The sequence below is a fragment of the bacterium genome (assembly GCA_030685015.1).
Lineage (GTDB): Bacteria > CAIWAD01 > CAIWAD01 > CAIWAD01 > CAIWAD01 > CAIWAD01.
Genome location: JAUXWS010000021.1, coordinates 1 through 46174, shown reverse-complemented (window position 1 = coordinate 46174; position 46174 = coordinate 1). Strand labels below are relative to the sequence as shown.

The 46174-nt window shown below is 70.5% G+C and carries 33 protein-coding genes and 3 tRNA genes; 1 reads left to right on the top strand and 35 read right to left on the bottom strand.

What is annotated here, in order from left to right:
• Window positions 1-587 precede the first annotated feature (587 nt).
• From Q8O14_02550 to typA, 29 genes are all read right to left on the bottom strand, one after another.
• Window positions 588-2561 (bottom strand): hypothetical protein, encoded by a 1974-nt coding sequence (locus Q8O14_02550; GenBank protein ID MDP2359621.1) that lies wholly within the window; start codon window positions 2559-2561, stop codon window positions 588-590.
• Window positions 2562-2613: 52 nt separating this feature from the next.
• A complete protein-coding gene (locus Q8O14_02545) occupies window positions 2614-5121 on the bottom strand; it encodes a DNA internalization-related competence protein ComEC/Rec2 (protein MDP2359620.1) in 2508 nt (835 codons plus the stop codon).
• Complete coding sequence (locus tag Q8O14_02540) at window positions 5114-5578, bottom strand: YraN family protein (GenBank protein MDP2359619.1); 465 nt, start codon at window positions 5576-5578, stop codon at window positions 5114-5116. The genes Q8O14_02545 and Q8O14_02540 overlap by 8 nt, the downstream gene beginning before the upstream one ends.
• A 115-nt stretch (window positions 5579-5693) precedes the next feature.
• Complete coding sequence (locus tag Q8O14_02535) at window positions 5694-10589, bottom strand: hypothetical protein (GenBank protein ID MDP2359618.1); 4896 nt, start codon at window positions 10587-10589, stop codon at window positions 5694-5696.
• Between the two features lie 28 nt (window positions 10590-10617).
• Window positions 10618-13272, bottom strand: coding sequence for a S8 family serine peptidase (locus Q8O14_02530; protein MDP2359617.1), 2655 nt, complete (start codon window positions 13270-13272; stop codon window positions 10618-10620).
• A 171-nt stretch (window positions 13273-13443) separates the two neighbouring features.
• Window positions 13444-13950 (bottom strand): BMC domain-containing protein, encoded by a 507-nt coding sequence (locus Q8O14_02525; protein MDP2359616.1) that lies wholly within the window; start codon window positions 13948-13950, stop codon window positions 13444-13446.
• Window positions 13951-14011: 61 nt separating this feature from the next.
• Entirely contained in the window at window positions 14012-14290 is a 279-nt protein-coding gene (locus Q8O14_02520) for a BMC domain-containing protein (protein ID MDP2359615.1), read from the bottom strand.
• Window positions 14291-14447: 157 nt separating this feature from the next.
• Window positions 14448-16145, bottom strand: coding sequence for a nucleoside kinase (locus tag Q8O14_02515; GenBank protein ID MDP2359614.1), 1698 nt, complete (start codon window positions 16143-16145; stop codon window positions 14448-14450).
• Window positions 16146-16159: 14 nt separating this feature from the next.
• Window positions 16160-16540, bottom strand: coding sequence for a response regulator (locus Q8O14_02510; protein MDP2359613.1), 381 nt, complete (start codon window positions 16538-16540; stop codon window positions 16160-16162).
• Entirely contained in the window at window positions 16537-16923 is a 387-nt protein-coding gene (locus tag Q8O14_02505; GenBank protein ID MDP2359612.1) for a response regulator, read from the bottom strand. The genes Q8O14_02510 and Q8O14_02505 overlap by 4 nt, the downstream gene beginning before the upstream one ends.
• Before the next feature lie 55 nt (window positions 16924-16978).
• On the bottom strand, window positions 16979-19831 hold the full coding sequence (locus Q8O14_02500) for a GAF domain-containing protein (protein MDP2359611.1): 2853 nt from the start codon (window positions 19829-19831) through the stop codon (window positions 16979-16981).
• The gene (locus tag Q8O14_02495; GenBank protein ID MDP2359610.1) at window positions 19824-20543 is read right to left on the bottom strand and encodes a hypothetical protein; all 720 of its coding nucleotides are present in this window, start codon (window positions 20541-20543) and stop codon (window positions 19824-19826) included. The genes Q8O14_02500 and Q8O14_02495 overlap by 8 nt, the downstream gene beginning before the upstream one ends.
• Before the next feature lie 383 nt (window positions 20544-20926).
• A tRNA-Cys gene (locus tag Q8O14_02490) sits at window positions 20927-20997 on the bottom strand.
• A gap of 36 nt (window positions 20998-21033) precedes the next feature.
• Window positions 21034-21106: transfer RNA gene (locus Q8O14_02485), tRNA-Gly, on the bottom strand.
• A gap of 53 nt (window positions 21107-21159) precedes the next feature.
• Window positions 21160-21233, bottom strand: a tRNA-Ala gene (locus Q8O14_02480).
• A gap of 44 nt (window positions 21234-21277) precedes the next feature.
• Entirely contained in the window at window positions 21278-23971 is a 2694-nt protein-coding gene (locus Q8O14_02475) for a diguanylate cyclase (GenBank protein MDP2359609.1), read from the bottom strand.
• A gap of 112 nt (window positions 23972-24083) precedes the next feature.
• Window positions 24084-25472, bottom strand: a complete 1389-nt coding sequence (locus Q8O14_02470; protein ID MDP2359608.1) for a sigma-54 dependent transcriptional regulator — start codon at window positions 25470-25472, stop codon at window positions 24084-24086.
• Window positions 25469-28387 carry a PAS domain S-box protein gene (locus Q8O14_02465; GenBank protein MDP2359607.1) on the bottom strand — a complete coding sequence of 973 codons (2919 nt, stop codon included), beginning with the start codon at window positions 28385-28387 and terminating at the stop codon, window positions 25469-25471. Before Q8O14_02465 ends, Q8O14_02470 begins: the two co-directional genes overlap by 4 nt.
• A 126-nt stretch (window positions 28388-28513) precedes the next feature.
• The gene (locus tag Q8O14_02460) at window positions 28514-29845 is read right to left on the bottom strand and encodes a glycosyltransferase N-terminal domain-containing protein (GenBank protein ID MDP2359606.1); all 1332 of its coding nucleotides are present in this window, start codon (window positions 29843-29845) and stop codon (window positions 28514-28516) included.
• Window positions 29839-30825: a glycosyltransferase family 9 protein gene (locus Q8O14_02455; protein ID MDP2359605.1), complete on the bottom strand. Its 987-nt coding sequence runs from the start codon at window positions 30823-30825 to the stop codon at window positions 29839-29841. Before Q8O14_02455 ends, Q8O14_02460 begins: the two co-directional genes overlap by 7 nt.
• Complete coding sequence (locus Q8O14_02450; GenBank protein ID MDP2359604.1) at window positions 30822-31946, bottom strand: FAD:protein FMN transferase; 1125 nt, start codon at window positions 31944-31946, stop codon at window positions 30822-30824. The genes Q8O14_02455 and Q8O14_02450 overlap by 4 nt, the downstream gene beginning before the upstream one ends.
• Window positions 31947-31992: 46 nt before the next feature.
• Window positions 31993-32967 carry a polyprenyl synthetase family protein gene (locus Q8O14_02445; protein ID MDP2359603.1) on the bottom strand — a complete coding sequence of 325 codons (975 nt, stop codon included), beginning with the start codon at window positions 32965-32967 and terminating at the stop codon, window positions 31993-31995.
• Entirely contained in the window at window positions 32964-34181 is a 1218-nt protein-coding gene (gene tyrS / locus Q8O14_02440; GenBank protein MDP2359602.1) for a tyrosine--tRNA ligase, read from the bottom strand. The genes Q8O14_02445 and tyrS overlap by 4 nt, the downstream gene beginning before the upstream one ends.
• Complete coding sequence (gene smpB / locus Q8O14_02435; protein ID MDP2359601.1) at window positions 34178-34657, bottom strand: SsrA-binding protein SmpB; 480 nt, start codon at window positions 34655-34657, stop codon at window positions 34178-34180. The genes tyrS and smpB overlap by 4 nt, the downstream gene beginning before the upstream one ends.
• Window positions 34658-34674: 17 nt before the next feature.
• Complete coding sequence (locus tag Q8O14_02430) at window positions 34675-35238, bottom strand: DUF6305 family protein (protein MDP2359600.1); 564 nt, start codon at window positions 35236-35238, stop codon at window positions 34675-34677.
• Window positions 35239-35479: 241 nt separating this feature from the next.
• A complete protein-coding gene (locus Q8O14_02425) occupies window positions 35480-35884 on the bottom strand; it encodes a VOC family protein (GenBank protein ID MDP2359599.1) in 405 nt (134 codons plus the stop codon).
• On the bottom strand, window positions 35881-36933 hold the full coding sequence (locus tag Q8O14_02420; GenBank protein ID MDP2359598.1) for a glycosyltransferase family 4 protein: 1053 nt from the start codon (window positions 36931-36933) through the stop codon (window positions 35881-35883). Before Q8O14_02420 ends, Q8O14_02425 begins: the two co-directional genes overlap by 4 nt.
• Entirely contained in the window at window positions 36926-37723 is a 798-nt protein-coding gene (locus Q8O14_02415) for a glycosyltransferase family 2 protein (protein MDP2359597.1), read from the bottom strand. Before Q8O14_02415 ends, Q8O14_02420 begins: the two co-directional genes overlap by 8 nt.
• Before the next feature lies 1 nt (window position 37724).
• A complete protein-coding gene (gene typA, locus Q8O14_02410; protein ID MDP2359596.1) occupies window positions 37725-39542 on the bottom strand; it encodes a translational GTPase TypA in 1818 nt (605 codons plus the stop codon).
• Window positions 39543-39893: 351 nt separating this feature from the next.
• On the opposite strand from typA, the gene Q8O14_02405 reads away from it, so the two are divergent.
• Window positions 39894-40406, top strand: a complete 513-nt coding sequence (locus Q8O14_02405; protein ID MDP2359595.1) for a hypothetical protein — start codon at window positions 39894-39896, stop codon at window positions 40404-40406.
• A 57-nt stretch (window positions 40407-40463) separates the two neighbouring features.
• Here the strand turns inward: Q8O14_02405 and Q8O14_02400 are convergent, their stop codons facing one another.
• Genes Q8O14_02400 through Q8O14_02375 form a run of 6 tightly spaced genes read right to left on the bottom strand, consistent with a single transcriptional unit; the run spans window position 40464 to window position 45980 of the window.
• A complete protein-coding gene (locus Q8O14_02400) occupies window positions 40464-41513 on the bottom strand; it encodes a hypothetical protein (GenBank protein MDP2359594.1) in 1050 nt (349 codons plus the stop codon).
• On the bottom strand, window positions 41510-42001 hold the full coding sequence (locus tag Q8O14_02395) for an LptE family protein (protein MDP2359593.1): 492 nt from the start codon (window positions 41999-42001) through the stop codon (window positions 41510-41512). Before Q8O14_02395 ends, Q8O14_02400 begins: the two co-directional genes overlap by 4 nt.
• A complete protein-coding gene (locus Q8O14_02390; GenBank protein ID MDP2359592.1) occupies window positions 41998-43089 on the bottom strand; it encodes a sigma-54 dependent transcriptional regulator in 1092 nt (363 codons plus the stop codon). The genes Q8O14_02395 and Q8O14_02390 overlap by 4 nt, the downstream gene beginning before the upstream one ends.
• Complete coding sequence (locus Q8O14_02385) at window positions 43082-44023, bottom strand: NAD-dependent epimerase/dehydratase family protein (GenBank protein ID MDP2359591.1); 942 nt, start codon at window positions 44021-44023, stop codon at window positions 43082-43084. The genes Q8O14_02390 and Q8O14_02385 overlap by 8 nt, the downstream gene beginning before the upstream one ends.
• Window positions 44020-45294, bottom strand: coding sequence for a phosphoribosylamine--glycine ligase (purD, locus tag Q8O14_02380; GenBank protein MDP2359590.1), 1275 nt, complete (start codon window positions 45292-45294; stop codon window positions 44020-44022). Before purD ends, Q8O14_02385 begins: the two co-directional genes overlap by 4 nt.
• Before the next feature lie 2 nt (window positions 45295-45296).
• Window positions 45297-45980 (bottom strand): hypothetical protein, encoded by a 684-nt coding sequence (locus tag Q8O14_02375; GenBank protein MDP2359589.1) that lies wholly within the window; start codon window positions 45978-45980, stop codon window positions 45297-45299.
• Between the last annotated feature and the right edge of the window lie 194 nt (window positions 45981-46174).

Genomic DNA, 46174 nt, shown 5'->3' with positions numbered 1-46174 from the left:
CAAGGCGGGATCTCCCCAGCCAAGAACACCGTCCTTCACCGCACGATGGCCGGATCTACGCCGCCTGGACCTTGACCATCGGAGCTTTGCGATCCTGTGCCCGCTCGCCCTGTCCGGCGTCGCCTCCTATCCGGTTCTTGTCCATCCACCCGCGGTTTACGCTCCACGCGTCCTTCCCACGGTCGGTCGCCCTTCCGCAGTTGCGCTTCACTTCGCTCACGTTGGTCTGCTCACGGGAGGACTTGCACCTCCAGGACGGCGCCCATGCTGGGCGCACACAGAGTGAGGGCGCGTTGCCGCGCCCTGACTCATCCCCACAAAGCTCAACACCACGCGGTGGTGTAGCGTCCAGTCGGACGCGCTCGATCGCCGCAAGCCGCTCCAGCAGCGATCATGCCGGCCTGCCTTCCGGCACAGTGAAGAATTGCACCCCTCGTGCCAAAATGTATCCGTTGATCTTCAAGCGCTTGATCAGCGATCACCCCAGGTGAGCTGCCCCGCATCGGGTCATATGGTCCACCCTGGGGGATATCCCCGGATGTCGGATCTGAGGGCCAGGCACACTGTGGCAAGCGGGTCAGTGGCACTCAACGCGGTCGCCAAGCCAGGATCTGGACGCCCCGCCGACCCTCCGCGTCCACGGCCTCCAGCAGATAGCAGCCGGCCGGCAGTCCCGGCAGCTCCAGGCGGGAAGCGCCCGTGAGCGCCGCCCCCTCCCGCACCAGCCGCCCCAGCAGGTCATAGAGCCTGACGCGGGCCACTGGCCCGCCGGACGCCTCCCAGCTCACGAGCAATGCTTCGCCCTGCCGCCGAACGGTGAAAGGGAAGGTCTGCGCGGGGTGGCCGGGAGCGGGACAGGCTGGCGCGTCGGCGGCCAGGGCGGGGAGGGGATGATCGAGCCATCCCGTCTCGCCCAGCACGCGCAGGGAATCCCGCGCCACCGCCATCCGCCCGGCCAGCGGGAGGCTCTCCTCCCACTCCAGGGCAAGGGGCAGATTGGCCACCAGGCGCCATTGACCCAGGCGACCAGCGTCGTCTCCCACCAGCAGCCGATCGGCGCCCCGCCGGCAGAGCGCGGAGACCGGGCCGGCGATGGGCAAGGGCGGCAGGGTCGTCCAGCCGGCCTCCGAGGCCTGCCAGGCGGCCAGGCCTTCGTCACCACCGATCAGGAGCCGGTCCTCCACCAGGAGGAAATCCCGCGTGCCTGGCGGCAGGGGGCGCGCCCCCACCCGGCGCGGCGCCCAGGGCGGATCGAGTTCCACCAGCCAGAGCAATCCCTCCCCGTGCACGGCGGCCCAGGAGGAGGAGGCGCTCACCTGCGCGGCCTCGGGCAGCTCCAGCTCGCCCTGAAGCAGGGGCGTCTCCTCCCCGGTCCAGAACACGCGGAGGCGATGGTCGCCCGCCACCAGCAGATGGTCCTCCAATGCCGCCGCAGCCAGACAGGGGCCACCCGTCCAGTCGCCCAGGCGCCGTCCGTCCTCGCCGAAGGCCACCAGCCCCGCCTCGGTGAGCAGCACGGGTCCGGCGCCGGCCGGGGCGAGTCGGTGGGCTCCGGGGAAGCGTTCCAACTCCTGTTCGCCGGCCGGGCCATGGAGACTGAGGCGTCCGTCGCGCGCCAGGCGCCATTCCCCACTCCAGCGCAGCAGACGATCGGCCAGGGCGGGGGGCCGCACCTGTTCGCGGCGGACCTGCCAGACCGCCTCATCCAGCGCCCACCAGCTGCGCCGTCGGCTGTCCTGGTGGAGCAGCAGATCGTCGCCCGCCGGCAGCCACCAGCCAGCGCTGGCGCCGGGCAGCGTCATCTCCACGAGAGCGGGCGCCGTGCCGGGTGTCCAGCGCCACCAGGAGGAGTCCTCCGCCTGCAGCCAGAGCAGGTCCCGCCCCGCCGCCAGGGCGCGCCAGCGGCCGCCCGGGGGCGGCGCCTCCACGCGGCAATGGGGTCGGGCCCTTCCTTGCCAGGAATCGAGCCAATGCAGCCCACCCTCTTCGTCCAGGACCAGCAGGGCATCCGCCCAGACCAGCCAGTCCCGCCATTTGAGGGGAAGGTGCGCCACGGGCAGCGGCCCTTCCGCCGACAAACGGCATAAGGCGCTGCCCGTCCTCATCCATGTGCTTCCGTCCAGGCGCTTCAGTTCCCAGGGAGGTCCGGCCGCGGGCAGCGGCCAATGGCCAAGGCCCTCGGGCGAAGCCCCCCCCCGCAGGGCGATGCGCCAGATCTCTCCATCAAGTAGTTGCCAGGCAATGCCGGCCCCCTCCGCCAAGCCCGCCCGGCAGCTGCGGCCGGCCTGCCAGACCAGCGAGGGCCCCGGCTCCAGCCGACGCAGGCAGCCATCGGCCTGGGCCGCCCACAGCCCAGCCCCATCCGGCAGCAGGGCCACCACGCCCGCCGGAAGGCCTTGCTCGTTTTCGCGCCCCTCCACGCCGCCGCTCCACCAGACATGGGTCCGGCCCCAGGCCGCCCAGCCCTCCTCCAACTCCATGGCGCCCAGCCAGGGCTCATGGAACACCGGCCCGCCCCAGGCCGCGCAGGCCAGGGCGAGCAGCCACACCATGCGTCTCATGCGGTCCTCCTTGGTTGATGGGTGAGGGGAGCGGAGGAGGGAAGGCCGCTGCTCAGGGGGGAGGCCGCTCGGCCTGGGCGAACAGGAGGCGCGGGCGGGTCAGGGCGCGCCGCGGCCGGTCCGCGCCGTCCAGCGGGAGCCAGCGCCAGCCCTCGCGGTCACTGCGGTGGATCCGGATGTGGTTCTGCTCCAGACGCTGCAGGACGTCGCGATGGGGGTGGCCGTAGCGGTTGCCGCGGCCGCAGGAGATCCAGGCCTCCCGCGCTCCGACGGCCGCCAGGAAGGCCGGGGAGGTGGAGCCGCGCGAGCCGTGGTGCCCCAGCTTCAGCCAGTCGGCTTCCAGCCAGGCGTCCCAGGCGGCCAGCCAGGCCTCCTCGTCGTGTCCGGCGTCCCCTGTGAGCAGCAGGGTGCCGGCCGGGGCTTCCACGCGCAGGACAATGCTGCGCTCGTTGCCCTCACGCCCGCCGCCGGCCGGGGGTGGACCCAGGACACGCACGCGCCAGCCCGGCTCGGCCTGCAGCAGCTGACCGGGCCGGGCCTCCACGAGGGGCGTGCCCAGGCTGTCCAGCAGGCGGCGCAAGCGATCCTGGGGCGGGTTGACCTTCCACTCGCCATTCCAGAGCACCGCCCCGACCTCCGTGGTGCGGAGCAGGCCCGCGGCTCCGCCCAGGTGGTCCTGGTCCGGATGGGTCAGGACCAGCCAATCGATGGCTCCGTCGTGCAGCCGATGGACGGCCTGGGCCAGTTGCGCGCCGCGCCCACCGGTGCCGCGGGGATCCTCCCAGCCTGCATCGACCAGCACGGTGCGGCCACTGGGGCTGGTGAGGAGGAGGGCGTCGCCCTGGCCCACGTCGAAGAGACAACAGGCGGCCCGTGGTCGGGAGAGGCGCGGCAGCAGATCGGCGGCGAGGATGAGGAGCGGGATGGCCAGCAGGAGGCGCCGCCGCCAGCGCCCCCACGGCAGCAGCAGCAGGCCGGTCGCCAGCCCGAGCAGGGCCAGCTGCCCGGGGTGGGGCGACCAGGCAAGGGTGGCGGTGGGCGCGGCGCGGGCCAGATGGCAGAGGGCCCGGGCCAGTCCGGCGCAGAGGGCGCCCAGCGGCTCCCCGGGCAATGGCAGGAGGAGATGAAGGAAGCCCGCCACGGTGAAGAGGGAGGCCAGGGGCACGGCCGCGAGGTTGAGCAGGACGCCTCCCAGGGGCAGGGCGGCGAAGGTGCCCAACTGGGCCAGGGCGGATCCGGCCTGGGCCAGGGTGGTCAGGCGAAGGGCCTGGAGGACTCGGCCGCGGACGGCGTGGACCGCCCTCCTCCCCCGGCCGCCAGGTCGCGCCTGCTCCCGGCCGCCAGGCCGGGCCTGCTCCCGCGCCGCTTCGCCCCCCTTCCCCGGCATGCCCAGCATCAGGGCGGCCACCGCGCCGAAGGACATCTGGAATCCCGGCTGCGCCAGCTCGGCCGGGTGGCGCCAGAGAATCCAGACGGCGGCGAGGGCGAGCAGGCCCAGGCCCGCCTGCGGCCGCTCGAGGCGCCGGCCCGCCAGCAGAAAGAGGGCCATCGTCACGGCGCGGCGGACGGAGACCTGGCCGCCGGCCAGCGGCGCGTAGAGCAGGAGCAGGCTCCCCAACAGCAGCTCGCGGCCGCCCCGGCCGGTCGGGACCAGCGCCAGCAGATGCCAGAGGGCGAGGGCCAACACTCCCACGTGGAGGCCGGAGACGGCCAGCAGGTGCGCCAGCCCCGTGCTGCGCCAGACCTGGACATCGGCGGCGGGAAGCCGGGAGCGCTCCCCCAGCAACATGGCCTCCAGCCAGGGGCCCGCCTCCCCCGTCCCCCGGGCGAGACGGGCGGCGCAGCGGCGGCGCAGGCTGGCCACCCAGGGAATAGGGCCCGCCGCCGCCGGGGGAAGGGGACCCGCCGCCCGCAGCTCCACCTGGGCCGTGTCCAGCACCAAGCGGCCCAGGCGACCCTGGGCGCGCAACCAGGCGGAAGGATCGGCCGCGAAGGGACCGATGGGGCCGCGTCCGACCGTCCACATGCCATCCGCCGCGGCCCCCGCCCTTGGCTGCAGCAGCCACCACTCGCCCACGGGCAGGGCCGGCGCCCGCCGGGCGTGGGGCCAGAGCTGGAGCTTGCCGGGCAGACTCCGCCAGGCCCGGCCGTCGTTGTACCAGCCGCCGGCCAGCAGGGGACGCTCCGCCGGCGGGAGCTGGAAGCCGCGGTCCGGACCCTCCTCGTCGGCAATGGACAGAAAGGCCAGTTCGGTCGCCGGGTCGGCCAGGGGACGCAACAAGAGGGCGCGGGAGGCGCGGGCGAGGTCCGCCGCGGCCGCGGGACCCGGCGGGCGGACCGCGGCACCGTGGAGCACGGGCAAAAGGAGGAGGGCGGCGGCGCTGAGGCGGACCAGGCCAAGGCCGCCTCGCGCGTTGGGCCAGAGCAGCAACAGGGGCAGGGCGAACAGGGCCGTGGGTGGCACCGGGGGCAGCAGGCGCCAGAGGAGGGCGCCCCCCACCGTCACGCCCAGCAGCCACAGGTGGACGGGGGCGATGGTCCGGCGCCCCGCCTCAGCCATCGGCGCCCCCGGCCCACTGCAGTTCCGGCGGACAGACATCCGCCACCAGGGTGAGGCGGGGAGCCGGCTCCCTCAGTTCGACGAGGAGCAGGTCGACCTGCACGGCGCGGTAGCGCTGGGCCTCGTCCAGCCAGCCGGCCTTGACCAGCGTCTTGAGCAGGAGGCGGATCTTGCGCTCGTCCACCCGCTCGAGCAGCAGGTCGAGCGGACCCCGGCCGCACTTGACCTCAACCACGTGCAGGGTGTCGCCGCGCCGGGCAACCAGGTCCACTTCGCCCGCCTGGCGGCGCCGCAGGTTCTGCTCGAGCACCTCATAGCCGTGCGTGGTCAGCCAGTCCAGCGCGAGGTCCTCGCCCCGCCGGCCCCGCACCCGGCAGCGCTCGATCCCGGGCAGGATCTCCTGCCGATCCGGCCCCCGACCGCCCGGCCGTCCCCGCTCCGCTCCCTTCTTCGCCATAAGCCCTCCTCCGGAAGGCTCGGCCAACCGCGGGCGGGGACGCCGTGTTGCACAAAAAGAAAGGGGCCGGCCTCCATCGGTCGGCCCCGTCAAGCGGGCAGGACAACAGGTCGCCTCAAGGGGCGGGCGGGGCGGGAGCGTCCACCGTCCAGGCCACCACCGGCGACCAGGCGCTGGTGGCTCCATCCTGGTCCACGGCGCGGGCCCGCAGCCAGAGGCGGCCAGGCTCCAAGGTGAGGGGCAGGAAGGTGGCGGTGCCGGCCCTCCGCGTCCACAGCACGGAACGGAACTCGCTGTCGGCGGCGGCTTGCACCTCCACCTCCACCTGCTGGGGTCGGCGATCCGGATCAGTGGGGGCCTCCCATTCGAGGCGCTGCTCCCCGGCCGCCAAGCGGCCCGAGGCGGGACGCAGGCCGCCCTTCCATGCGGGCGGATCGTTGCGGCGATCCACCTGGGCCGGCCATGGCTCCGACCAGGTTCCCTCCAGCCCGTGCGGGTCACGGGCGCGCACGCGGAACCACAGGTCGCTGTTCTCGGGCAGCTCCGGCCACTCGGACAGAGGTAGGCGCAAGGCCGCCACCAGGCGTGACGATCCGTCCGTGAAGGCGCGGGAGCTGCTCCAGGCCACCTCATACTGCAGGCGATCCGCCGGATCGGGATCCGTCGCCTCCGTCCAGGCCAGCTCGTCGCCCGTACCCAGCACCTGTCCGGGGCGGCCACTGAGGCTGGTGCCGCCCGGCCGGCTGTCCACCGTGATGCGCAGTGGCTGGGAGGCTGTCTCCAGGCCCGTATCATCGACGGCGGTCACCGTCAACCTCAGTTCGCTGTCGTTGGGGATGGCCCGGCTTACGCGCAGGCTGGTCTGCTCCGTCTCCAGCACCTCGCGCCAAGCGCCCGCCCCTTCCTCCACCGTGACCCGGTAGCGCAGGCGCGCCCCGGGGTCGGGATCGGTCGACGCGCTCCACGAGAGGGAGATGCCGCTCAGATCGGTGGAGCGCTGGCCGGGGGCCGGCTCGCGCAATTGGGGCGCGCTGGGGGCATCCTCCCGCTGGTTCACTGTTACCTGGATGGGGTCGCTCCAGGGGCTGGCCGCGCCCTCGTCGTCCAGGCAGCGCAGGCGCAGATGCCACACGGAGTTGTCGTCCAGCAGCAGGCCGCCGACCGTCTTCTCACCGGCCGGCACGCGATGGGTGACGGCGTTCTGGAAGGAGGGATGGGAGGCGACCTGCACCTCGTGCCAGAGAGTGGAGGGCGGATCGCTGCGGTCGCGGTCCACGCCCGGGATGAAGGGCAGGGTGGGGCGGTCCGTGCGCAGGACGGGGGAAGCGGCCAGTTCCGGAGCGAAGGAGGGCGCGCCGGGCGGATCGTTGGCCTTGTTGTACCAGAAGGTACTGGCGCTGGAGGCCGCCTCCAAGCCGTGGGGATCGACCGCCGTCACCGTCCAGCTGAGCACCTGGTCCTCGGGCAGCTGGGCGGCGCCCGGCAGGCGGCCCAGCGCGACCTGGAGCGCGGTTTGGGTCGTCGTGACGAGGACGCGGCCACCCTCGTCGCGGATCTCCAGGCGATAGCTGAGCCGGTCGGCCGGGTCGGGATCCTGCGCCGCCGACCAGGCCAGCTGGTCGCCCGGCCCCAGTTCTTCGGCGTGGGCCTGGGGCCGGGGAGGCGTGGGATGGCTGTCCACGCGCACCCGGCGGGCGGGCAGGACCTGCTCCAGGCCGGTCTCGTCGACCACCTTGAGGTGGAGCAGGTAGTCCTCGCCGCTGGTCAGGGGCAAGCGCACCGTCGCTTTCGTCTCCGCCGTGCTTCCCTCGGCCAGGGTCCGCGCCGCGTCGCCGGCAGGGCTGAGGCGCCAAGTATAGCTGAGGCGCGCCTGCCAGTCCGGATCGGTGGCGGCGGTCCAGCCCAGGTCCATGCGGTCGAGGGCGGCCAGACTGGCCCCCTCCGCCGGCTCCACCCAGGCCAGGCCGGTGGGCGCCTCCTCCACGCGGTTGAGGATGAAGGACCGGACCGGCCCCCAGCCGCTGCCCGTGTTCTCGTCATCCATGGCCTGGACGCGCCAGTGCCAGCGGGTGTTGTCGCCCAGGCGGCCTTCGAAGTCCACCTGCGTTTGCGCCAGGAGCCGCTCCTCCACGACCCGCCCCTTGAAATCCGCCTCCTGGCAGAGCTGGATCACGTAACTGAGGGTGGAGGGAGGATCGCTCTGGTCGGGATCGCTGGCGGCGGTCCAGCTGAGCAGGGGGCCCTGCCGCAGCACGAGGCCCTCCTCCGGAAGGAGCGGCTCGGGGCGGGAGGGCGGCTGGTTGGCGCGGTTCATCCAGCAGACGGCCGCATCGGACCAGGGCGAGGCGGCGCCATGGTTGTCCACCGCCCGCAGGCGCCAGGCGTAGGACTGGTCCTCCTGGAGCAGGCGGCTGTCGGGCAGGGCGTCCAGGCTGAGGGCGGCCAGCTCCTGCTGGGCCAGACCCTTCATATGGATGAGGGGCCGGCTGAAGTCTGCCCTGGCGGGGGCCACCTGCAATTCATAGAGGAGGATGTCGTCGGGACAGGGGTCCTGGGCCGGCGTGAAGCGCAGGGTGCGGCCGGCCAGCGCATCCTCGCCGCCGGCCGGGGCCAGCGGCTCCGGCGTGCTGGGCGTGGTGTCCGGCTCCAGGCGCAGGACCTGGCGACTGCGCGTGACGCGGCCTGTGTTGTCCACCGCCTCCACCGCCCACCAGAGAGGCTGCTGGTTGACCAGGGGCTGGCGCGGGCGGTGGCTGGTCTGCTCCAGCCCGGCCAGGCGCGTGGCGTCCTGGAGGGATTCCTGGCGGCCGATCAACAGCGTGTACTGGATGGTGGCCAGGGGATCGGGATCGCTGCTGGCCGTCCAGGAGAACTCGGGATCGAGCACGGCGATGACGCCGCTGGGGCCGATCAGATCGAAGGGGAGGGGCGCTTCCTCCACCGTGTTGACATGGAAGCGACGGGGCTGGCTCCAGTCCCCGCTCTCGAAGCCGTCATGGACGCGGATGCGCCACCAGCAGGCGCTGTTGTCCGGCAAGTCGCGCGGCGAGGTCCAGGCCGCCTCGGACCAGTCCTCGCCGCTGCCGGCCAGGATCTGCTGGCCGTACTCGTCGGCGGACAGCTGGATCTCGTAGAAGACGGGATCCCCCTCGCGGTCGACGACGGAGCGCACCTTGAAGGTGGGCCGCGCCTGGCCGAGCAAGGCCTCGGGGGCTGGTTCCAGTTGGTCGGGCAGGGGTGGCAGGGAATTCATGCGGAGGGTGTTGAGCGGACCGTCGGTGCGCACGACGAAGCGTTTCCAGTCGCTCCAGGCGCCGCCGCCCTGGCCGCGCAGGCGCAGGAAGTAGCGTTCCCCGTCCGCCAGGGGCAAGCCCTCGTAGGTGAGAACGCGGCCCGCCGGCCCCAGCGGGCGCGGCCCCGAATCCCACAGGTCCGCGCGCCGGAAGGAGGAGTCGGAGGCCACCTGCAGGTGCCAGGCTTCCTGGGGATCCCCCAGCAGGCTGAAGTACTCCCAGCCCAGGCGGGGCGCCTCCTCGATGGCGTGGGTGGGGTCGGGGTCGGAGAGCAGGACCAGCCCGTGCACCACGGGCCGGGCCTCGTCCACGCGGTAGAGGCGGCGGATGTCGGGATTGGTCGTCGAGCTGAACAGCAGGTGCTCGCCCACCGCCACCGACACGCTGGGCAGGTCCTCGCCGCGCCGGTTGATGGCCACGCGGCCCTGGAAGACGCCCGAGGCTTTTTCCGTCTCGGCCAGGTAGACGGTCTGCACCTGGTCCGGCCGCTCGAGGATGCGCACCTCGATGCCGGTCTGGTCCACGGCGTATTTGTTGCGGTCCACGGCGCGGACCTGGATGCGGGCGAGGGCCCGGTCGCAGAGATCGAAGGCGAGGGTGTCGGCCCACTCCTGGTCGGCCATGGCATGCAGGCTGAGGATCTCCACCGGCTGGGTGAGCAGGTTGGCGGAGGGGCGCTCGCGCCAGGGGGCCACCACCAGCCGTCGATCCTGCCCGCGGCCCAGCTGCTGGACCTTGCCCTGGATGTAGTACTCCTCCGTCGTGCCCCACCAGTTGCCGCTCAGGTCCAGGTCCTCGCCCAGGTTCAAGCCGTAGACCTCGACCCCGCCCGACATGAGGCTGTTGTCCCGCACCTCGGGCCGGCAGTCGGCCTGGAAGACGATGCCCGTGCTGCGGTCCTCGCCGGTGGCCTCATAGAGGGCGTTGCCCAGGAGGCGCGGGCTGGACGAGGAGACGTAGATGGCCCCGCCCCAGCCGGCGGAGGTGTTGTCGATGAAGGCGTTCTCCTCCACATGGGCGTTGGAGACGGAGATGTACAGGCCGCCCGCGTGGCGGGCCGAGCGGTTGAGCACGAAGAAATTGCGCACGATGACGGCGTCGCTGTAGAAGAAGCAGTAGAGCGCCCCGCCATCGTCCAGCAGCGAAACGTTGCGCTCGAAGGTGCAGGCCTCGATCAGCGGCGTGGCGAAGTTGTAGCAGACGAGGGCGCCGCCCCGGTCCGCCTCGTTCTCCAGGAAGAGGCAGTCGCGGACGATGGGCGCGCTGCCCTTCAGGTAGAGGGCGCCGCCGTCGTACTGGTCGTCCGCCACGGCCCCGCCGCCCGTGAACTCGCACTGGATCAGGCGGCTGCCGCCGCTGCCCTCGATGTAGCGCCGCTCGGCGTCGTAGGAGGGCGGATCCTTGTCGCCCAGGATCTTGACATTGCCCCAGCGCCGCCCCTCGATCAACGGTTCGAAGCGCACGGGGAGCCGCTTCTCCCCCAGGGCGTGCACCTGGCCTTCGACGATCAGGCAGGCGCCCTCCCCCAGGCGCAGGGTCACGCCGGCCTCGATGACCAAGCTGGCCCCTTTGGCCACGGTCACGGTGGCGGGCAGGACAAGGGGCGATTCCGCCGCGGTGATCGTGCGCTGCCCATGCACGATTCCCCTCAGCTCGCCGGCACCGGCCCATCCGGCCAGCAGCAGGCCTGACATCAGCATCCATCTCAGCCAGAACATCGCACCCCCCTCGTCCCGCCGTGCTCGCTCATCGAAGCAGAAGCAGACGTGTCATCTCCCGCCGCTCTCCCACGTCCGCCCGAAGAAGATACAGACCGCTTGCCAGCCCCGACAGGTCCAGCCATTCCTGGTGGAGGCCGGCCGGCAGCGCCTCCCGCCGCCCCGCCGCCACGCGGCGGCCATCCAGGCCCACCACCTGCCAGGCCAGCTGGCCCGGCCACGCCAGCGTGACGCTGAAATGGGCGCCTGGATTGAAGGGGTTGGGCCAGACCTTCAGATCCAGTCCCCCAGGCCGCGCGGGCGACGCTCCTCCCCCCACCTCCAGGCTCATCCAGGTCTGCCGCGCCGCCGCCCCCGCCGCCTGGAGCCCGGCCAACTGGGCCCCCGCCACCAGGGCGAAGGCCACCTCGCGCTCCTGGCCGGGAGCCAGGTCAAGGGCGGGGGCCCCCAGCAGGCACTGCCAATCCCGCGCCGCGTCGGACTGGGTCTGCTGGAAGCCGCCGCGCAGCCAGCTGAAGAGTTCGGCGTCCTCGAGACCGCCGAAGCTCCATTCACCCCAATGACAGAGCCGGAAGGAGGCGGCCTCCTCCGAGACCAGCCTGAGACCCAGCATGGGACCGCCCACCTGGGATTGCCAGCCGGTCCCGCTGGACGGATCCCAGCCGCCCGTGTCGTTGGCCCAGGTGCCGCCCACGTCCAGGTCCAGCCAGAGGCCGGGCTGCAGCCCCGCGATGGTGCCGCCACCCGTGTTGTGCAACTGGAAGCGCAGCAGGATCCAGTCCTCGCCCTCCAGGCTGAGGCCCAGCTGGCGTACACGCAGGCCGGCAAGGCCCGCCGCCCCGAATTCCGCTTCGCTGGACAGCTCGCCGCCGAAGGCGACCCGCCGGATCTCGCCCCCGGGCAGGACGGCCAACTCGGCCGGCATCCCGGTCAGATAGCTGGCGGCGTGGGCGACCTGCACCCCGTCGCTGGCCAGGAGCAGGCTGCCGTGGTAGAGGTGGCTGGGGGATCCGGGCGGCCAGCGCAGGCCGCCCCCCACCGCCTGGCCCGCCTCGAAATCGTAGTAGCCCTGGACACCGTGACCGCCCAGACTTATCTGAAGCTGCCCGTTGTCATGGTCGGCGTAGGTGGGCGCCACCAGGATGAGCAGGTTCTCCTCCTGGCTGAAGCCGCCCGCCGCCGTGAAGAGCAGGCGCAGGCGGATCTCCCGGCCGGGCTCGAGATCGCCGGCCAGGGTGAGGGTGAAGTGATCGGCCGGCTGGACGCTTTGGCCCTGGGCCAGGCTGCCGAAGTCGATGGCGCCGTCCACGACCGTCGCCTCGCCCGGCTGCGCCTGGCACTGCGCCTGCAGGCCGGTGAAGGAGCCGAGCAGGGCCTCCACCTGGAGACGCAGCTGGATGGTCTCCCCCGGCTCGGGAATACCGTCCCCGTCACTGTCGGTCAAGCTTGAGCCGTTCACCTGCACGGCCCGCACCGTCTGCTCCAGGGTCCGCCAGGCATTGATCCGCCCCCGCCCCAGCTTGCCGGCCAGCCCCGGATTGAGCGCGTCGATGTTGTCGCAGCCCGCCTTCACGCGCTCCCGGATCTGGTCGCCGTTCTCCGTCGGATGGCGGCTCCAGGCCAGGGCGGCCAGGCTGGCGACCAGAGGCGTGGCCATGGAGGTGCCGCTGCGCAGGGCATAGCCGCCGCCGATCATGCTGGAGAGGATGTCCTGTCCGGGGGCGCTGACGTCCACCCACCAGCCGATCTGGCTGCCCGGCATGCGCGTGTCCTGGGGCGTGGTGGCGGCCACGCAGAGCACGCCCTCATAGGCGCCGGGGTAGTGCAGGCGCTCCGTGCCGTTGTTGCCGGCGCTGGCCACCACCAGGCAGCCCAAGGCGCGCACGGCCTGGATCACATCGTACTCGTAGGCGGAGAAACTGTCCCCACCCCATGAGCAGCTGATCACGCACGCCCCGTTGGCGGCGGCGTACCAGACGCCCTCCACGCCCCGGCTGATGGAGCTGAGGTGGCCGGCCCGCACTGGCATGAGGGCGGCCCGCCAGGCGGCGCAGGCCAGTCCGGTGGCGTTGTCGGTGACGCAGGCCGCCGTGCCGGCGGTGTGGGTGCCGTGGCTGGCGTCGCCGGGGGCGGGGGAGGGATCGCCGTCGCCGTCCAGCAGGTCGGCGCCATGCAGGTCGTCCACCACGCCGTTGCCGTCGTCGTCGACCCCGGGCAGGCCCTGCGCCTCGGCCTGGTTGATCCACAGCGCGCCGGAGAGGTCGGGATGAGTGAGATCGCAGCCCGTGTCCACCACGGCCAGGATGATCTCGCCCTCCCCCACCTGGATGTCCCAGGCCTGCGGCGCCTGGATGAGGGGCAGGGCCCACAACTCGCCGTAGCGGGGGTCGTTGGGCAGGCGGTCGCTGTGGCGCCGGGGGGGCTCCTCGATCCAGACGGGACGCAGGGCGGCCAGGGCCTTGCGCGCCAGGGGCAGCTCATGGGGCGGGCAGCGCAGGCGCAGGATGGCCTCCAGCTCGCGCGGGGCGCCGGCGCTGCCGGGCAGGGCCGCTTCCAGGCGGGCGGCGGCGGGCAGTCCGGCGACACGAGGATCGGCCAGCAGGGCGCGGGCCGTCGCCCGGTCCGCACAGCGGAAGAGCAGCTCGGCGGTAGGGGGCGGGTCGCCCGCGGCGCGGCCCTTCACAGGGAGGGACAGGAGCAGGCAAAGGATAAGGGGCAGGAAAACCGGCGTCCGGAGCCGTGGGGGCCCTGCGGAATGCCGATCCCGTCCAGGCCCGCGGACAGGCCCACCGGACGCGGACTTCCCTCGACGGACAGGCAGGGGCATGGAATCCACCCTCCAGCAGGGGACTGGTCAGCGGGAGGAGGGGGGGAAGAAGAGGCCTCCCAGCAGGCGCAGCAACTCCTCGCGCGTGGCCTGTGATATGCGACGGCCGCCCAGCGGGAATTCCGGCTGGCGGCGGGCCAGGGCCCTCAGGCGGCGGACAGGCAGGGCGGCCAGGGCCTCCGGGCTGTCCGGCGGCGACTCCCCCTCATCGGCCGGGACCGGTGGCGGCGCGGGCGGCGACGGCCGCCAGGCCTCGCGGGCCAAGTGGCGGGCCAGTTCGGGGATGCCGGGCGCCGGACGGGGGATGACCAGGGTGGAGGCCACCCGCCCGACCCGGGCGGCGGCACGCGAACCGGCATCCACGGCGGCCTGCACGGCGGCCGTCTCCCCTTCCACGCAGATCGTGACCAGGGCGGGATGGGTCACCTGCCGCGTCAGAAGCCGCACGCGGGCGGCCTTCAACATGGCGTCGCAGGCTTCGATCGCGGCCACCAGGCCGCGCGTCTCCACAAAGCCGAGTGCCTCGTCCTTCATGGGGTCGGACCCTGCCGGACGCGCCGCCCCGGGGGGACGGTCCGCCCGGCCGGTTGGACACTCACGCCTTGCGAGGCAGGATCTGCTCCACCTCGGAGTGCGGGCGCGGGATGACGTGGACGGACACGACCTCGCCCACCTTCTCCGCCGCCGTGGCGCCGGCGTCGGTGGCCGCCTTGACCGCGCCCACGTCGCCGCGGACCATGACGGTCACATAGCCGCCGCCCACCTGCTCGCGGCCGATCAGTTCGACCTTGGCCGCCTTGACCATGGCGTCGGCCGCCTCGATGGCGCCCACCAGACCCTTGGTTTCCACCATCCCCAGGGCTTCTAGAGACATTCCGTGATCCTCCAGTCGAGTTGCGCCGCCGGCCGATTCGGGCAGCCATTCCCGCGGCAGGACTCAAGGTAGGAAAGTGCCGCAGGCGGCGCCATCGGCCGGTGCGAGGATGCGCCCTCGTCTGGCGTGGGTCATCCATCGGTTGGATGAGGGGATCTCAATAGCGGAAGGCGCTGCCGCCGATGTACTCGCGCAGGATGGAGGTGCGCGGCACGCTGCGGTCGTCCACCCCCAGGAAATTGTAGAGGAACTGGGCCAGGCGGCGCGCCTCGGCGTATTCAGGATGATGCGGCTTGATCTGCATGAGCAGTGGCTCAACTTTGGGCTTGAGCACGGCCAGCTCATAGTCCAGGGCGGAGTTGAAGGTCTCGTCCGCCTCGCGCTGGAAGGGGAAGATCCAGCGCTCCTCGCCCCGCCGCACGGAGGCCCAGCTGCCCAGGGTGGCCAGGGCCGAGTGGCCGCGGTAGCGGTGGTCGCGCACCATGCGCCGCATCAGGCGGTTGTCCGTCGTCGAAATGCGGTTGTGGCGGTCCAGGTTGAGCTGGGTCAAGGCGCTGATGAAGATGCGGAACTTGCGCTCGGCCGGCACCTGCTCGGTCAGCAGCGGATTGAGGCCGTGGATGCCCTCCACGACGAGGAGCTGGTCGGCGGCCAGGCGCATGCGGCGGCCGTGGAACTCCCGCTGCTTGGTTTGGAAGTTGAAGAAGGGCACCTCGATCTCCTGGCCCTCGCTCAGGCGGGACAGGCTCTCGTTGAAGAAGGGCAGGTCCACCGCCTCCACGTGTTCGAAGTCCGGTTTGCCACTCGCGTCGCGGGGCGTCTGCTCGGGGCCGACGAAGTAGTCGTCCGTGCCCAGGATGAGCGGGCGCAGGCCGTGGACGGTGAGATGCGTCACCAGCCGCTTGGCGAAGGTGGTCTTGCCCGCGGATGAAGGACCGGCGATGAGGATGACGCGCAGGCGGTCCCGGTGGGCGACGATCTGCTGGGCGATGCGCCCCAGCTTCTGCTCGTGCAGGGCCTCCGCCGTCCGCATGAAGGCCTCGATCTCCCCCGTGTCGATCGTCTCGTTGAGGCGGCCCACCGTGTCCACCCCCAGGATGCGGCCCCATTCCTTGTGCTCCTGGTAGATGTGGAAGAGGTGGGGCTGCCGCTCCAGCTCGCCCACGGCGTAGGGCGGCTCGCGCCGCGGCAGGTTGAGCACGAAGCCCCGCTCGTAGTTGACCAGCTCGAAGCGGCCGAGCACGCCCGTGCAGTCGGCCAGCGGACCGTGGGCGAGGTCGGAGAAGCCGTCGCAGACGTGCAGCACGACATGGGGCGGGTTGCGGAAGCGCAGCAGGTCCAGCTTGTCGCGCTCGCCGTCCGCCTCGAAGCGGGCCAGGGCGTCGGTGAAGGAGACCTTGCGCCGCTCAATGGGCAGGTTGAGGTGGACCAGCTCCCTCATGCGCTCGGCCAGCCGGTCCAGCAGTTCCTGGCTGATGCCGTCGTGGGCGTTGTTGCGGAAGCTCCAGAAGAGGCCGCTGCCCAGGGAGTGCTGGAGGGAGAAGACAGCCTGGGGGAAGAGCTCGCGCATGGCCTTGGCGACCAGGAAGGCGAGGGAGCGCTGGTAGACGCGCCAGCCGTTCCCATCGGCCAGGGTGAGCAGGCGGACCTCGCTGTTGATCTCCAGGGGATAGCTGAGCGAGGCCAGGTCGTGGTTGACCAGGGCGGCGATGAAGGGCAGGCCGTCCCGCCCCCTGTCGATGCCCGGCAGGGCCCTGACCAGGGTCCCGACGGGAAGATCAAGCAGCTGTCCATCCTCCCGGGTGACACGGATGCGCTGATGCTCGCCGGACGGGCAGCTTGACGGGTCGATCATGGGTCTCCCGGGAATCAGGCCAGGCGGGGCCGCGGCTGCTTGGCCAGACAGGCCTCCACCACGCGCTGGATGTATTCGAGGTTGAGGGGCTTGCGGATGAAGTCGGTGGCGCCGGCGAGCAGCAGTTCCCGCGCGATCTGGGCTGAATCATGGCCCGTGACCATCACCACCGGCACCGTCGGATCGATGCCGCGGATGCGCTTGATCACTTCCAGGCCGTTCATGCCCGGCATGAGGATGTCCAGGAAGAGCAGATGGGGATGTTCCCGGGCGAGCAGATCCAGGCCGGTGGGGCCGTCCGGGGCTTGCAGGACCTCGTAGCCCAGGCCCACCAGGAACGCGCCCAGGGTTTCCCGGGCCGCCGGATAATCGTCGATGATGAGGATCCGGTTCATGAAGTCCGCCGTCCTTGACCCAGGATACGAGCTATTTCGGCAGCCAGCAGGGGCATCTTGAAAGGCTTGATCAGCGTGGCCTGCACCTGGAAGGCGCTCAGATGGTGCAACTCGTGCTCGTAGCCGGTGATGACGATGATGGGCAGGTCTTTCCATTTCTCACGAACCAGGCGCATCAATTCAATGCCGCTGATGCGCGGCATGTTGAGGTCGGTGATGAGCAGGTCGGGACGCCAGTCGGCGAGCAGGCCCCAGGCTTCCTCGCCGTCGGCGGCGGCCCGCACGGGCTCGAAGCCGTAGATCGCCAGGAATTGCGCCAGGACCCGGCGGAAGTCGTCGTTGTCCTCGACCACCAGGACGGAGCGCGCTGCTTCCAACTTCATCACGCGAGGGTCTCTCCCAAAGCTCCCATCAACATACGCCGGCGTCCGGCCAATCTCAAGACGGGGTCGACGACTTGCCCCTTCGTCGGACGGCGGCCGCCCCGCCGCTCCCCTCACGCGTCGGGTCCTTGCCGCCGGGCGGGACCGCGCCGGCCTTTCCCCCGCCCGCCTCCAGGTCGTACATGTGCACGTTGGGCAAGGCGTAGTCCTTGATGCGCGGATCCTTCAGGTGGTTCAACTGGTCGAGGATGCCCTGGATCGCCCCCACCTGGTCCTCGATGGACTGCAGGGCGGCGAGGGCTTCCGGCCCCAGCGCCGGCTGCAGGAAGCGCACCAGCTCGACCTGGGCCAGGACCACCGAGAGCGGCGTGTTGATGCGGTCGGAGACGGTGACGGCCATCCGCTCGATGCCGCTCAGGCGCTCCGCCTCCAGGCGGGCCTGCTCCAGCTTCTTCAGCTCGCTGATGTCCTTGGCCACGCCCAGGACGCCCATGATGCGGTTGCGGGCGTCGCGCATCCAGCTCAGGGACAGCTGGACCGGCACGTCCCGCTCCCGGGCGTGGAGGGTGGTCTCCACCGTGAGATGGTCCTGCCCGCGGCGCAGGGCGCGGCGCAGATCGGTCAGGACGCGGGTGGCGTCCGGGTAGAGGCCGGGGGCGTGGAGGCCCACCATCTCCCGGGCCGAGAGGCCGAGCATGGCCTCGGCCCCGGGGTTGAAGAGGGTGATGCGCCCCAGCCGGTCCGTCACGACGATGGCGTCGGTGGCCGAGGAGACGACGCTGGTGAGGAACTCCCGCGCTGCCTGGTTCTCCTGCAGCAAGCGCTGGCTGTGGATGGCCGCCGCCGCCTGCAGGGCCAGCACGCTGATGAAGCTCTCCTCGTCCTCGAGGGAGGCGAGGGCTTCGTCACCATAGAAAAGCATCAGCCCGTAGACCTCGCCTCCATCCACCACGGGCACGGCGAGGAGGGAGATGGCGCGTTCCCGGTCGCGCACGGCAGGGGCCCAGGGGGGCAGTTGCTCGGGCAGGGGCCGGAAGCGCAGGCGGCGTTCCCGATTGGCCAGCAGGTAGGGCAGGGGGTCGTCGCCGGGCATGCCGGCGGGCAGCAGGCTCTCCCCCGGCTCCAGGGTCAGGCCCTTGGCCAGGGCGCAGGCGCGGCGCAACTGGTGCTCGTTCTTGCGGTACTCCCAGGCCACCACCGCCTGCACGCCCTCCAGGTCCAGGGCGGTCTGGGCGAACTGGGCGAGGATGGCCTGTCCATTGCGCAGGTCCCGGATGCGCCGGGAGAGGTCCAGCAGTCCGCGCAGGCGCGAACTTTCGCGCCGGGTGGCGGCGTAGAGCCGGCTGTTGTCGATGGCCATCGCCGCCTGCGAGGCGAAGGTCGTGCACATGCGCAGATCCTGGTGGGTGAAGAGGCGCGCGGGCGAGTGGCTGTCCACCCGCAGGACGCCCAGCACATTGTCGAGGATCTTGAGCGGCACCATGATGCAGCTCTGCACGTGTCCCGCGTCCTCGGGCAGGAATTGGCGGACGGAGACCGGCTCGGAGAGCAGGAGGGGTTTCTGCTGCCGCACGACGATCCCCTCCGGGCATTCGCCCACCGGCAGGGGCGGTGCCTGGTCCTCCTGGTCGCGCCGCAAGCGGGCCAGATGGCGGCCGTCGGGACTGAGCAGGAGGAGGCTGGCCTCGTCCGCCTCGGTCAGGCGGCGGATCCAGGCCAGGCAGCGTTCCAGCACCTGCCCCAGGTCCAGGCTCGATCCCAGGTCGACAGCGGCCTCGAAGAGGGCGTTGAGCCTCTGGTTGAGGCGCGTCAGCTCGTGATGGCTGCGCATCCGGCGTTCGATGATGCGGAAGATGCAGAGGGAACCGAGCAGCTCGCCCGAGGCGCCGCGGATGGGGCTGGCGTTGAGCGAGGCGTGGATTTCCCGCCCGTCGGCGCGGCGCAGCAAGACGTCCTGGTCGCGCAGGCTGTCCCCCCGTTCCGTCAAGGTGCTCAGTTCCGCCACGGCGGCGGCATCGAGCAGTCGGCCCTCGGCCGGCCGGTTGAGCAGCTCGTCGACGGGCAATCCGAGCAGGCTCTCCGCCACGGTGGAGACCAGGATCATCTCCTGGTCGGGGCTGAGCACGACAATGAGATCGTCGCTGCTGTTGACGATGCTGCGGAAGAACTCGCGCACGTCCTGCAGCTCGCGCGTCTGGTCCTCCAGCCGCTGGCGGAAGCCCTCATGCAGGCGGGTGCGGGAGACGGCCAGGGCGATGGAGGGGCAGGCCAGCTCGAGCAGGGCCTCGTCGCTCTCGTCCAGCCGGCCCGGTTCCCGGTGCGAAAGGTGGACCACGCCCAGCACTCGGTCGCCCAGCTTGAGGGGGGCGCAGAGCAGGGTGCGTGGCGCGCCGCCCTCGCCGTCGCCGTTGCGCGGATGGGGCAGGAAAACGGGATCGAGGTCGGTGTCGGGCACCAGCCGTGAGCGGCCCTGGCGCGCCACCCAACCCGCCACGCCCCTGTCCAGGGGCAGGGTGCGCTCGTCGGGGCCGGGGCGGGTGGGGTCGGCCGCCACGATCTCGAGGCGCTCGTGCCCTGGATCGAGCAGCCAGAGCGAGGCGCTCTCGGCGCCGAAGGCTTCACGCAACATGGCGGGCAGCCTGTCCAGCAGCGCGTCGCCCTCCAGGTTGGCAGACAGCAGTTCTCCCACTTCGCGCAGGACGGACAGGTGGTCCAGGCGCAGTTGCAAGTCGTCCACCTGCTCCAGGAGCGACTGCCGCATCTCCTGCACGGCATCATCCTGGGTGCGCAGGACATGGTCGGCCCGCAGCAGGATGAGTTCCAGCTCGGCGGAGGGCGGATCTCCCTCCAGCAGGGCGTCGAGCACCCGCCGCAGCTGGCGGCGCAATTCGGGGGCGCGCTCAGCCACGCTGCTTGCCCATGCCCAGGTCGGGCAGCTGCCAGGGCATCAAACCCAGATGGAGCGCCAGACCTGGATCGGAGAGGCCGCCGGGGACGCCCAGGTCCGCCACCGCTCGCAGCAGGGCCCCCCGTCGACCGGCCGCGCCGCCCACGGCGACGGGATCCTCCATCGCGGCCAGGGCCTGGATGATCTCCGGGTTGTACCAGCGCTGGCCGCCCATCACCTCCAACAGGCGACGGCCCCACTGGGCGGGCGGGTTGGCGGGCGCGATGGCGGGATCAGCAAGACGGACCGGCAGCTCCAGAAGCCGCAGGAGGGTGCGCTCCACCCGGCCGGGGGGCGTGGCCTCGGTTGTCCGGGCCTCCTCGAGCAGGCGCAGCAGACGCTCCCCCGCCTCCCGCAGGATGCGGGCCCGCTGGTCGGCCGCGGCCTGCCCGGCCGGGGAGGGGAGGATGAGCAGGGTGGTGCGCAGATGGCTGCGGACGGCCTCCTCGCCCAGGATCTGACAGGCCTCGCGCGCATCCTGGGGCAGGTCGCGCCCGGCCCGTGGCCACGATCCGGCCCGCCGCAACAAGGCAAGAAGCAGCACGGGATGATCCTCGACGAGAGCGGGCAGGGCGTCGGCGGGCGAGGCGGCGAGACGGTCGCGCAGGGCAGCCGCGTGCGTCATCCCCAGACCGGGGCGCAGGAGAAGGTCCATCACGCATCTGATCGTCATGCCTGATCAGCCGCCATTTGTCGGCCGCGTCCACCGCCGACCGCACCGTCAATGTGACATGGTCGCACCCGCGCATCGACCGGCAAGGGTTGGTCTGAAAGCAGGCGGACAGGTCGCGAGGCGGCCGGAAGGGCCGGTTGTCGCACCGCGCCGCCTCCCGCCGCTTCCAGGGCGCCGGAAAATATGGAGGATTCCCGGGGCCGCAACAATCATTATCAGCAGTCGGAACAGCCCACTTGAGCAGCGGGGCAAAGCCGTTGATCCATCACGACAAAGCTGGAAGGGGAGCGCCCCACGGGCGCCGTGGACCGATGATGGAACAGACGCGGGGGAAGCACCCGACCCCGGCGGCATGGCCGCGAAGAACTGATTGAAGCGGAAGAAGGCGGCGACCAGATTTGAACTGGTGATCGAGCTTTTGCAGAGCTCTGCCTTACCACTTGGCTACGCCGCCAAACGAAAGCGTCCGCCGAGGCGGACGCTGCTCACAAGCGAGAGACGGGGTTCGAACCCGCGACAACCACATTGGCAACGTGGTACTCTACCAGCTGAGTTACTCTCGCGTCTGTCAGGCCGTGAATCTAATGCGCCTGGGCATTACAATCAAGGCGCCGCATGGAGCATAGCGGGGTCGAACCGCTGACCTCTTGACTGCCAGTCAAGCGCTCTACCAAACTGAGCTAATGCCCCAGCGATTTCAAAGGCCATGAATCTATCGGATGATGGCCTGCTTGTCAAGGCAGGCCGTCGCCGGGCAGGTCCGCCCCCAGTTCCCCCAGGATCTGGCTGACGCGGCGGGCGGCGGCCAGGATCTGCTCCACCGAGGCGTCGCCGCCTTCCCCGTCAAGGGACAGCAGTTCGGCCCGCCCCGAGATGACTTGCAGATGCTGGGCGATGCGTCCGTGGATCTCGCGGGCGATGCGCATGCGCAGGCGGCGTCCCTCCTCCTGGATCAACTGGCGGTCCAGCATGTTCTCGAGCAGGATGAGCAGGAGGGCGTCGCCGCCGTCCAGCACGACGGGAATGAAGCGCAGCTTGTGCAGGGCGCTGGTCTCGCCCCCCGGCGACTTCAACCAGAAGTCGTTGATGGTCGCCTCCTCGCCGGTCTGCTCCACGTGGATGAGGGCATGGCCCACGCGTGGATTGTCCAGGCTGGGGGCGGCGCCGAACAGGCTGCGGCCGACCCCGGCCGCCTCGTCGATGCCCAGCATCTCGGCGGCAAGACGGTTGAGCTGCAGCACCCGTCGCTGGGCATCCAGCATGAGGGCGCCCTTGGTGGGATGCTCCAGGCTGCGTCTGTTGAATTCCTGCATGATGCGCAGCTCCTGGGCGCTGCGCACGAACTCGCGCCGGATCTCGTCGGAGACGCCCGTCAGGTCGGCGCTGAGGTCCGAACTGCGCGCCGCCCCCTGCCGATCCCCCTGCAGCAAGCGGAAGCGCTTGCTGAAGGCCTTTTCCACGCACAGGCGGATCTCCTTGGCGCCAAATGGCTTCAGCAGATAGTCATCGGCCCCCAGGCGGATGGCCTCCACCGCCCGCTCGATGCCGTCGCGCCCTGTGAGGACGATGACCGGGAGGAGCGGATCGTGGGTCTTCAGGTCGCGCAGCTGGGTCAGTCCATCCACACCGGCGGGCGGCACCTCCAGATCGAGCACGGCGAGGTCGGGCAGCGCCTGGCCCAGCGGCACCGCGCTGCGGATCCGTGGCGTGTCGGGCTGCTCCAGCAGCGTCTGATAGCCCAGCGAATCGAAGAGGTGGACCAGGGGCAGGTGCTCCTCGGCCGCGCCGCCCAGGACGAGAATCTGGAAGCCCAGTTGCCCACCCAGCGGGCGACATTCACGGACGCCGCCCAGGCTGTCCGCCATCTGGAAGAGGAAGTCGCTGGTGCCGGTCAGGCGGCGGGTGTCGGCCTCGTCCAGCGCCTGCACCATGGGCAGGCCCGCGGCGGGCTGCACACCATTGGTGGCATAGATGCTCACCCGGTTGCGCCCCTGCTCCTTGGAGACGAAGAGCGCCGTGTCCGCTTGCCGGATCAGCTCGTCCACCGACAAGCGCCGGCCACCGGCGCAGGCCACGCCCAGGGAGATGGTCAGCCCGCCCGCCGCCGAGCGCGGCCGGCCCAGATCCAGGCGCTCCACCATCAGGCGGATGCGCTCGGCCACGAAATTGGCGCCGTGCTCGTCGGTGTCCGGCAGCAGGATGCCGAATTCCTCGCCGCCGAAACGGCCCGTCACGTCCACCTCCCGCAAGCAGGCGCGGACCACCTGGGCCACCATGCGCAGCACCTCGTCGCCCACCAGATGGCCGTAGGTGTCGTTGTAGGCCTTGAAGTGGTCGATGTCGAGCATGATGAGCGAGAGCGGCTGCCCGCGCCGCTCGCCGCGCACCAGCTCCTCCTCGAAGCGCTGGATCCAGTAGTTGCGGTTGTAGACCCGGGTGAGCGGATCGACGAAAGCCATCTCCTGCAGCTCGCGGATGGCCCGCCCCTGGTCGATGGCGATGGAGGCCTCGTGGGCCAGGAGCATGAGCAGGCGCAGGGTGTCGCGGTGCAGCACCTGCTCGTCGGCGTCCAGCAGGTAGAGCCGGCCCAGGATGCGGTAGCCGAAGACGAGGGGCACCACCACGGCGCTGCGGGCCAGACCTTCCCGCGCCAGGAGCTTGAGCGGGTGGTCGTCGTCCAGCAGATCGAGGCGGGCATGATGCTCCGGCCGGGCGCGGGCGAAGAAGCGGTGCCCGAACCGCTCGCGCAGCCCCTGGATGACCCGGTGCAGCACGGGCTCCGCCAGACAGTGCCCGGCCCAGGCCTCGTGGCGCTCGCCGGCCGGCGTATAGAGGGTGGCGAAGGAGGCCTGGCAGGCGCTCAGCTCGCGGGCGCAGGAGAGGAGCAGCTCGAGGATCTTGGACAACTCGCGCGTGGAGCCGAAGATGCGCGAGAAGGCCAGCACGCGATCCAGCTCCGCCATGCGGCGATCCCGGTCGCGCGAGAGGCGGACCACTTCCAGGGTCTGGGAGACGCCGTCCGAGAAGCGGATGACCTGGTCGCGCAGCTGCGCCGGCCAGGGAGTCCCGCCCCGCCGGCTCAAGTTGAGGGTGCCGGCCGCCCCCTGGCTGGTGGAGAGGGGGAGGATGAGGGATTCGTCCACGGGCACGCCGGCGGCCAGGCTTCCCACCAGATGGAGCGGGCGCATCTCGCGCAGGGCCCGGCCGGCCGGCCCGGAGCGGTGGTCGCGGTCCGGCTCCAGCCAGGCGGGATCAAGACCGCGCGCCTCCCGCAGCCGCAGGCGCTTCTGGCCGTCGAGCAGCATGAGGGAGCCGTGACGGCCTTCCACCAGTTGCAGGGCCGTGTCCAGCAAGCTGCCCATCAACTGCCTGACATGGGAATGCAGCTCGCCTTGCTCGTGCCGGCTGTCCGCGGATCTTGGGTCCATCCCCCCTCCGCCGCAACCTCACTTCAAACGACATCGTGCCTCGAGGAGCGCGCGCCGCCTCTCCGACCGCCGCCACGCCGCCCAGGGCGGCGCGGTGGACCCGTGGGTGGATTCACTCCTCTTCGACCTCCTCCTCCTCCGTGTCGCGCAGCCCCAGCTTGACCATCTTCGAGTAAAGCGTGCCGCGGCTGATCTCCAGCAGTTTGGCCGTCTTCGACAGGTTCCATTTGGTCTGGTTGAGGCAGTGCGTGATGAGGGCCGACTCCGCCTCCTGCAGGCTCAGGCTTTTCAGCTTGAGGGAGTGGCCGTCCTCCTGGGGCTCGGCCATGCGGTCGGCGTGGATGTCGTCCACTTTCAGCAGGCGCCCTTCGCAGAACACCACGGCGCGCTCCACCACATTGCGCAGCTCGCGGATGTTGCCAGGCCAGGCGTAGCTCATCAGCTCGTCCATGGCACTGTCCGCCACCTTGTCGATCTTCTTGCCCATTTCCCGCGTCAGCTGGCCCAGGAAGTGGTTGACGAGAAGGGGGATGTCCTCCTGCCTGTCGCGCAGGGCGGGCAACTGGATGGGGATGACATTGAGCCGGTAGAAGAGGTCCTCGCGGAAGCGCCCCTCCTGGATCATTTGGCGGATGTTGCGATGGGTGGCGGCGATCACCCGCACGTCCACCTTGAGCGTCTCCGTGCCGCCCACCCGTTCGAACTCCTTGGTCTGCAGCACGCGCACCAGTTTGGTTTGCGTGCGCATGGGGATGTCGCCCACCTCGTCCAGGAAGAGGGTGCCGCGATCGGCCAGCTCGAAGCGGCCCTTGCGTTGCTCCACGGCATGGGTGAAAGCGCCCCGCTCGTGGCCGAAGAGCTCGCTCTCCAGCACGCCTTCGCCGAAGGAGGCGCAACTGGTCTTGATGAAGGGGCGGTTGGCCCGGTTGCTGAAGTAGTGGACGACGTGGGCCACCAGCTCCTTGCCCGTGCCCGACTCCCCCGTGATGAGGATGGAGGCGTTGGACTTGGCCGCCGTCGCCACCTTCTTGAACACGTCCATGATGGCCGGGCTGTTGCCGATGATGGAGTCGAAGCCGTAGGTCCGGGAGAGTTCGGCCAGGAAGGCGTTGTTCTGCACCAGGCCGTTCTTCTTCTCATCCAGCCGGGCGATGATCTGCAGGGCCTCCTCCGGCTGGAAGGGCTTGAGCAGGAAGTCAAAGGCGCCCCGGCGCATGGCTTGGACGGCGCTCTCGACACTGCCGTGCCCGGTGAGGACGATCACGTCGAGGGAGGGGTAGGACTTGACCACCCGGTCGAGGAGGTCGAGGCCGTTCATGCGGGGCATCTTGAGGTCGGTGATCATCAGGTCGAAGGAACTCTCCTTCTCCAGCCTGGCCAACGCCTCCTCGCCACCCGAGGCGGTGGCGACCTGGTACTTCTCGCCGCGCAGGACGTCCCCCAGCGATTCCAGCATGTTGATCTCGTCGTCGACGAGCAAAATCTTCAAGCGTTGACTCATGGTGTCTCCTCGACTACGCCGGCCGGCAGGTAGATGCGGACGGTGGTGCCGATGCCCAGTTCGCTCTCCAGGGTCAGGTCCCCCCCCGCCCGCCGGATGAAGGAATGGGTCAGGGAGAGGCCCAAGCCCGTGCCCGTGCCGGGCTCCTTCGTCGTGAAAAAGGGATTGAGCACGTTGGGCAGGTTCTCCTGGCTGATGCCCTGGCCCGTGTCCTCGAAACTGATCTGGACACGTCCCCCCTCGCGCCGGCCGCGGATGCGCAGCATGCCGCCACCCGGCATGGCCTGCGTGGCGTTCAGGATGATGTTGAGGAAGGCCTGCTTCAGCTCGTCCAGGTTGAGATGAACGGTGGGCAGATCCTCCATCTCCATCACCAAGCGGATATTGTTGACCAGCAATTCCTTCTTCATCAGATCGAGGGTGACACGCAGCAAATCCGCCAGGTCCACGCGTTCCCGCTCGTGGCTGCTTGTCCGCGCGAAGTTGAGCAGGTTCTCGATGATCTTGCGCGAGCGGTCCACCTCGTTCTTGATGATGCCCATGTGCTTCTTCACCTGGTCGGGCAGGCGCAGATCCTCGCGCTCGATCACCGAGCTGATGTAGTAAAGCGAGGAGTTGATGATGCCGAGCGGGTTGCGCAGCTCATGGGCCACGCCCGCCGATAGTTGCCCCAGGCCGGCCAGTTTCTGGCTTTGGATCAGGGAGAACTCAAGGGCCTGCTTCTCCGTCACGTCCCGGTAGAAGCTTTGCACCACCGGCCGGCCGTTGAATTCGGTGAACATGCAGTTGTAATCGACGAAGATGGTGGAGCCGTCCTTGCGCTGCAGGGGCACGTTCTCGTAGGAGGTGGCCTCCCGCTGCAGGGTGCGCAGCCAGTTGCGCCGCGCCACCTCCTGGTACTCGCTGGAGTGGGTCTCCCAGATGCGGCGGCCGATCAGCTCCCCGCGCTCGAAGCCCGTCAGCTTCTCCGCCTCGCGGTTGACGTCCACGATGCGGGCGCTTTCCGCGTCCACCACGAAGATCGAGTACTTGGCGTTCTCGTAGAGGTCCTGGTAGCGGGCCTCGCTGCGCGCCACCTGGCGTTCCAGCTCCAGCTCGTCCAGGGAGAGGGCGACATGGCGCAGCAGCAACTCGACGATGTGGACCTGCGCCTCGTTGGGCAGGGTGCCCGAGATGGAGTCGTCCAGGCGCAGGCGCCCCACCTCCCGCTGCATGCGATCCAGGATGGGCAGGGTGAGGAAGGCCCCCGCCTCCCAGCGAAGCAGTTCCATCCCTTCGGGCAGGTCGGGCACGACCATGCAGGCCGTCCCGATGCGCAGACGGCAGTTCTCCACCGCTTCGCACTCCCGGCGCCACTGGGTGCTCTGGCGGATCTCCTCCTCCGCCGCCGCCTCGTAGCCGGCGAAGCCCCAGCCCAGGATCGTCTCGCCGTCCCGCAGGTAGAGGGCCGCCCGCCGGAAATAGCCCGAGCGGACCAGGGTCTGCGCCACCTCCTCCAGCCGCTCGCGCACCCGGGCGTGCTCGTCGAGGTCGCCGTCCCGGAGCAGATGGGTCAGGAAGGACGTGGCACGGAAGAGCTTGGCCTTCTGCTCCTCGATGTCCAGGGCGACCGGTCCTGGATCGATCGGCCGCAACTGGACAAGCACGCCGTCCCTTTGGCCGACGCGGGACATCTCCTCCAGCTGGGTCGGGCAGGTGGCGAGGGCCTCCTCCATCGGCCGTTGCAGCATGGCCTCGCCCGGCAGGCCGGTCAGTCGGGTGAAGCCGGCGCTGACCCAGCGGATCTGGCCCTGCTCCCCCAGCTTGACCAGGGGCAGGCACTCCTCGGCCTGGTGGCGGCGATCCCAGGGCGCGCCATCGGCGAAGCCACCGATGGGCCGCAAGCAAAGCACGGTGCCGCGCCGTCGCAGCTGCTCGTCCAGGAGGGGCGTGGCCTGCAGCTCCACCTCGGCGGGCGCGGTGGGATGATCCGACAGCTGGCAGCGCCAAGTCCAGGAGGCGGTGGCCGGCAGGGCATCGTTCAGGAGAGCGAGGGGTGCGGGCTTGGTCGCATTCCCCAGCAAATCCGCCAGCGAAGGGAGGTCTCCGTCGCCCAGCTCGAACCAGTCCGTCGCCACGCCATTGGCCCACAACAGCGCACCGCTGGGGGAGACGACCAGCAAGGCCTCCTCCAGGCCGCTCTCGCTCTCCTCGCGCAGCTCCACTTCGCTCGCCTGCAGCAGGATTTGCCCGGCGACGCTCACCGGGCTGAGTCCCAGCTCGAGCACCCGTTCCGGCCCGCCTGCCCGTTTCACGCGGAGCAGCAGGCTTTCCTCGCCGCCGCCGGCCTGCAGGAATTCCAAGATGCGGCGACGCTGCTTGGCCGGCAGGCCTTCGGGGCCGTCCACGCCCCAAGGGCCGAAGAGGGCCTGGAAGCGCCCGTTGACGGAAACCGGTTGCAGCTGCGCGTCGAAGAGGGCCACGGGGGTGTTGAGGGCCTCCAGCAGGTTGCGGCCCTCCAAGGCGCCACCCGCCTCCTGGACCGCCCGCAGGTGCTGCTCGATCTCCATCTGCCGCTCGGCCTTGCCCAGGCTCAGCTTGAGGATCTCGAGCAGGTAGGGCTTGACGAGGTAGTCCACGGCTCCGCGATGCAGGGCGTCCAGCACGCTTTCGATCGTGCCGTAGCCGGTCACCACCATGATCTGCAGCCGGGGGTAGTTCTTGCGGACGATCTCGATGACATCCATGCCCGTCAATCCGGGCATGTTGAGATCGGTGATGACGAGCTGGACCTCTTCCTGGGCCAGCATCTGGATGCCCGAGGCGCCATCGGGGGCCGCCAGCACCTCGTAACCCTCGAGGGCGAGATACTCGGTCAACACGCGCAAGGCGTCGGGATCATCATCGATGCACAGGATGCGGCGGATGTACGGCATGCGGCTCGTGCTCCATCCTGGTGCGTCTGGACCTGTCAACCTGTTCCCGTCAAACAAAGCCAAAGGTCAGGCTGCCGCGGCGAATCCACAAGGGCAAAGCTGCGATCTGTCCATTGCCCTGATGCTTCAGTACGATGCCCAGGCCTCCGGCGGATCGGATCGCTCCCGGTCCGGCCCCGCCCCGCCAGGTCCGAGCAGGGCCAGGAGCCCCTCCTCCAGGCGGCTGGTGACGCCGGCGCGAGCCTGCACCAATCCCAGGGCCGCCCGCGCCATCCCCCGCCGCTTTCCATCCTCCAGCAGAAGACCCTCCAGCAGGCGGTCGGCGTCGGCCGCCGTCACTTCGGCGGCGCCCCCGCAGGCCAGCAGGTCCTGGGCTTCCTGGGAGACATGATGGCGGGGTCCGAAGAGCACCGGCAGGCCACTGGCGGCGGGTTCGATCACGCTGTGCACGCCGGTGGTGAAGCCGCCCCCCACCCAGGCCAGGTCCGCCCCCGCGTACAAGCCGGCGAGCAGACCCACGCGATCGACGACAATGACCGGTTGCCCCCGCCAGGTATCCTGTTCCAGTGTGCTCAAGCGGCAAGCGGGCAGATCCAGGGCGGCCAGGCGACGCTCCAATTGCTCGAGCCGGGCGGCGTGGGGCTCATGGGGCACCAGCAGCAGGTGGAGTCCGCCGGGGACGAGGGGGCGCAGGCGGGCCACGGCCGGCAGGAAGGCCTCCTCGTCGGGCTCCCAGGTGGATCCGGCCACCAACAGGGTGGCCGCACGGAAGCCGGCGGGCAGCAGCTCGGCGGAGCGGTTGCCCTGGGCCCGCTCCAAGACCCGGTCGAAGCGGGAATCGCCCGTGGCCTCCACCGGCACGGAGCAGCCCGTCAGCAGCTGCTGGAAGCGGTCGGCCATGAGCGGGCCAACCGCCGCGATCCAATCGAAGCCGGCCAGCAAGTCCCGGTGGAAAGACCGCAGCCAGGGCAGGGCCAGTCGGGAGCGGTCGTGGAAATTGGCGTTGACGAAGGCCAGGCGGGCGCCCCGGCGACGGGCCGCCAGCAGCAGATTGGGCCACAGGTCGTGCTTGGTCACCACGGCCAGGTCCGGCGCGATCAGATCCACGAAGCGGCGGGCGGACCAGGGAGTGTCGAAGGGGAGATAGCAGACGAGGTCCGCCTCCACCTCGGCCGGCAAATGGCGCGGTCCGGAGGTGGAAAAGAAGCTGATGACCACGCGCAGCCCTCGTGTGCGCAAGCGTCGGGCCAGGGGACGGATCGCCTCGAACTCGCCCATGCTGGCGCAGTGGATCCAGATGACGGCGGGGGCCGGCGGCAGGGCGGCCAGCTCCCGCGCCAGGCGGGCGGCCCAGCCCCGCCGCGCCGCGATGTTCACCCGGACGCGCGGCAGCAGCCGGCCCACTGTCATCAGAAGAAGCCAGGCCGGCACCGTCAGCCAGCGATACAGGGTCAACATGCCCCCTCCCGCTCAAGGAGGGCCGCCAGCACCTCCGGCGCGCCGATGCCGGCCAGGCAGTCCAGGTGCCCGAGGGGACAGCGGGAACGTCCCACGTGGCTGCATGGGCGGCAGGGCAGCTCCCGTTCCAGGACGCGCAGGCTGTCCCCCACGGGGTAGAAACCCAGCTCGCGGGTGGTGGAACCGAAGAGGGCCACGCCCGGCACCCCGGCCGCGTCGGCCATGTGCAGCAGGCCGGTGTCCCCGGTGACCAGGCAGCGGGCCGCGGCCACGGCGCGGGCCGTGTCCTCCAGGTCCAGCGCGCCGCAGAGGTTCTCCACGCGGTGGGGATCCAGCCCGGCCAGACACCGACCCAGATCCTGCTCGGCCGGGCCGCCCAGGAGGACAACGGGCCAGTCCGTCCGCGCCAGGACGAGCGTCAGCAGCTCCGCCCAGCGGGTCTCGGGCCAGGCTTTGGTGGCGAAACCGGCGCCCGGCACCAGGGCCAGCCGGCGTCCGGCGCCGTGGCGCAGGGTCTCGCCCGCCACCACCAGCCGGGGGCGCAGCTCCGGTCCGGGATCCTGCACGCCGATCAGCCGCAGATAGCGGCGCCAGACCGGCCCGGGATCGCCACGCCAGGCGGCGGGCAGGGCGCGCCCATGCACCAGCAGCCACTTCTGCCGGCGGTGCTTGGGCAGGCGCGCCTCGCAGCGGGGCCAGATGCGGTGGGAGCGCCAGGTGTTGTGGAGGTCGATGCGGCGGTCCACCTCCAGGTCCCGCAGGCGGGCGGCCAGCTGCCGCAGGTCGTGGCCGCGCACCGGCTCGGGCAGGGCCAGCACCTCGTCCACGGGCGGCCAGCCTCGCGGAATGGCGGCAAAGCGCTCCTTGGTCACGTAGACGACGGGCCGCCCCGGCTCCCGCTCCTTGAGCACGCGCGCCACCGGCTCCGTCAGCAGGATGTCCCCCAACGCGGAGAGGCGCAGAAGGGCGGTGGCGCTCACCGGGTCGCCGGTTCCCGCGGGAGCGCGACGATGCCCGGGACGGGGAAACCCGGCGTCGTCCACAGCTCGAAGCCGCCCGCCCCGTCCGGCCGGCAACAGGCTCCTTCGACGCGTGCTTCCGCCGCCAGCAAGGCCAACCCCTCCTCCGGCCCCAGCACGGCCAGGGCCAGGGCCCAGACCCGCGCCTCCTCGCCGCTGGGGGCCAGGGCCCAACTGGCAAGGGCCTCCAGGGGTCGGCCGTCGCGGGGATCAAGCAATCCGTTGAGCGCTTGTCCCGCCAGGCGCAGGCAGGGTTGGGGCTCCACCGCGGCCAGGGCCTGCCCGGACAGGGCGACGTTGCCCAGCAAGGATCCATCCGGCCCCGCCAGGGGCAGGCTCCAAACCCCGCCCTGGTTGTCGCAGCGCCAGACTCCGCCGACACGCAGGCGCAGTCCGCCGTGTCCAGCGGCCGTCAGGCTGTCCAGGGCCCGATCGACGAGAACGCCGTCCAGCACTGGATCGAGGTCCAGCTCCATGCCCGGATCGCGCAGGAGGACCCCCAGGTCCACGAAATAAGTGCCGCCTTGATGGACGAGGGCCAGGGCCGAGTCCACCTGCGCCGAGGTGGGCCAGGGCCCGGGCCGATCCGTCACGACCCGATGTGCCCGGCAGGCCAGGCGGCATGCGCTGGTCGCCGCGCCGGACTCGGGGCCGGGGTCCCTCTCCACGATGGGCAAGGGATCGTGCCCGAGCCAGATCCGCTTGAGCGGGCCGGCCAGGGGATCCACCGCGCCCTTGGTGCGGTCCTTCCAGACCAGGCTGCGCAGCACCAGATCATAGGTGGGGCGGCCCAGGCGGCCGGAACGGCTGCCCGCCAAGCGGTTGACCGACGCAATCTCCGAGCGGGGATCGCCGCAGGCCAGGAGGGCGGCGGCTCGCTCCAGCATCGCCCGCGTCGCGATCAGATCCCGGCCACAGTCGCGACCGGCGGCCGGGTGCGCGATGGCCAGTTCCCAGTCACCGACGCTGTGATGGAGAGCGAGCGGCAAGACGCAGGTCTCCGCCGCGGGGGAATCCGCCGCGCCTGTCGGGCGCAGCAGCAACAGAAAGGACATGACAACTGGCAGGAACAATCGATACATGGGCACCTCCCATCATGGCTTCCGCCGCCCTCAGGCGCCGGAACAGTCAATGGCTGCGCTCCACGGCGAAGACGCTGAAGTCGTGCAGCCGCGCCTTGACCGGACTTTCCGGGAAGAGGGCGAGGGCGGCCAGGGCCTGGCGGCTGTAGGTGAGGGCCTGCCCACGGGCATAATCCACGCCGCCCCGCTCCACGGCGAAACGCACCACGCGCTTGAGATCCCCCAGACGGGGCCGGGCCACCAGGCGCTTCATTTCGCGCACCTCGGAGGCCTCGCTGCGGGAGAAGGCGTGGATGAGAGGCAGGGTGATCTTGCGCTCCTTGAGGTCTCCCCCCACCGGTTTGCCGATGAGCGCCTCCTTGCCCGTGTAGTCGAGCAGGTCGTCCTGGATCTGGAAGGCCACGCCCAGCGCCTCGCCGAAGGCGCGCAGGGCCGCCGTCTGCTCCTCCCCGGCCTCGTTGGACAGGCCGCCCAGCACGCAGGAGGCCGCCACCAGGGCCCCGGTCTTGTTGGCGACCATGCGGTAGTAGGTCTCCTCGTCCATGTCCAGGTTTTTCGAGCGGGCGGCCTGGTCCAGTTCCCCCTTGGCCAGCCGGCGGGCGGTGCGGGCCAGGACCTCGAAGACGCGCGCGTCGCCGCACTCCAGCATGGCGAGCAGGCTGCTGGCCAGCAGGTAGTCGCCAAAGAGCACGCTGACCTTGTTCCCGAAAATGGCGTTGAGGCTGGGCATGCCCCGCCGCTTGTCGCTGTTGTCCACCACGTCGTCGTGGAGCAGGGTGGCGTTGTGCAGCAGCTCCACCACCACCGCGGCGAAATGGGTGCGTTCGTTGCTCTCGCCCAGGAGCCGGGCCGACAGGTAGGTGAGGGTGGGGCGCAGCAGCTTGCCGCGCCGCGGCGTGAGAAAGCGGATGACCTGGTCGACGATGGGCGTCTTGCCCGTTTTGATCCACTCGTCGTAGCGGCGACGGAACTCGGCCAATTCGGGCTGGACCAGCTCCTGCACCTGGTCAAGGCGGATCATGCCGGCGCCGTCAACTTGAGAAAGCGCCGCTTGCCCACTTTCAGGACCAGGTCCGCCGCCGGCGCCAGGACCAGGCCCTCATCGACCACCCGCACACCGTCCAGGCAGACCGCCCCCTGCCGCACCAGTTTGCGCGCCTCGCCCTTGCTCGCCGCCAGTCCGGCCTCCACCATCAGATCGATCAGGGGTGTGGCCGCCGCCAGGGGGCGCTCCGCCAAGTCGTCGGGCAGGCCGCCCTGGCGGAACATGGCGTCGAACTCCGCTTCGGCGGCGCGGGCCTGCTCCTCGTCGTGGTAGAGGCGGACCAGCTCCCGGCCCAGCCGCCGCTTGTGCCGGCTGGGATTCTCTCCCGCCAGGAGCGCCGCCCCGATGGCGTCCAGCTCGGCGACGGGCAGGTCGGTGGCCAGGCGGAACCAGCGCAGGATCAACTCGTCGGGGATGCTCATGGTGCGGCCGAAGATGTCGCGCGGGCTGTCGCAGACGCCCACGTAGTTGCCCAGCGACTTGGACATCTTCTGCTGGCCGTCCGTCCCCTCGAGGATGGGCATGGTGAGGATGACCTGCGCCTCCTGGCCATAAGCCTCCTGCAGGGAGCGGCCCACCAGCAGGTTGAAGGTCTGGTCGGTGCCGCCCAGTTCCACGTCGGCGGCCAGGGCCACGCTGTCGTATCCCTGGATCAGCGGATAGAGCATCTCCATCATGGTGATGGGACTCTGCTCCGTGTAGCGGCGGCGGAAGTCCTCCCGCTCCAGCAGCCGGGCCACCGTGTAGCGGCTGGTCAGGCGCAGGAAATCGTCGATGGCCATGGGGGCGAACCACTCGCTGTTGAAGCGGATGACGGTGCGCTCCGGGTCCAACAGCTTGAAGATCTGGGTCTTGTAGGTCTCGGCGTTGGCCAGCACCTCCTCGCGGGAGAGGGCCTTGCGCGTCTTGGACTTGCCGCTGGGGTCGCCGATCATGCCGGTGAAATCCCCGATGAGGAAGACGACGGTGTGGCCCAGGCGTTGGAAGGTGCGCAGCTTGTTGATGACCACGGCGTGGCCGATGTGGAGATCCGGCGCCGAGGGGTCGGCCCCGAACTTGATGATCAGTGGCCGCCCGCTGGCCTGCGAGCGCTCCAGCTTCCGCTCCAGCTCCGCCTCGGGCAGGATCTCCGCGGCGCCGCTGCGGATCTCCTCAAGTTGCGTGGCGACGGGGGGGAAGGCTGTGCTCACCGCTGGTTCCTTTCCTTCATGATGCGCTTCAGGTCACGTTCCACTTCCCGCTTGGCGATGTCCGTGCGCTTGTCGGCCTGCCGCTTGCCCGCCACCAGGGCCAGGCGGCACTTGACCAGGTGCTTCTTCCAGTAGAGGGCCAGGGGCACCAGGGTGCGGCCCTCGCCCTCCACCTCGCGGGCGATCTTGCGGATCTCGGAGGCGTGCAGCAGCAGCTTGCGCATGCGCGTCTCGTCATGGGCGCCCACCGTCCCCTTGGCATAGGGAGAGATGTGCATGCCCATCACAAAGATCTCTCCATCCACGACCCGGGCCCAGGCTTCCTTGAGGCTGGCGTGGCCTTCCCGGCAGGACTTCACCTCCGTGCCGCAGAGGGCGATGCCCGCCTCCCAGGTCTGCAGGATCTGGTAGTCATGCCGGGCCTTGCGGTTCTGGGCGATGTACCGGGGCTCCTCCGCGGGCTTCTTCTTGGTCATGGGGCGGGCGGCTTCTCTTATTTGGGCGCCGGACGGCCGTAGGCCTCGGCAATGCGGGAGGTCAGTTCCCGGTAATCCGCCGCCTCGACCAACGGCACCTTGGCGGGGGCGGTCAGCTTGGTGAAGAACTGGTCCTTGTTGCCGCCCGCCAGGACGAGCACCTGGGTGGACTGCGGCACAACCGGCGTGATGAAGGGATCGGAGAGGGGGCCGCGGCGGGCTTCCCGCCCCACATGCAGGCAAAGGATGGGCAATTTCGCGGCGCGGGCCCGGGCGATCAGCCCCTTGATGCGGGCCAGCTCCACGTCGGTGGCGTTCTTGGCCTGGCCCAAGCCTTTTGAGCTGCCGCCCACCACCAGGACGAGGGATTGGGCGCCGGCGAGGGAATCCGCCGTAAGGGTGGAGCTGGCGCGGGCCTGGCTCACGCCGGCCTTGGTGAAGAGCTGGCGGGCCAGGAGCAGATCGCTGCTCTGGCCGGCGCAGGTGATGAGCACGGGCTCGCGGAAGGGTGGCGGGGCGGCCGGGGCTGCGATGGGCGCGCCCAGCATCCAGCACATGAGGGCGATGATCAACAGGCGCATGGGGATTCCGTGCTTGTGAGAGTTGTCAAAGGCTTGCGAAGATAGGAAAAGCGTCCGCCCCCCGCCCCACTGGCCCTCCCCTGAGGCCAGACTGGCGGCACCGCGAGTCCTTCCGCCGATCAAGCCGATTGTTCAGCTCATGACAGTGATTGAATGAGCTTTCGCCTGTTTTGCCCGATGTTCATACAAATTTTAATCAGTCTAAACTCATATCAACAGGCATGGAGTCAAGCGGGGCGGTTCATGGGGAAGATGTTTCGGCCAGGGCCAGGACGTGGCCCCAGGGGTCCAGCGCATAACCGGCCCGGTCGCCCCAGGGCCGCGCGGCCACGGGATCGAGCAGGCGGGCGCCCGCCGCCAGGGCGCGGGTAAGCCAGGCCTCGGCGTCATCCACGGCCAGATAAAGCTCGGCGCGGAGGGGGGCGGGGGGCGCTTGCGGGGCATCGCCCCGGAAGCAGACGGCCAGCGCCGGCAAGAGGCGGCGGATGCCTGCTTCCGGCATCAGCCCCAGGAGCAGGCCGCCGGGCAGTTCGAACTCCGTCATGCCCGGCACGTGCAACACGGGCGGCGCTGCCAGCAGGGCCTCGTAGAAACGGCGTGCCGCCTCCTGTTCCGGCACGTAGAGGATGACCATGGAACGGCTCATGCCAGCAGCTCCCGATAGATGGCCAGGGTCCGCTGCGCCATGCCGCGCGGGCTGAAGTTCTCCCGCACCCAGGGCGGACCCGCCGCGCCCAGTGACAGGCGCAGCTCCCCGTCGTCCAGCAGCCGCGCCAGGCCTTCGGCCAGGGCTGGTCCGTCATCGGGCGCCACCAGCCAGCCCGTGCGGCCGTGCAGCACGCCCTCGGGGATCCCCCCCGCCCTCGTGGCCAGGACGGGCAGGCCCAGGGCCTGGGCGAGCAGGGCCACGCTGCCCAGCCCCTCCTCGCGCGAGGGCATGGTGAAGAGGTCGAGGCCGCCCAGCCACTCGGCTGGCCGCGCCGGCAGCGGATGGAAGCGGACCACGGCCCCCAGACCCAGGCGGTGGACCATGGCGCGCAGTTCCGCCTCCTCGGTGCCATCGCCCGCCAGATGCAGGACCAGGCCGGGATGGACCGGCAGCACCGCCGGCAGGGCGGCCAGCAGCAGATCAAGCCCCTTGTGGCGGCGGAAATGCCCCAGGAAGCCCAGGGCGGGTCGGCCCTCCAGGCGCGCCTGCACGGCGGGGAATTCCGGCCAGTCGGCGCTGCTGTGGACGCAGGCCAGGCGGGGCCGGCCGCCCGCGCCCAGACCGGCCTGCGCCAGACGGCGACGAATCTCCTCCGAGACGCAGATGACGGCGTCGGCGCGCTTCAGGCGGTTCAGTCCGGCCGGAGCGGGCTGGTCGGGAATGCGGCGGTGGGCCACCCGGCGGGCCGGGCCGGCGGCGAGGAAGGCCAGGGTGGAGCGTCCGGTGTGGGCATGGAGCACATTGCAGGATGGGCGGAGAGCGGGCAGGAGAAGAGGCAGCAGGCCCCAGAGGGCGCGCGGCAGGAGGCGCAGCCGCGCGGGCGGCAGCAGGGTGGCGAGGCGCTCGGCGAGGGGACTGCCTGCGCAGACGAGGGCGTGGTTCTCGACGCCCAGCCGCTCCAGCTCCCGGATGAGCAGCCAGGTCTGCCCCTCGCCGCCACCCCAGCGGCTCTGGTCGTTGACGTGGAGGATGCGCGGCTCAGCCATCGGCCCGTCCGGAGCGCCCGTCCAGCCAGGCTTCCCACAACTTGGCCTGTTTGAGCAGGACGTAGACGGCCGCCACGGCGCTCAGCACGAAGCCACGCCGGCCCATGAGGAAGCCGCCTTCCCACAGATACATGCGGCAGAACTTCCAGGGAGGATCAAGCACCAGCTTGAGCAGCGAGGGCCGTCGCCCTGCCTGCCGCTGCTCGCGGGCCAGCTGGCTGGTGTAGCGGTTGATCTTCTCCAGGTGGTGCTCGAGGTCGCGATAAGGCCAATGCAGCAGCCGCGTGCGCAGGGACACGACCACCAGCTCCTCGCCCGCCACCGCGTCGTGGACCCAGCTGCCGGCGAAGCGGGCCCGCGTGCGGTTGAAGAGCCGCGTGGCGCCATCCCGCCGCCAGCCCGTCCAGTCCACCCAAGCGCCCAGGTGCCAGTTGCGGCGGCGCAACCGACCCGCCCGCTCCGGCCGCGACCAGTCCCAGGCCGCCAGCTCCTCCGCCAGGCCCTCCGCCAGCGCCTCGTCGGCGTCCAGGGAGAGGAGCCAGTCATGGGCGGCGGCCGCCACGGCCACGTTCTTCTGCCGGACATGGGATTCAAACTCATGGACGAGGAGACGGGCACCGGCCGCCTCCGCCGCGCGGCGCGTCCCCTCCGTGTGGCGCGCATCCAGCACGACGAGCAACTCGGCGCAATGGGGACGCAGGCTGGCCAGGCAGGCGGTCAGGCGCTCCTCCTCGTCGCGGGCGATGACGATGCCGCTCAGGGGCGGCCGCGCGGTTCCGGAACCGGCCACCTCAGACCTCTCCCGCCTTCAGGCTCAGGCGGAGGGCCTTGCGCCGCTCGTTCTCGTCCAACAGGGACTTGCGCATGCGCAGGCTCTCGGGTGTCACCTCGAGGAACTCGTCATCCGCCAGGAATTCAAGGCATTCCTCCAGGCTCATCAGCAGCGGCGGCGTGATGCGCATCGCCCGGTCGGTGCCGCTGGCCCGCATGTTGGTCAGCTTCTTGCCCTTCTGCACGTTGACGACGATGTCGTCCTCGCGGCAGTGCTCGCCGATCACCTGCCCCATGTAGACCCGGTCGCCGGGCGCGACGAAAAAGCGCCCCCTGTCCTGCAAGGCGTCCAGGGAATAGGCCACCGCCTCCCCCTCCCCCATGGAGACGATGCTGCCCGACTGGCGGCCGGGAATGCTGCCCTTGAAGAACTCATACTGCAGGAAGCGGTGGTAGAGGACGATCTCGCCCCCCGTGGCCCGCAGCATGCGGCTGCGGAACCCGATCAGGCCGCGGCTGGGCATGTGGAACTCCAGCTTGGTGCGCAGCTCCCCCGGGTCCATCTTCAGCATCTCGCCCCGCCGCTGCGCCACCGTCTCGATCACCTGGCCCACATGGGCGTTGGACACGTCGACGGTCAGCACCTCCACCGGCTCGGCTTTCTTGCCGTTGATCTCTTTGTAGATGACGCGGGGCTGGCCCACCATGAACTCGTAGCCCTCCCGCCGCATGGTCTCCATCAGGATGGAGAGGTGGAGGATGCCCCGCCCGCTCACCTTGAAGCTGTCAACCTGGGCCGTGTCCTCCACCCGGAGGGCCATGTCGCGCTCCGTCTCCTTGCGCAGGCGCTCCCGCACCTGGCGGCTGGTGACGAGGCGGCCCTCCTGGCCGTAAAAGGGACTGGTGTTGACCATGAAGGTCATGGACAGGGTGGGTTCGTCCATGGCGATGATGGGGAGCGGTTCCGGCTCCTGGAGGTCCGCCACCGTGTCCCCGATGTCCACGCCCTCGAGGCCGATGAGGGCGCAGATCTCCCCACAGCCGGCCCGCGGGATCTCGCGCCGGCCCAGGTTGTCGAAAACGAGGAGCTGTTTGATCTGGCGGGTCTGCCGGCTGCCGTCCCGCTTGAGCAGGGCGATGGTCTCCCCGTTCGATACAGCGCCGCGGAAAATGCGGCCGATGCCGATGCGGCCCACGTAATCGCTGTAGTCCAAGGCCGTGATGAGCAGCTGGAGCGGTCCCTCGACCACTTCGGGGGCGGGTATCTCGTCGCGGATGCAGTCAAGCAGCGGATCAAGTCCGGTCCGCGGATCCCCCAGCCGGCGCACGGCCCAGCCCTGGCGGCCGGCGGCGAAGACGACCGGGAAATCCAGTTGGCGGTCGTCGGCGCCCAGTTCAAGGAATAGCTCGAAGATCTCGTCCACCACCTCGAGCGGCCGCGCGTTGTCGCGGTCCATCTTGTTGACGACGACGATGGGTTTGAGATGGAGCTGCAGGGCCTTCTGCAGCACGAAGCGGGTCTGGGGCATGGGTCCTTCGAAGGCGTCCACCAGCAGCAGCACACCGTCCGCCATCTTGAGCACGCGCTCCACCTCGCCCCCGAAATCGGCGTGGCCGGGCGTGTCGATCAGGTTGATGCGCACGTCCCGCCACTCCACGGCCAGGTTCTTGCTGACGATGGTGATGCCCCGCTCGCGCTCCAGGTCGTTGGAGTCCATCAACCGCTCGCGAACCACCTGGTTGTCGCGGAAGACATGGCAATGCTTGAGGATCTCGTCCACCAGGGTGGTCTTGCCGTGGTCGACGTGGGCGATGATGGCGACGTTGCGCAGCGACATGGAGTCCTTTCGGGTGTTTTCCGTGCCAAGGTAGAAAAGACGGGGGCGGCATCGGGGGTACATGGACAGCCGGCCCGAGGGAGGCCATCCGGCGCGACGGCACCTGGCAGGACACCGCCTGTCGCCGGGGCTCGCCCTGCGCCGCGCCCTGGCCGAGCGGCTGGTCCTGCGCAAGCTGCGGATGGCGGCGGGCGGCCCCAAGAAACTGCTCGTCTCGGGGGGAGCGCCGCTCGATCCCGTCATCGAGGATTTCATCCTGGCGGCCGGCCTGCCCATCTGCCAGGGCTACGGCCTGACCGCGACCAGCCCCATCGTCACCTGCAACCGTCCCGGCGAATTCCGCACGGGGATGTGGGCCGGCTGGACGAGGACGGCTACCTGCTCATCACCGACCGCATCAAGGATCTCATCATCACCAGCCAGGGGAAGAACATCGCCCCCCAGCGCATCGAGTCCATCCTCGCCCGCGACGCCTTCATCGAGCAGGCGGCCACCGTGGGCGACGGGCGCAAGTGCGTGACGGCCCTCATCGTGCCGGTCTTCGCCCGGCTGGAGGCCTTCGCCCGCGAGCATGGCCTCGCCCGGGAGAGTCGCGAGCACCTGCTGCGCCTGCCCGAGATCCTCGACCTGTTGCGCCGCAGCATCGAAGAGCAAACCGGCGAGCTGGCCCGCCACGAAATGGTGTGGCGCTTCGCCCTGCTCCCCGACCTCTTCAGCGAGGCGGCCGGCGAGATCACGCCCACCCTCAAGCTGCGTCGCCGGGTGATCCAGGACCGTTACCGTGAGCAGATCGACGGCATGTGCCGTCCCCTTGACGAGGCGATGGACTCCCTGGGCTCGCCCCCGCGGCAGCGGGAGGCTTGAGCCAAGACGGGGTGGCCGGGCGAGGATCGGTTCTGGAACAGCAGGTGGAAGGAAGGATCAGCCGCGCCTGCGCCGGCCGGGCGCGGGCTGCTCCGCTTGGCGACGCTCCGCCTCGCGGACCTCCTCCTGGAGGGCGGCCAGGTCGGGGGCGGCGGCTTCGCGGGCGAGCAGGGCCTTGAGGGCGGCGGCGGCCTGGGTCGGATAGCCCTGCTCCAGATAAAGGCGGATGAGGCGACGGGTCATCATGCTGCGCGGATCGAAGAGGTCCCCGGCGCGGGCGCCCACCCGCCGGCCGGGATCATCGGGCAGGCCGCGGGGCAGGGTCAAGGGCCGGCCCAGGCTCTCGAGGCGTTCGGCCTGCTCCTGTAGCGCCCGCTCGCGGCCGGCCGGGACGGGGGGCGGCTCCCCCTGCTCCAGGTCCTCCCCGTCATCCTCGTCGGCCGGGGACTCGCCCTCCTCCCCCGCCACCGTTTCCGAACTAGCCGCTTCAACCGGCACTTCCGCCCCGGCCGCCGTCGCTGCCACCGGGACGACCGGCTCCGCCGACGCTTCAGCGCTCTCCGCCTCGGGGTCCAGCGCCGAACCCTCCGCCGACTGGCCCTGTCTCCTTTCGTGGTCGTCCAGCAGGCGGCGGAACATGGCCTCGCGCCGGGCGGCCTCCGTGGCCGTGGGACGCAAGGCCTGCTCGTACTCGGGGACGCGGCGCAAGCCGGCCTGCTCCAGCTCCAGGTTGAGCCGGGGGCTGAACTGGTCCAGCTCCCAGACCTGCTGCAGCAGCTCGAGGTAGCGCAGGGAGTCCTCCCGCGCCGCCGCCAGACGCTGGGTCCAGCCGGCGTGGATGCCTGGCGCCGAGCGGCAGACCTGCTCGCGCAGCTCCTCGGCGCGCCGCTCCTCACCGCCCTGGGCGGCCAACTCGGCCGCCACCAGCTGGGCGCTGGAATAGCCCGCCAGGTCGGCCGTGCCTTTGCGGAGCAGGGCGGCGGCCTCCCGCGAACGGCCCGCGGCCAGCATCAGATCGGCCAGGCGGGCATGCAGCCAGGGATGGCGCGGCAGCTCCCGCCGCAGCTGGCGCACCTGCGCCTCCAGATGGCGGCGGCGCTCCGTCACCAGTCCGCCACCAGCTGCTGGTTGATCGCCTCGACCAGGCGTTTGGCCGCCTCGGCAATGGCCTCGGCGCGGGTGGGCGTGCCGCTGGGATCGTAAGTGGCCCACTCGGAAAAATCCTTGCGCCACAGGGAGCGATCCTCGACGCGATCCCAGAACTCGGCCTGGAGGCGGATGGTCAGCCGCACGAGGGAGGTCTGCTCGTCCTGGCTGTAGGCGAAGGCGGACTCGCCGATCTGCATGAAGACGAGGTCCAGGCGGCTGTCGGCGTTGGCCTCGTCCGTCACCTTGAGCAAGCCGTCGCGCAGGAAGCGGGCCAGCACCAGCTCGTTCAGTTCCTCGGCCACGCCGAACTCCGCCGTCTGGTTGGCGATGGGGGGGATGGCCACCGTGCGCAAGTGGGGCGGCAGCGTCCCCTTGAAGGAATAGCTGCACGAGCAAACCAGCAGCAGCAGGATCAGCGCCGCCGCGCGTGGGGCCTTCCCTCTCACAGGCCGTGCTTCCTGATCTTGCGGTATAGGGTCCGTTCGCTGATGCCCAGGCTGTGGGCGGCCCGCAGCCGATTGCCGCCGTGTTCGGCCAGCACCTCGCGGATGTGGTCGCGCTCCAGCTCGTCCACGCTCATGGCCGCCAGGTTGAACTGCTCCCCCACCTGGCGTTGCTGCTCCAGCTGTTCGCGCTGGAGGGCCTTGATCTCGGCCAGCTCCCTCTGCAGGTAGAAGAACATCTGCTGCAGCAGCTCCAGGCTGATCTGCGGACGCTCCTCCTCGACCGGCCGCAACACGGGCAGGTGGGGACTGCTCCCCTCCTCAAGCAGGCGGGAGCGCAGCAGCCCCGCCGCGATGGTGCGGCCGCCCGCCAGGATGACGAGGGACTCCACCAGGTTCTTCAGTTCGCGGACGTTGCCCTGCCAGTAGTGCCCGCTGAGCAGGTCCATCGCCTCCTCGGAGAACTCCGCCGTGGGCAGGCCATTGGCCCGGCAGAAGCGGTCGGCGAAGTGGCGGGCCAGCTCGGGGATGTCCTCGCGGCGCTCCCGCAGCGGGGGCAACTGAACGGTGATCGCCTTCAGGCGGAAGAAGAGGTCCTGACGGAAGCGGCCGCGGGTCGACTCGCGGGCCAGGTCGCGATTGGTGGCCGCCACCACCCGCACATTGACGCGGATGACGGCCTGGCCCCCCACCCGCATGAACTCCCCCGTCTCCAGCACGCGCAGGATCTTGACCTGGGTGAAGAGGGGCATCTCGCCGATCTCGTCAAGGAAGATGGTGCCGCCGTCGGCCAGCTCGAACATGCCCTTGCGCTGCCGGTCGGCTCCCGTGAAGGAGCCCTTCTCATGGCCGAAGATCTCGGACTCGAAGATGCCCTCGGGAATGGCGCCGCAATTGACCGTGATGAGCGGTCCGGCGGCGCGCCGGCTGTTCTCGTGGATGGCCCGCGCCACCAGCTCCTTGCCGGTGCCGGACTCTCCCGTCACCAGGACGGAGAGCTCGGTGGGGGCCACCTGGCGGATGAGTGCCGCCACCTGCTGCATGGCCGGCCCGCTGCCCGCCATGCCCACGCTGGCCAATCCCTCAAGCATGCCGTCCGGCCACTTCGGATCGCACACGGAACCAGGCCGCCGTGCGGGCGATGCCCTCGGCGAAGTCCACCCGCGGCTCCCAGCCCAGCAGCTCGCGTGTGGCCTGCCATTCCAGGCAGCTGGTGCGCTGCTCGCCCGCCAGGGCGGGGCCATGGGGCGCCTCGTGGCGGCTGCCCAGGGCCTCGGCCAGCCGCTCATAGAGCCGGTTGACGTCCGTCTCCACGCCGGTGCCCACATTGGCCGCGCCGCCGCAATCGGCGCCCAGGGCCAGCACGTTGGCCCGCGCCACGTCCTCCACGAAGACATAGTCGCGGGTCTGGGTGCCGTCCCCGTTGATGTGCAGCGGCAGGTGCTTGAGCAGGCGGCGGGCGAAGATGGCGACGACGCCCGCCTCCCCGTTGGGATTCTGGCGCGGACCGTAGACGTTGCCATAGCGCAGGGCGAAGGTGGAGAGGCCCTGTACCTCCCGGTAATAGTAGAGGTACTTCTCCACGGCGAACTTGGTGATGCCGTAGGGGCTGATCGGCTTGCATTCCGCCCCCACCGGGGTGGGACGGTGGTCGGTGTCGCCGTAGATGGCGCCGCCCGTGGAGCTGAAGACAAAGCGCCGCACCCCCGTGCGCCGCGCGGCCTCCAGCAGGTTGAGCGTCCCCAGGATGTTGACGCCGGCGTCGAAGACGGGGTTCTCCACGCTCTTGCGCACGTCGATCTGGGCCGCGCAATGCAGGATGGCCTCGAAGCGCCATTCGGCCATGGCTTGCAGCACGGCCTCGTCGGTGATGCCCAGGCGCAGGACCTCGGCCTCCGGGTTGAGGTTCTCCTCGCGTCCGGTGCTGAAGTCGTCCAGCACCACGACCTGGTGGCCGTCGGCCAGCAGCAGGTCCACTGTGGTCGAGCCGATGAAACCGGCCCCGCCCGTCACCAGGATTCTCACGCGCCGATGTCCTTTCGATAGTGGCAGCCCGCGAAGCGAACACAGGCCGCAGCGGCCAGTGCCCGTTGGCGGGCGGTGGCGGCGTCGCGCCCCAGGGCGGTCAGGCCCAGCACCCGCCCGCCGGCGCTGACCAGCCGTCCCGCCTCGTCCAGGGCCGTGCCCGCGTGAAAGACAAGCAGGTCCCACTCGCCGCACAGGTTCTCAAGACCCGTGATGAGATCGCCGCGGCGCGCTGGCCCCGGGTAGCCCTCGGCCGCCAGCACCACGCAGGCGGCCCTCAAGGTTCCGACCATGGGGGGCTCACGTGCCGGCAGACGTCCGCCGCATGCGAGGTCCCAGGCCAACTGCAGCAGGTCGATTTCGAGCAGGGGCAACAGGGCCTGGGTCTCGGGGTCGCCCAGGCGGCAGTTGAATTCAATCACGCACGGGCCGCCCTCCGTCAGCATGAGGCCCAGGTAGAGGATGCCGCGATAGGCTCGGCCTTCGCCGGCCATGCCGGCCAGGACAGGATCCAGGATCTCTCGCCGCACGCGATCGAGCAAGGCCGGTGTGGCCAGGGGGCTGGGGGCAATGGCGCCCATCCCACCCGTATTGGGCCCCGTGTCGCCCTCGCCCAGCCGCTTGTGGTCACGGGCGCTGCCCAGGATCCAAGCCCTCTGCCCGTCGCAGAGGGCGAAGACGGACAGTTCGGGCCCGCTCATGCGTTGCTCGATCACCACCGTGGCGCCGGCCTCGCCGAAGGCCCCCTCCCCCAGCATGGCGCGCAGGGCGGCACGGGCCTCTTCGTCGCTGGTGGGCAGCACCACGCCTTTGCCCGCCGCCAGACCGCTGGCCTTGATCACCACCGGCCAGGGTGCCTGCTCAAGGAAGGCCAGCGCCTCCGCCAGGTCGGTGAAGGAGGCATGGGCGGCGGTGGGCACCTGATGGCGGGCCATGAAGGCCTTGGCCCAGGCTTTGGAACCCTCCAGCTCGGCGGCGGCGCGGGAGGGGCCGAAGACAGGCACGCCGGCCGCGCTCAATGCGTCGCCCACCCCGGCGACCAGGGGCTGCTCGGGGCCGATGAAGACCAGATCCACCTGGCGCGCCCGACAAAAGGCGATGACTGCCTCGGCGTCCAGCATGTCCAGCCCGGGCACGCACTCGACCCTGGGTCCCATGCCGGGATTGCCGGGCGCGGCGAACAGTTTCGCTAGAAGTGGACTGCGGGCGAAGGCCCAAGCCAGCGCCGCCTCCCGCCCGCCGCCGCCCAGGAGCAGGACGCGCCTGGCCATGATCAGGCTTCCCATCCCTGCTTTTTGAAGTAGCGGGCGGGCGAGGCGAGGAAGCTCTCCCAATCCTCGTGCTGGCGCAGGCGGGGATAGAGGTCCTTGCCGGCCAGGATCTCGACCCCCTCGTCCAGCCAGGCCCGCGCCTTCCGGTTTTTCTGCATGGCGCGTGCCAGCCAGATGTAGGCGTCGCGCATTTCCTCGAGGGCGTCATGGATCATGCCCCGCTCGAAGGCGAGGACGTGGGGCTCCAGGCTGTAGCGGCGGTCCATGAAATCAAGGATGCGCTTCGCCTCGTTGGTGGCCGTCCGCTTGAGCAGCATCTGCAGATAAAGCACAGTCGTGTGCTTCATGGTGCGCCAGTCCCGGCGGGTGCGGGTGGAGTCGTCCACCTTGAAGGGGCGGAAAAAGGCCTCGCGCGCCGCCTCGTACATGCCCTTGCGCTCCGCCAGGATCAACTCGATCAGGCAGACCTGCCAATGGTCCTTCAGATCCCGGTAGGGTTCCAGGTCCTTCTGCACAACGGAAGGCTTCTCCTTGAGCGCCCGCGCCTCCAGGGCCGGTCCCGCCTGCTTCTCCCACAGCGCCAGCCGCTTCTTCATCTCGGCGGTGTCGGGGTGCTCGGGCTTGCCGTGCTTGAGCGCCCAGGTCCACCAGCCCTTCTGGGCGGCATCCGTTGCGGTCAGCATCATCTGGTTCGTCCTCCCCTTTCGAATCGTATGTCCGTGCTCATTGGCCGCTTTCGCGGCGGCGCGCCTGGAGGCGCTTCATTGCCCGCGCCGCGTCGCCCCGTCCCCGCGCCTTCAGCTGCAGCCGCGTCTCGCCCTGGCGGACCACCCCGCCCGCCGGGACGGCGCCCGCCGGCACGGCGCCCGCCGGCACGGCG

Coding starts and splice junctions, on each gene's coding strand:
- Q8O14_02550 (MDP2359621.1), bottom strand. CDS start 2,561: ATGAGACGCATGGTGTGGCTGCTCGCCCTGGCCTGCGCGGCCTGGGGC.
- Q8O14_02545 (MDP2359620.1), bottom strand. CDS start 5,121: ATGGCTGAGGCGGGGCGCCGGACCATCGCCCCCGTCCACCTGTGGCTG.
- Q8O14_02540 (MDP2359619.1), bottom strand. CDS start 5,578: ATGGCGAAGAAGGGAGCGGAGCGGGGACGGCCGGGCGGTCGGGGGCCG.
- Q8O14_02535 (MDP2359618.1), bottom strand. CDS start 10,589: ATGTTCTGGCTGAGATGGATGCTGATGTCAGGCCTGCTGCTGGCCGGA.
- Q8O14_02525 (MDP2359616.1), bottom strand. CDS start 13,950: ATGAAGGACGAGGCACTCGGCTTTGTGGAGACGCGCGGCCTGGTGGCC.
- Q8O14_02520 (MDP2359615.1), bottom strand. CDS start 14,290: ATGTCTCTAGAAGCCCTGGGGATGGTGGAAACCAAGGGTCTGGTGGGC.
- Q8O14_02515 (MDP2359614.1), bottom strand. CDS start 16,145: ATGATCGACCCGTCAAGCTGCCCGTCCGGCGAGCATCAGCGCATCCGT.
- Q8O14_02510 (MDP2359613.1), bottom strand. CDS start 16,540: ATGAACCGGATCCTCATCATCGACGATTATCCGGCGGCCCGGGAAACC.
- Q8O14_02505 (MDP2359612.1), bottom strand. CDS start 16,923: ATGAAGTTGGAAGCAGCGCGCTCCGTCCTGGTGGTCGAGGACAACGAC.
- Q8O14_02495 (MDP2359610.1), bottom strand. CDS start 20,543: ATGACGATCAGATGCGTGATGGACCTTCTCCTGCGCCCCGGTCTGGGG.
- Q8O14_02475 (MDP2359609.1), bottom strand. CDS start 23,971: ATGGACCCAAGATCCGCGGACAGCCGGCACGAGCAAGGCGAGCTGCAT.
- Q8O14_02470 (MDP2359608.1), bottom strand. CDS start 25,472: ATGAGTCAACGCTTGAAGATTTTGCTCGTCGACGACGAGATCAACATG.
- Q8O14_02465 (MDP2359607.1), bottom strand. CDS start 28,387: ATGCCGTACATCCGCCGCATCCTGTGCATCGATGATGATCCCGACGCC.
- Q8O14_02460 (MDP2359606.1), bottom strand. CDS start 29,845: ATGTTGACCCTGTATCGCTGGCTGACGGTGCCGGCCTGGCTTCTTCTG.
- Q8O14_02450 (MDP2359604.1), bottom strand. CDS start 31,946: ATGTATCGATTGTTCCTGCCAGTTGTCATGTCCTTTCTGTTGCTGCTG.
- Q8O14_02445 (MDP2359603.1), bottom strand. CDS start 32,967: ATGATCCGCCTTGACCAGGTGCAGGAGCTGGTCCAGCCCGAATTGGCC.
- smpB (MDP2359601.1), bottom strand. CDS start 34,657: ATGACCAAGAAGAAGCCCGCGGAGGAGCCCCGGTACATCGCCCAGAAC.
- Q8O14_02430 (MDP2359600.1), bottom strand. CDS start 35,238: ATGCGCCTGTTGATCATCGCCCTCATGTGCTGGATGCTGGGCGCGCCC.
- Q8O14_02425 (MDP2359599.1), bottom strand. CDS start 35,884: ATGAGCCGTTCCATGGTCATCCTCTACGTGCCGGAACAGGAGGCGGCA.
- Q8O14_02420 (MDP2359598.1), bottom strand. CDS start 36,933: ATGGCTGAGCCGCGCATCCTCCACGTCAACGACCAGAGCCGCTGGGGT.
- typA (MDP2359596.1), bottom strand. CDS start 39,542: ATGTCGCTGCGCAACGTCGCCATCATCGCCCACGTCGACCACGGCAAG.
- Q8O14_02390 (MDP2359592.1), bottom strand. CDS start 43,089: ATGCTTGAGGGATTGGCCAGCGTGGGCATGGCGGGCAGCGGGCCGGCC.
- purD (MDP2359590.1), bottom strand. CDS start 45,294: ATGGCCAGGCGCGTCCTGCTCCTGGGCGGCGGCGGGCGGGAGGCGGCG.
- Q8O14_02375 (MDP2359589.1), bottom strand. CDS start 45,980: ATGATGCTGACCGCAACGGATGCCGCCCAGAAGGGCTGGTGGACCTGG.